The following is a 40,792-nucleotide window of genomic DNA, read 5'->3' as shown; positions in this document are numbered from 1 at the left end:
AAATACTTATATAGCCACTATTTTAGCCATTATCAACGCTGGTCATATTCCCATATTAGTAGAGCCTAATCTAGAAACCTATAATATTGACGAAAATAAAATAGAAGAGAAAATCACTTCAAAAACAAAGGCTATAATGGTTGTTCATTTGTATGGTCAATTAGCAAATATGGAAGCAATTGCTAAAATAGCAACCAAACACAATTTAGAAATCATTGAAGATTGCGCACAAGCACATGGAGCAAAGTTTAATAATAAAATAGCAGGAACATTTGGCAAAATAGGGGCTTATAGTTTTTATCCAACAAAAAATCTAGGAGCACTAGGCGATGCTGGAGCAATAATTACTTATGATAAAGATATTTACGAAAAATTAATTGCGCTAAGAAATTATGGTTCCCATAAAAAGTATTATAACAAATATATTGGACGAAATTCTAGATTAGATGAGTTACAAGCTGGTTTTTTGAATATAAAATTGCCTTTTTTGGATGAAATAAATAACCATAAGAGAAAACTAGCAACCTTATATGATTTATATTTGACTAACGATGTTATAAAACCAAATCCTTTGCAGGAAGTTTATCATGTATATCACATTTATAATATAAGAACCCAAAAAAGAGATGAGCTGAAACAGTTTTTATTAGACAACGGAATTCATACAGAAATACATTATCCATTGCCTCCAAATCAGCAGGAAGGGTACCAAGAATATTTCTCGAAATTAAGCTTTCCTATAAGTGAAGAAATACATAAAACAACGCTAAGTTTGCCTATTTCTTTTGCTAATACAATACAAGATATTGAAATTGTTATTGAAAAAATAAACTCATTTTTTAGTACTAATTAAAAGATTAAAACCTTAAATTAAGTTTATTAATTTTATATTAGTAATTAATTTAGATTCCTTCAAATTAAAAAGACACAGAATATAAGCATGAAAGTAGCATTAATAACAGGAGTGACGGGACAAGACGGGGCTTATTTAGCAGAATTATTGCTTTCTAAAGGATATAAAGTACATGGTATAAAGCGAAGAAGTTCTTTGTTTAATACCCAACGAATCGATCATATATATGAAGATCCGCACATAGATAATCAAAATTTTATTTTGCATTATGGTGATTTAAGCGATTCTACTAATCTAATAAGAATCATCCAAGAAACGCAACCAGACGAAATATATAATTTGGGAGCAATGAGCCATGTAAAAGTTAGTTTCGATATTCCTGAATATACCGCTAATACAGATGGAATAGGAACGCTACGTATTCTAGATGCGGTAAGATTACTAGGATTAACAAAAAAAACTAAAATATACCAAGCCTCAACATCAGAATTATTCGGGTTGGTACAAGAAGTTCCTCAAAAAGAGACTACACCATTTTATCCGCGTTCGCCTTATGCAGTGGCAAAAATGTATGCCTATTGGATAACAGTCAATTATCGAGAGGCATACGGAATGTTTGCTTGCAACGGAATATTGTTTAACCACGAGAGTCCTTTGCGTGGAGAAACATTTGTAACCCGAAAAATTACAAGAGGAATAGCTCAAATGGCTTTAGGGATGCAAGATACACTCTACATGGGAAATATAGATTCTCAAAGAGATTGGGGACATGCTAAAGATTATGTAGAAGCTATGTGGTTGGTTTTGCAACAAGACGAACCTGAAGATTTTGTTATATCAACAGGAATCACTACAAAAGTTAGAGAGTTTATTAGAATGGCTTTTGAAGAAGTTGGAGTTCAGTTAGAGTTTATAGGAGCTGGAGTAGAAGAAATTGGCGTTGTAAAAATATCTTCAAATCCAGATTATGAATTTAAAATAGGGCAAAAAGTAATACAAATAGATCCAGCTTATTTCAGACCTACTGAAGTAGATTTGCTTATTGGAGATAACACTAAAGCAAAAATAAAGTTAGGTTGGGAACCTAAATATACCTTGCCAATGTTAGTTAAAGAAATGATGCAGTCTGACTTAGAGTTATTTAAGAAAGAAAAATACCTCAAAAACTACAAATAGAAACGGTAAGAATATGGATTTGAACTCAAAAATTTATGTAGCAGGTCATCGAGGAATGGTAGGAAGCGCTATAGTAAAAAACCTTCAAGATAAAGGGTTTATAAATATTGTTACCCGAACTTCGACAGAATTAAATTTAATTAACCAACAACAAGTTAACGATTTTTTTGAATCAGAAAAACCAGAATATGTTTTTTTAGCTGCAGCAAAAGTTGGAGGAATAGTGGCTAATAACACCTATAGAGCTGATTTTATTTATGAAAATATGATGATTCAAAATAATGTAATTCATGAGTCATATAAGAGCAATGTTAAGAAATTACTTTTTTTAGGTTCTTCCTGTATTTATCCAAAATTTGCACCACAACCACTTAAAGAGGACTATTTATTAACTGGATTATTAGAAGAAACAAACGAACCATATGCTATTGCAAAAATTGCAGGTATAAAAATGTGCGATGCATACAGACAACAGTACGATTGTAATTTTATATCGGTTATGCCAACAAACTTGTACGGAAATAACGATAATTATGATTTGCAAAACTCACATGTTTTGCCAGCATTATTAAGAAAAATGCACGAAGCTAAAATTAATAATGATAAATTTGTGACAGTTTGGGGAACAGGAAGTCCTTTGCGAGAATTTTTGCATGCAAATGATATGGCTGATGCTTGTGTGTATTTGATGCAAAATTATAATGACAAAGGATTTGTAAATATTGGCTCGGGAGAAGAAATTTCGATAAAAGATTTGGCTTATTTAATAAAAAATATTGTAGGATTTGATGGTAAAATAGTATTTGACACTACAAAACCCGATGGTACCCCAAGAAAATTAACAGATACTACAAGATTAAATAATCTAGGCTGGAAATATAAAATACATTTAAAATCAGGAATACAAGAAGTTTATCATGATAGATTTCTTTAGTTCAAATAACAATTAAGACTCCAATGGATAATAACGATTCAGAAAATATTTTAGACAAAAAATCTTGGCCTTGGAATTTTACCCCAGATGAGGTAAATCAGGAAGAGAATATACAATTGCCTAAAATAACCATTGTAACCCCTTCTTATAATCAAGCCGATTTTCTTGAAGAAACTATTCTATCAATAATAAATCAAAAATACCCTAATTTAGAGTATATTATTATTGATGGAGGAAGTACAGATAATAGTGTCGAAATCATCAAAAAATATGAAAAATATATCGATTATTGGGTGTCCGAAAAAGATCATGGTCAAAGTCATGCTATAAATAAAGGTTTTGCAAGAGCTACTGGGGACATCTTAAACTGGATAAATTCCGACGATGTTTTGTGTGAAAATGCATTATTAAAAATTGGTAAAGCTTATTTAAACAGAAAAAATGACAATTTAATAATCATTGGAAGTGGTTATGAAATTGACGAAAAAAGTATAATTACCCAAGAAAGAAAAGCTTTTCACAATAATTCAGAACCAAATTTATATATAAACATAATAGGTAAACCGATACAGCAATCAATTTTTTTTTCAAAAAAAATAAATAATGAAGTTGGCGGTATAAATCCATTAATAAGATACCCAATGGATATTGATTTGTATTTTAAATTTGGCTTTTTAGAACCTGAAATTATAATAATAGATAATTTTGTAGCATCTTTTAGGAAACATTCTAATTCTAAAACAGTCTCTCAGGATTATAAAATGTTACTTGAAAAAATTAATTTGTTACAATATCTTGAATATTATGATCAAAATAAATTATTTTATAAGAATCAAATAAGCTCTTACATTATTTCATTTTCTTTTAAGGGAATTTCTTTCAAAGAAAAAATATTGTTATGTAGGGAGTTCTTAAAAAACACTTCGTTTAATCAAAAAAATAGATATAAATATAGAGTTTTATTTAGTAAAATCATAAATGCAAATTAAATTATGTCTAGACTAACCACAAAAGACTATTGGGAAAATTATTATTTTAAATCAACTACTAAGAAATGTCAGATTCAACAAATAGTTTCTGATTATGATAAATATTGGGATATTTTAGTTAATAATAATGCATTTCCACCTAAGAATATTTTAGAAATAGGAGGCTATCCAGGAAGATATTTAGCATATCTTGGTGATAAATATAATCTTGTACCTTCTAGTTTAGATTTTAATTCTGATACAAAAAAAATTGAAGAAGTAATGAAAACTTTTGACGTAAAAGACTTTCAGATTATTCAAGCAGATATTTTTGAACATGTGCCAACAGAAAAATATGACATAGTTATTTCTATCGGATTTATAGAGCATTTTGAAAACTTTGATACTGTTTTAGATAAACATGTCAATTATCTGAAAGATGGAGCAACTTTGTTGGTAATGGTTCCAAATAAAAGATGGTTTAGAAAATGGTATGGCTATTTAGTAGATTATAAAAACCTAAAAGCCCATAACTTAAAATCTATGAAAAAAAGCGTTTTTTTAGATTTTGGTAAACGAAATAATTTAGAATTATTGAACTTAGAATATTTTGGTGAATTTCAATATTCACTACACCATGACCCAAATTTAATTCAAAAAATAATTTATAAACTAGCAAAAAAAATTTTCAAAAAAATTAACCCTTATATCAAGTCACACCCGACGAAATATTTTAGTAGTGTTTTGATTGGAGTTTATAAAAAATAGTTTATAAAATGAATAAAATTTTTATTTCAGATATAAAATGGTCTTACCTATTTTCCTATTTTGGAAAATCAGATTCCTTGTTTAGATATTACCAAGATCTAGTAATAGAATCGACAAGTTCTGATTTTGAAGGAGATATTATAGAACTTGGAGGCGAAAAAAAATACAATACACAACGTTTCTTTAAAAAAAATAAACTGATTGTATCCAATATATCTAGAGATTTTGATACCTATATTAATATAACAGCAATTCCTTTTGGAAATAATGAAATTGATAATTATATAATGGTGTCTATGTTGCAACATGTGGATGAACCTTTTGTTGCAATTAATGAAGTAAAAAGAACGTTAAAACCAGGAGGAAAAATTTTAATTATAAATGCTTTTTCTCACCCAATTTGTGATGAAAAAGATTATTGGAGATTTGGAGAAGATGCATATCATTCTTTTTTTAAAGAAGAATTCGAAATAATAAAAATTTTCTATCTGGGAGGTAAATTCTCTATGATAAGTAACACTTTGAGAAGACCCATTGGTAGCTTAAAAGGAAAATATTTTGTTTTTAAAATTATTGGAGTTATCATTTCAGTTTTAGCAAAAGCAGTAGATAGACAAGATGCAATGCCTATTGGAATTGGAATGTTAGTAAAGAAAAAAATATAAAAATCCAATTTTTAATTTTGGTATAAATAGATTTTAAATGAATTCGTTGAAGAAATTTTATAAAACAATAAAAACGTTAATCTTTGCCCGAAAAGGCAACGAGATTTCTATTTTAACTTATCATGGGTTGGTAAATAAAATAACGAATGCAAGATTGCAACGAAATTTTCACACAATCTCTCAATTTGAATCACATATCTTATTTCTTAAAAAGAAACAGTTTAGATTTTTAAATGCAACCGAATTAGCTTATTATATAGATAATCCAAAAGAAATTAAATCTCAAAAAATGGTTTGTATCACTTTTGACGACGGGTATCAAAATAATTTAGAAGCGATAGAAATTTTAGAAAAAAATAAAGCTTCAGGGATATTTTTTATTACCACAGACGCTATCAATAGTCAAACTTCTATTTGGACTGTAAACTTGTCATTATTGTTATTAGAAGGAAGTATAAATAAAATAAATTTCAATAATAAAGAATACCAAATTTCGACTTATGATGAAAGGCTTAGTGTATTTAATATAATTAGAAACCAATTAAAAAAGGTTAATTCTAAGACTAGAAATATTCTTTTTAATGAAATTTTAAAACAATTTCCAGAAAATGAATTAGAACAATTATTAGAAAAAAATAATTATTTTAAAATGCTCACTTGGGATGAGATAAAAGAAGTTCAAAATGAGAACATTCAGTTTCATAGTCATGGTCATTTTCATGAGATTCATCATGAAATTCAAGATATTAAAACATTAAAGAATGAAATTTCAACATCAAAAAAAATAATAGAAAAAAATCTAAAGAACAATGTTTTTTTATTTGCTTATCCAAACGGAAATTATAACGCTAATTCTTTTAATTTTCTAGATGAAGCAGGTTATAAAGGCGCTTTTGTTTTGCAGGAAGAAAAATATACGGAGAAATTCTATAAATATAATATTCCAAGAATAACACCAAATGGTAAGATTAATAAATTTAAAAATCAAATGCTTAATTAAATATGGTATTTAACATTATAGTATTTATTTTGTTCCTACAGATATTATTTTTTGTTAGTTGGCTTAAACAAATCAAAGAATAATATGTGTGGATTATTAGGTGAAATATCGACACAATTAATTGAGGAATCAATTTTTCAAAATCTTCTTGATTTAAGTCTTAATCGTGGACCAGATCAGCAAGGGATTTGGCATGATAATTATTGTAAATTGGGTCTTAATAGACTTTCGATAATTGATTTAGAAGAAAATGCCAAGCAACCCATTTTAAGTCCATCAGGAAAATTTGTAATCGTTTTTAATGGTGAAGTATATAATTACAAAGAAATTCAAAATAAGTATAATATTAGCGATAATGCCTTACGTTCTTTATCTGATTCTGAAATTTTAGCTCATTTAATAGATAAGGTTTCAATTGATGTTTTTGCAAAAGAACTTAACGGAATGTTTGCTATTGTAATTTATGATATCGAAAATAAAATTGGACATTTGGTTCGTGATTTTGCAGGTATTAAACCTTTGTTTTATGGTGTTCACAGTCAAGGAATAATATTTGCGTCTCAGTTTGATCAAATTTTTCAACACCCAGTTTTTATAGAAAAAAAACTACGTCCAGAAATAATGAAAGAATATTTTGGGTTAGGGTATATGCAAGCACCAAACACAGTTTTTGAAAATATATTTCAGGTAGAACCTGGACAAATTATAAGCTGGAGTTTTAATGAGCTTTCTATTGTTTCTAAAGCCTATTATTATAAATGGGAAGAAAAGAATTTGATAAAAGAAACTAGTTTAGAAGTTACTCAAAAATTGAAAAGCTTATTGACTAAAGTGATAAAAACCCAACTAAATGCAGATGTTTCTGTTGCATCTTTTTTAAGTGGAGGAATCGATAGCTCATTAGTTTCAGCAATCATAAAACAATCTAAACCAGATATTGTAGCCTATACATTTGGAATTGATGATGCAGATTATGATGAGAGTCAAGTGGCAAGTAATATAGCAAATCAAATAAAGGTAAAACATTGTCTTGAAATAATAGATGAAAGCGAATTGTTAAATACAATCGAAATCCATTTCGAAAAATTTTCTGAACCATTTGGTGACGAAAGTAGTGTCCCAACTTATTTGATAACTAAGAAAGCTAAAGAGGATTTTACAGTTATGATTTCAGGAGATGGAGGTGATGAACTATTTTGGGGATATCCCCGCTTTTTAAGATCAGTAGAACACTTAAATTGGTTTAAAATGCCTTTGTTTTTAAGAAAAATCATAGCTCCCTTTCATAGAAAATTCAGTGAAGAAACATCAAGTTCAATAGATGTTTTTTTAAATTTTGATCAATGGATTTTAGACAAACAAATGCATTTTAAAGGTCTTAATGATTTTATTCCAAATACTAATTTTTCTCAAGAACTGTATGATGTTTATTCATTCAATACAACTCTAAACAAAAAAAATGCTTTGCGTTATTTGAAAAAAAATGAATTTTATGGGCATTTGCAAAAAGTATTGCGAAAAGTTGATTTGATGAGTATGGCAAATAATATTGAAGTTAGAGTTCCGCTTCTAGACAAAGAAATAATCGAGTTTAGTAATACAATAATTCCAGAGTACGGAATTAATCATAAAACTCCCAAATTAGTTTTAAGGAATTTATTAAATCAGTTTGTAGATAAAGAAATTACAAGTTTACCAAAAAAAGGATTTTCAATTCCAATAAAAAAATGGTTAAAAAATGAATTAAAGGATGATTTTATTAAAACAGTAATAGAGAAACCTTTTTTTGGTAAAGAATATATAAATGAATCGATTTTATTAAAAAACATTCATGATTTTTATGATCAAGAAGATGTAAATGCAAGCACTATTTGGCATTTATACGCTTGGCAAAAATGGGCAATAAATAATAACTTAATCTAATGTGTGGTTTCCTCTTCGAATACAAGCCCAATAATCTCTCAACAAAACAAGAGTTTATAAATCTTCTCTCTGAATCGAAATTAAGAGGGCCAGATCATCAAGGATATTGGTCTAACAATAATTCTGTTCAAATGGGATTTAACAGGTTAGCCATACTCGATTTGACTGATGCTGGAATACAACCGATGATAAGTCCTTCTCAAAAATTTGTAGTAGTTTTTAATGGTGAAATATATAATCATCTTGAATTGCGACAAAAATTACACTTCAAAAAATTTCGTGGACAAAGTGATACAGAAACCATTACAGCTTGTTTAGATGAATTTGGAGTACATAAAACTATCGAATCACTAGACGGAATGTTTGCTATTTCTATCTACAATCAAGAAACTAAAGAAATTTTTTTGGCAAGAGACTTTGCAGGTATAAAACCTTTGTTTTACGGTTGGAATGGAAAAACTCTTGTAGTAGCAAGCCAATATGACCAAATAAGAAATCATTCAGATTTTAAGAATAATTCTATTGATGAACAAGTGCTCAAATTATACCTTCAACAGCATTTTGTTCCAGCACCTTTTGGATTATATAAAGAAACTTTTCAGGTAAAACCAGGAGAAATTATAACTTTTGATTCAGCAGGAAATTGTAGTAAAAGGCAATATTGGGAATTTCCTTCAAAATATAATTACACCATAACCAATACAAAAGAAGCAGAACAGTTGGTTTATGACACATTAGATTCTTGTGTAAAAGACCAAATGATTGCCGATGTTCCTCTTGGTGCCTTTTTATCTGGGGGTGTCGATTCCCCTTTAATATGTTCTTTTGCTAAAAAATATAAGAAAGATTTATCAGTGTTTTCTATTGGTTCAGATAGTGCAATACATGATGAGTCTGATAGAGCAACGGCTTATGCAAATGCTTTAGAATTACCACAAGATTTGTGGAAACTCTCTGCTAAAGAAGTGGTTAAATATTGGAATGAAGCCACAAAATCACTTCATGAACCATTGGCAGATTTTAGTATTTTGCCAACCTATTTAGTTTCAAAATTAGCTAAAAAGAAAGTTACAGTAGCGTTAAGTGGAGATGGTGGGGATGAACTTTTTTTTGGTTACGAGCGGTTTTGGAGTATTGGGAAAAACACTAAATATCAGCATTTACCTGAAATAATTAGAAAAGGAATTTATGGATTGGATAAATATTATTCAGGAAATAAAAATGTAAATAGTGTGCTTTTATCACAAAAACAGGCGATAGCTCATGAAAGTTTACACTCGAGATTCCGTAAACCTAATTTGCATTCAATAGCACCAAATCTTAAAAATATAGATTTGCCAGAACTTTGGAATGTGTATGATTATGAAAATTGTAAAGATGAAAGAGACTTAATTATGAACATGCAAAAAGCAGAATTTTACGGAATGATGCAAAAAACACTACGGAAAGTCGACTTAGCTAGCATGGAAAATAGTTTGGAAGTACGGGTTCCTTTTTTACAAAAAAAGATGATTGAAACCAGTTGGCAAATAGATCCTTTTTTAAGTTATGGTAAAGGAAATAGAAAAGAATTATTAAAAAACATATTACAAAATCAAATTCCCCAAGTACCAAGGGAAGAAGTCAAAAAAGGATTCACAATTCCTTTGCGAAAATGGATTCAAGAAGATTTAAAACATGAATTTGAAGAAAAATTATTAGAAGGAAATACGCAATTATTTGGTTTTGAAAAAAAAGCAATTGAAAAAATGTTACAAGAACATTTTCAAAATAAAAATGATCATAAATGGGCTTTGTTCACAATGTATGCGCTGCTTAAATGAAAAAGATAAAAATTTTATACACAATACCAAACTTTGATACCGCTGGAAGTGGTAAAGCATTATTGAATATTGCTTTAGGATTAAATAAAGAATTATTTGAACCTCATATTTTATGTTTGCATAGCAAAGGTGAATTTTTTAAGACTATTCAAAATTCAGGAATTCCAGTACATGTCTTTGATTATATACCCAAAGAAAGACCTATTTTTAAAATGTTGATTAATTGTTTTAGTGTGTCTAAAAAACTTAAAAAAATAAATCCAGATATTATACATAGTTTTCATTATGGTTCTAATTATACAGAAGCGATAAGTGCTAAAATGGCCAATATTAAATGGGTTTTTACAAAAAAGAATATGAGTTGGGGAGGAAGTTCTTCTAATAGTTGGAAATTGCGTTCGTTTTTAGCCAATAAAATTGCAGTTCAAAATACGGATATGATACAACAGTTTTATCCAAAATCTAAAAAAATAAGTTTAATTCCACGTGGCGTGAATGTTCAAAATTTTTCATATTCAATTTCAAACAATCAGATTAGAAACGAAATGAAAACGTCTTTAGATAAACGAATAATTATTTGTGTGGCTAATTTTGTTCCCGTAAAAGGAATTGAATTGTTAATAAATGCTTTTGAAAAATTACAGGATAAAAATCCAGAATGGGTTGTTTGGTTGGTTGGAGATAATAACAATGAATACGGACAAATGGTAACTCAATTAGTAAAACAAAAAGAATTACAAAACAGCATTTTTTTCTCAGGAAAAAAAATGAATGTGGTTGATTATTTGAATCAAGCGGAAATTTTCGTTTTACCAACTTTAGAAAAAGGAGAAGGAACGCCAGTTGCAATTCTTGAAGCTATGTCTAACGGAAAAGTAGTTATTGGTTCTTCTGTACCAGGAATCAAAGATCAGTTAAAAACTTTTCCGGACCATCTTTTTGAAGCTGGAAACGTAATAGATTTAGAAAAAAAATTAGCTCTTTTTATGAACAATTCAAAGGATGAAAACAATAAAATTGGTTTGGCTTTCAAAAACTTAGCACTAGCTGAATTTACCATCGAAAAGGAAATAGAAAATCACGAAAAATTATACCATTCACTACTTAAAAATGGAAAATAAAAGCAACAGGATTCCTTCACTTGATGGCTTAAGAGCTATTTCTATATTACTAGTAGTTTTTGGTCATGCTTTTAAAATAAAATTTATAGACATTGCAAATCTCGGAGTAAGAATGTTTTTTATTATTTCTTCTTTTTTAATTGTAGGAATATTACTTAAAGATGTTGAGAAAAATAGATTTAGTATAAAACAATTTTATTTCAAGCGTGTAATGCGCACATTTCCTGCTTTCTATGTTTATTTACTCTCGGTATTTTGTTTGTTGCTTTTTCTAAATATTTTCGAATGGGAACAATTCTGGAGAGCACCTGTATATTTAGAAAATTATCATTCTCGTACTATTTGGAATGATAAACAATGGTTTGTAGGGCATACTTGGTCATTAGCTGTTGAAGAGCAGTTTTATATTGTAGTGGCTCTTTTGTTTTTATTAGTTAATAAAAAATATATCAACAAGAATAAATTAGTTAAGATACTAATTGTAATTATTGTTTTAATTCCTTTTATAAGAGTTGGTTATATGTTTTTAAACTTTATTCCAGATGTGTTTAGAGGTTCTATGCACCGTTCTTTTGAAACTGTCTCCGATTCTCTTGCAATAGGCGGTATTATGGCACTTACTAAAGAAAAAGTGATAAACAGCAAAATTTTTAATTTCTTGAAAAATAATATTTTTCTTTTAATTGTTATAGTTTTAGCTATTCAATTTCTAAACAGTTCTTATCTAGTTGAAGTTATTGGACTGCGGATTCGATATATTTATAATTTTTTCGGACTCACTATTATCAATTTTTCGATGGTAATGATTATGATGGTTTTAATTTATAATCCCAATCAAAATTTTATAACAAAACAACTAAATAAAACATTTCTAATCACCATCGGACTTTGGAGTTATTCCATATATCTTTGGCAACAATTATGGTTGTATAGTTGGAGTTTCTCCATTTATTATAAATTTGTAGGTATTTTAGTTTGTTCTATTTTATCCTATTATTGTATAGAATTACCTTTTTTAAAAATAAGAGATAACTATCTGAGAAAAAAGATTCAAAATGAATTTTAAGAACCCAATAATCCCAAAATCTTCCACTTTTGTTGGCGAAAAAAAAGCGCTCGACTACGAAGCTATTTGTATTTTTGCAGCTACGGGTTTTTTTTTAGATGAGGATACTTATTATAAAGACCAAAAAGCACTAAAACCCGCTTTTGAATACGAGCTACAAGAAGACGAAAAAAAAACTATTTCTGAAAAACCTTATTTCAAATGGCATTACACGCCAGTAGAAAGACCACTGTCAGAAATTGTTACCGAGTTTGCTCATTTATTTGAAACAATAATCAAAGAACAAGTAGGAGATAAAAAAGTAATATTGCCACTTTCGGGCGGATTAGACAGTCGTACCCAAGCAGCCGCATTATACCATTTAGGAAACAACGTAAATGCTTATAGTTATGCTTTTGATGGCGGTCATGACGAAACGTATTATGCCAAAAAAATTGCCAAATCCTGTAATTTTCCTTTTCAGGATTGGAAAATCCATCAAGGCTATTTATGGAATAAAATCGAAAAATTAGCCCAAATAAATCAATGTTATTCAGAGTTTACGCATCCTCGTCAAATGGCTTTTGTAGAGGAATACGCAACACTAGGCGATATTTTTAGTTTAGGACATTGGGGCGATGTTTTGTTTGATGATATGGGGGTTGCCGAAGACTTAAGTATAGACAAACAGGTTAAAATAATTGCAAAAAAAATCATCAAAAAAGGAGGTTTAGAACTAGCTAAGACACTTTGGAAAACTTGGAAACTCGAAGGTGATTTCGAAAAACATCTTTCTAATAGAATAGAAGTTTTACTTCGAAAAATTGATATTCCTCAAAGTGCCAATGCGCAAATTCGGGCTTTCAAGAGCTTGTATTGGGCACCACGTTGGACGAATACAAACCTTTCTATTTTCGAATCCGTAAGACCCATAACGGTTCCCTATTTTGATAATCGAATGTGCGAATTTATCTGCACGGTTCCTGAAAAGTACCTTGCTGGAAGACAAATTCAAATTGAATACCTAAAAATGAGAATGCCCGATTTAGCCAAAATAACATGGCAAGATCATCGTCCATTCAACTTGTATTATTATCATTGGAACAAGATGCCATTTAATTTACCATATAAAATATATAGCAAAATAAAACGTAAAATGCTTCCCAAGAAAATTATTCAACGAAACTGGGAACTGCAATTTGTTGGAAAAGAAAACGATGCAGCATTGCAAAAATGTTTGTTCGAGAATGAATCATTTCAAGAATTAATACCAAAAGATGTGGTTGTGTCTTTTTATGATAAATTCACAAATAAAGATGCTGTTTATTATTCACATCCTGTGAGTATGTTGCTAACTTTGTCTTTATTTGCTAAACAAAAAATATGATGCAACCCAAAAAAATAGCCATTTATTCGGGAGAAATTCCAAGTACTACTTTTATCGAGCGATTGATAGAAGGATTGTCTAATAATGGCTGTAAAATTCTTCTTTTTGGATTACAAGCAAAGAAAGTTACTTACCCAAAAAACGTTTCTATTTTTTCTTATTCTAATAAATGGAACAAACTATTTATCTTATTGAAATATAGTTTTTTACTATCTATTTTTAAACCAAGAGAAAAGAAAAAGCTTGACAAAATAATTTGTAATAAAAAAAGAAATACCACATTATATAAAGTAAAATATTATCCTGTTTTGTACCATAAACCAGATATTTTTCACTTGCAATGGGCAAAAAGTTTAGAAGATTGGATTTGGGTTCGTGATTTTGGTATTAAACTAATTTTAAGCTTACGAGGAACACACATTACTATTAGTCCAATTGCCGACGAGAAATTAGCTACACAATATCGCGGACTTTTTCCTAAAGTTGATGGTTTTCATGCGGTATCAAAATCAATAAAAAAACAAGCTGAAGAATATGGTGCTGAAGCAGACAAAATAAAAGTGATATATAGCGGGTTGCATCTAAAAGAAGTACTTTTTGTAGAAAATAAAATTAAAAATAGAACACTAAAAATACTCTCCATTGGTCGTTCTCATTGGGTAAAAGGATATACTGATGCGTTAGACGCTTGTGCTTTATTAAAAAAGGAAAATTTCGATTTTCAATATTCAATAATAGGTGTTGGAAGCGATGAAGAATTAATTTTTCAAAGAGTTCAGTTAGATCTAGAAGAAGAAGTTACTTTTAAAAAAAGCATGCCTTTTAAAGAAATTATAACTGAAATACAACAAGCAGACATATTACTTTTATCCAGTTTAGAAGAAGGAATTGCGAATGTAGTGCTGGAGGCCATGGCGCTGGGAACTATTGTACTTTCTACAAATTGTGGTGGTATAGAAGAAGTTATTACCGATGGAGAAAATGGATTTATCATCCCTGTAAGAAACCCAAAATTAATAGTAGAAAAAATAAAATTAATAGCTTTATTGTCTGAAAATAATAAAATTGAAATTCGTAAAAAAGCACGAGAAACTATCGAAAAACAACATGGTTTTCTTGAAAATTGTAAGGGAATGCAGGCTTTGTATCAATCTGTTTTAATAACTAATTAATATGAAGATAGGATTAGTCTTGCCGTCAGTTCCGGGTTATTCCGAAACTTTTTTTAGAAATAAAATTAAAGGGTTAATTGCTAGTGGTTTTGAAGTTATTTTGTTTGTTATTGATGATAGAAACAAGGAAAATATGCCTTGTAAAATAATTCCGTTCCCGAATTATTATATTCATAACAAAAGGGCTGTTTTTTTGAATTCGTTTTTTAATATAATATCCAATTTAAAAACTGCAATTAGATTGTATAATTTAGGTAAAAAAGAGGGTTTAAGTGCAATAAAATCGCTGAGAATGGTTTTCTTGAACAGTCATTTTTTAAGCCAAAAATTAGATTGGCTTCATTTTGGTTTTGGTACGCTTGCTTTAGGTAGAGAAAATGTGGCTGAAGCAATAGGAACAAAAATGGCAGTAAGTTTTAGAGGATTTGATATTGGTATTTATCCAATAAAACACAAAAATTGTTATTCATTACTTTGGAAAAAAATTGATAAGATACATGTGATTTCTGATGACATTAAAGAATTAGTAGTAAAAAATGGGTTTACTAATCTTCAAAAAATCATTAAAATTTGCCCAGCAATAAATGTGAATTTTTTTAAGAACACTGTAGTAACAGAAAAAAAAGAAGTGCTTCAAATTGCAACAATTGGAAGATTGCATTGGAAAAAAGGATTAAGCACCACACTAGAAGCCTTAACCATAGTAAAACAAAAAGGAATTTGTTTTCGATACACTATAATTGGCGGAGGTCCAGAAAAGGAAAAATTGCAATTTGCAGTACATCAATTAGGGCTTGAAAATGAGGTTTTTTTTGCAGGAAAACGAAACCCTGAAGAAGTGAAAAACGAACTCCAAAAAGCAAATTTATATATACAATACAGCCATCAAGAAGGTTTTTGCAATGCTGTGTTAGAAGCTCAGTCCATGGGGAAAATTTGTATTGTGAGTGATGCCGAAGGCTTGTCCGAAAATGTTATAAATAATGTTACGGGTTTTGTCGTTCCCAAAAGAAATCCGTTATCTTTGGCTAATAAGATTATTGCTGTAAATGAGTTGTCTGATAAAGAAAGAGATGTAATCTCTAGAGCGGCTATCAATCGAGTAAATAATGAGTTTAATATAGAAGACCACGTTGCAAAATTTATAAAATTTTATGAAGAAAATTAAAAAAATAATTATATTAATTACAGCTAGAACTTATTTTCAGAATTTTTTCGAGTTCCTTCATTTTATTGCTTTAAAAGGAATGAATTATGGTTCTGCTAATGAACCAAAAGATTCAGGTGAAAATAATTTGTTAAAAATGATGGCAAAAGAATTACCTATTAATGCTGTCATTTTTGACGTTGGATCTAATAATGGACAATATTTGGAATTGTTATTACAAAATTTTAATGCTTTACAACCAACTATTCATTGTTTTGAACCAGATGATACTGCTTTTGCAAAACTTCAAAAAAACTTCAAAAACAATAAAAATGTTATCTTAAACAATTTTGCTCTTGGTGATCAGAATATGAAATCAATTTTATTCTCGGATGGATTAGGAGATGTAAAAGCAAGCCTTGTTGATGTGGAGAGTGATAATCTCATTGAAAAAGAAATTGAAATAAAAAGATTAGATGATTACTGTATTGCTAATAAAATAGATAAAATAAATTTTCTAAAAATTGATACCGAAGGATATGAAGCAAATGTGTTAATTGGTTCAGAAAAAATGATTCAAAGCAATTGTATCGAAAGAATTCAGTTAGAGCACGGCTCCATGCAAACAATTATAATGGGAACTACATTATATAGTTTAAAAAAGTTATTACCGAGATTCAATATTTTTCATATCAAACAAAATGGTATTACAAAAATACTATACAAGCCTCAAATGGAGATTTTTTATAATTCAAATTACTATTTTAAACTAAAAAATTAGTTTTGAATATTTTCATTCCAAATATTAAATTTCCTATAAAAGACAAAAGAAATCTTTTTATTTTAACCCGACCTTTTTATTCTGAAAAAGCTTGGACAAAGCATAGTGATGTAAAAAGCGAATGTAAACTAAATAAAGATTTTAATTGTACAGACAATATTGCAAACGCACAAATCATTCTCATTCCTTTTTCCATAAACACCTATTTTGAAAAAGATAAAGCAAATGAATTAGAAAAAATAAACGTATTTTGTGTGCAATACAATATAAAAGCCTTCGGATTTATAGAAGGCGATTTTGGGATTGCTTTTCCGGAATTTTCAAATATCACTTATTTCCGAATGGGTGGATTTAAAAAACAATTGTCGGATAAAAACAAAGGGTTTCCAGTTTCATTATCAGATCATTTTCAACGATTGTTCCATCAAGAAACTATTGTAACATTCCCTAAAAAAAAACTGCCAGTAGTTGGTTTTTGTGGTCATGCCAACACATCATCGGTAAAACGACTTAAAGAAATTGTAAAATGTCTTTTAGAAAACAGCAAACGATTTCTAAAAAAACCATTCCGAAAAGATTTTGAACCTTTATTTGCTTCTGCTTACGAAAGAGCAAAATTATTAAACCGCTTAGAACAATCGAATAAAATTGAAACCAATTTTATTTATCGCAAAAATTATCGTGGAGGTGCCATTACCGAAACCCAAAGAGAAGCCACTACTTTAGAATATTATCAAAATATTTACCAATCCGACTATGTGTTGTGTGTTCGTGGAGCAGGAAATTTCTCAGTACGATTATACGAAACACTCATGTTGGGTAAAATCCCTATTTTTGTAGATACCGATTGTTTGTTACCGTTTGAAGAAATAATAAATTGGAAGAATCATGTGATTTGGATAGATTGGAAGGATAGAAAAGATATTGCAACAATAGTGAGTGATTTTCACAATCAATTATCGGAGGATGATTTTGTTAAAATGCAATTGGATAATAGACAATTATGGAAAGAAACACTTTCTGTAAAAGGAATGCTAGAAATGATTTCGAATGATATTTAGTTTTTATAAATACCTGCAACCCATTAGTTATTTTAATTTAAAATCGAATAAAGATTTTGGTTATTTTCCAACTATACAACAATTAGAAGTAGTATCATTTCCGTACACTATCGATACTAATTATCAAAGCACTATAGCGCAAGAAAGAGATGTGGTATGGACGGCTTTTCAGCAAGGATTTATAAATAAAAAATACCAATCTGGATTAGATATCTGGAAAAAAGAATCTATTCCATTACAAGATGAGTATGTTTTCTTGTTTAAAAACTTTCATAGAGCTTGGGCTTTTTATGTTTTACTGATTAGAATTCTAACATTACACAATCCGTTTTCTGAAACTATTGCTTTACTAAGAGCTAAAAAAACAGAACGCTTCGATTTCTCTAAAAATCATTTCAAATATGCTGATTACGATACATTTGAGAGTAAATTAATTCAAGAAAATCCTTTAGTGTCGGTTATAATTCCCACACTTAACCGATATGTATACTTAAAAGATGTTTTACGGGATTTAGAAAATCAAACTTATAAAAATTTTGAAGTCATTATTGTCGATCAAACTGATGATTTTCAAGAAGATTTTTACAAAGGCTGGAATTTAGATTTGCATTTCTGGTTTCAGGAAGAAAAAGCACTTTGGCGAGCCAGAAATGAAGCGATACAATTTAGCAAAGGGAAATACATCTTATTGTATGATGATGACTCTTTAGTAGAACCCAATTGGATTGCAGAACACATCAAAACATTAGATTTTTTTGATGCCGATTTGTCTTCTGGGGTTTCAATAAGTACTATTGGCGACGAAATCCCGAAACACTATAGTTATTTTCGTTGGAGCGATCAATTAGATACGGGAAATGTATTGCTAAAAAAAGAAATTTTTGAAGATATTGGCTTGTTTGACAGGCAATTTGAAAAACAACGAATGGGTGATGGCGAATTTGGTTTAAGATCCTATTTAGCTGGATATAAAAACATCTCAAATTACAAAGCCAGAAGAATTCACCTCAAAGTTAGTCAAGGAGGGTTGCGACAAATGGGAAGTTGGGACGGTTGGAGACCTAAAAAGCTATTAGGACCACGACCTGTCCCAAGTGTCTTGTATTTGTCTCGTAAGTATTTTGGCAATAATCTTAGTAAATATTATGTATTACATGCTATATTGCCGTCATTGGTACCTTACAAATTTAAAAAAAGCAAGTTGCTAAAAATACTTAGCTTTGTTTTGGTTCCTGTTTTATTACCATTGGTTTGTTATCAGGTAATAAAATCATGGCATTTAGCAAGTGCAAAAATTAAGCAAGGTGATAAAATTGAGAAATTAATAAGCTAAATGATAATGTATTTATGAAGACGGTATTGATTGCGCATAATTATAGTAAAAATTCATTTGCAATAATGAGTTACAATTTAGCACATTATTTAGCTGATTTAGGCTATAGGGTAATATTTATTTCGCATAAACCTTATTTCGAAAAAAAAGAGATTGTAAAAAAAGAAAAGGGAGAAATTATAATTTACTCGTGGCCGACTAAAAAAAGACCAACCTCAATAAAAGATTTTATTTGGTATGCAAAAATTTATTTAAAATATAAGCCAGAAGTTATAATTGGGCATTTTGTAGGTAGTAATATAACAGCGATTGTTTCAAAAACTCTATCTTTTGGAAAGGTAAAAACTTTAGTTTATTATCATACTTTGTATAATCAAATTGTTTCAGACAGTAGAGGAGAATCCATAAAACAAAAAATATTAAATATTAGAAAAAAATGGTATTACTATTTTGTATGTGATATAGTTGTTTGTCCTTCTGCAATGGCTAAAAAGGATTTACTTAATTATTTTTCCGCAAAGAATGGAGTTGTCGTTTTAAATCCAATGGCAGACAGATTTGTAAGTAAAATACCAATTTCTAATGAAAATATAATAATTTCTTATTTAGGGAGATTGGATATTTCTAAAGGTGTTTTTGATTTGATAGAAGCATTTAATAGTTACAAAGAAAAAAAAATGAATTCAAAAATAATACTGAATATAGCAGGTTCTGGTAGTCAAGAATCTGAAATTGTTGAAATAATAAAAGATAATTCTTCGGTAATTTTCCTTGGAGCGTTATCTTATGAGAAAATTGATGACTATTTAAATAAAAGTCATTTTACCATAATTTCATCTAAGTTTGATAATTTACCAACCGTAGGTCTAGAATCCTTGATGAACAAAACCCCTTTGTTAATTTCAAATTCTACTGGTTTAACCAATTATTTAACCGATGAGAACGATTGTTTTAAGTTTGATTCTAATCTCGATTCATTAATAAAAGTATTCGAAAAAGTTGAAGCCAATTTTAATTCTCATCAAGTTATGTCTGAAAATGCAAGAAAAACCTATGAAGAAAAATTTACACTTTCAGATTATTGTGCTAATATGCTGGAATTGATAAAATAAAATTATTTATATTTAGTCAACTGATATGACATTTAATATAATTATGTTTGTCTTATAAAACTCTTGATTGAAAAGTATGAAAAATTTTTTAAAATGCAAAGTTTGTTCATCAAACTTTAGACCAATAAATAAAAAATACCAATTGGTAAAGTGTGATAATTGTAGTCTTGTTTTTTCAGAAAATATTTTTTCAGAAACTGAAATTATCCAAACCTATGATAAGTTATACAACAAAACAGATCAATACAAACAACATATTAATGAATTTGAAAATCTTAAACTTAAAAAGCAAGTAAATTTAGGTAGAGCAAGGAGAAAGATATTCAAGTTTCTTTTGAGTAAAAACATCAAAGAAGTATGTGAGATTGGTTCGGGCGTGGGTATTGTTGCTAACTTTTTTCAAGACAAGAAAATAAACTATTTAGGAATTGAATTAGATAAAAGTACGGCTCAAAGAGCGCAGTCATTAGGGTTTAATGTAGTAAATGAATCATTTACACACCTTGCAAATTTTAATTCTAAATTTGATACCTTGGTGGGCTTTGAAGTCATTGAACATATTCAAGATTTAGAGGCCTTTTTTAAGCTAGCAGTACAAAGTATAATTCCTAAAGGATATTTAGGCTTTACAGTCCCTAATTACGATAAAATAAAAAATTACAAAAATGTGGGCGATCACTTGCATCAAGATATTCCGCCAATACATCTTAATTTTTTTACTGTCGAAAATCTTACCAAAATCTTAGATTTTTATGGTTTTGAAATTGAATTTTTGGAAGCGAAAAAAATACCGTATCTTAATTTTTCAAATCTAGAAACATATAGGCTTTTGTGGAATGCTTTATTAGGTAAATTTCAGGGGCAAACTATTTTGTGCGTTGCTCGGAGAAAAGTTTAGTTTTAAAAATGTAAGGCTATAAATTCTTTGTTTTAATCGAGTAAGTTATATTTCTTTTGTATATTATTATGAAAAGAATATTAAAAAAAGAAGTCTTTTAAACTTTTTTGATTGAAGCAAAAAAAAATAGAAGAGAAAGACAATTTTGTAACCAATTGAAAAAGTTTAAACGACTTCATAATTAAAGAAAAAAATGTATAAAAATTTTATTACAAGATTTATTTTAAGGAAAAATATTATTTCGAGAGTAAAAATGAGAATAAATGCTTATTTAAGAAAAAATAATAAAAACGAATTTGACGATTTAGCATTTATTTATAAACTAATAAATAAAACCCCAAAACATATTTTTGATTGTGGTGCAAATATTGGCTTTGTATCGTATCAATTTTTTAAGCGATTTAATAATTCTAAAATTCATAGTTTCGAACCAAATGTGGTGGTTTACGAAAAATTAGTCGGAATTCTAAAAAAAGAATCTGAAAATTTCACATTCAATAATTGTGGTATTAGTAATACAAATGGAATTTTAGAATTTTATAAGAATAATAATTCTGGGACATCTTCATTTATGCAACCAAATGATTTTCACATGGCACACATGGCAAGAAAATATCAAAAAATTGATGTTCCAATCGTGTCAATTACTGATTATTGTTCTAAAAACAATATTGATGAAATTGGAATATTAAAATTAGATATAGAAGGGTTTGAATTAAAGGCTTTACAAGGATGTTCAAATTTTTTGAAACAAGAAAAAATAGATTTTATTTTTACCGAAGTCAATTTTGTGCCAACCTATCAAGGCCAACCATTAATTGAAGAAATTATTACATATATGCGTAAATATAACTACTACCCGTATAATTTTTATGGCATAAATGAAAGTGATAAAAGACAATCAATTATTACAAATATTTTATTTATCTCGAACAAAATTGCTATAGAGATTAATACGCTTTGTGGAAAAAATCAAGTCTTTCAGAATTCACGTGAATCGAGCTAGTATATTTAAACGAATTGTTTATGAGTGTATTTGGTGTTTAAATTTAAAAATAAACGAACGAAATATATAATCCCTAATTGTTAAAATTTATGTTTAATTAGAGTTAAAACAAATCCTGCAAAACCTAAAAACAATAGATATTTGTAGTTTTTTTAGAAAAACTTTTTTTTTGTTATCTTTGCAAAAAAAAAAATAAATTATGAAGAAAAATCTTATTATTTTAGGCATGATTTGCCTAGCAGTAAAAATACAGGCGCAAGTTACGGAAGTCACAAACACTATTAGTTCAGGAAGTTATCTTGGAACATCAAATACAGAGCCTGTAGTGTTTAAACAAAATAATGTTTTTTCTGGTTTATTAAGTGCTGGCATTACATCTTTTGGATATGATTCCATGCAATTTGATCATGCTGGTAGTACAGCTTTTGGTGTAAATGCACTTCATTCTAATTTAGCAAATGGAGGGGGATTTAATTCTGCATTTGGAACTTATGCTCTTGCTTCAAATACAAGTGGAGCAGGAAATACTGCAATCGGTTATCAATCTAATACAAAGGCTATTATAGGAAACCAGAATACGGCTTTGGGTTATCAATCTTTATTTAACAGTTTATCTTCCTATAATACTGCAATTGGCTTTAGGACATTGTACTCAAATACAAATGGTACAGGCAATACAGCTGTTGGTATAAATGCGATGAGAGATGGAATTACAGGAAGTAATAATACCGCTATTGGTGATAGTGCCTTGTTAAAAGCAACAGGTAATGGGAATGTAGGTATTGGAGCAGGTAATTTACTTGATACTGGAAATTATAATATTCTTATAGGAAATGAAAGTGCAAAAATATTAAGTACTGGAACACGTAATACTTTTGTTGGATTTTATAGTGGAGGGGATTCTGTATCTAGCATTGCTAATTCTTTTTTTGGACCTTCTTCAGGTAAAGGAATAACGACAGGTTCTTATAATACTTTTTTGGGAAGCGTAGTTGTTCCTTCCGCAACAGCTGCTACAGCTACTTCTGCAGGAAATGATACGTCTAGAACAATTATATTAGCAGATGGAGATAGCTCGCAAAGACTTTATATACATTCTAACGGTTTTACTGGAATTGGTTTAGGTAATAATGTAATTCCTAAAAATACGTTGGAGATTAAAGCTCTAGCAGGTAGCCCATCAGTGTCAGGGCTTCGTTTAGTGGGTCTTCCTAACACAAGTGCTTCAATTACCAATGCAACTAATAAAGTCTTGTCTGTAAATGCTACTGGAGATGTTATTTTAGTAGATGACAAACAAGGAGGAACAGGTTCAGGGGGAGTTACTTCAAATGTTTTAACTTCAGCTGTAAATACAATGACAAGCAATGTTAATGGACTTGTCGCTACTGCACCAATTGTAAACTCAGTTGCAAACACAATTACAACTGGACAACTAACCACTACTATAAATGGAGTTGCAAGTACACCAGTGGCTTTGCCAACTTTTACTGAAGTAGATGGAAGTGTTACAAATGAGTTGCAAACTTTAACAGAAACTCCAGCTCAAACAACTGGTACAGCAATTACCCTTTCTAATGGAGGAGGTACAGTTTATGTTGATGGTTCTGAAACCAAAATTCAAGCAGGAACAAACGTAACTGTTTCAGGAAATGGAACAATAGCTACTCCTTATATTATTAACTCTACTGCAACGGGTAATGGTATAAGCGATAATATTTATACTGCTAATGGAACATTGTTGGCAAATAGAGTAGTCACTATGGGTAATAATAATTTAATTTTCAATACTACTGGAAATACTTCAACAACAGGTGGTAGAGTTTATATTGGAAATACAACAGCGTTTACTACTGCTAACTTTCCAACCACAACTGGAGATTACAGATTGAATGTGGAAGGCGGTGTTTTAACCGAAAAAGTAAAAGTTGCTTTAAGATCTACTGCAAACTGGGCAGATTATGTTTTTACAAACGATTATAAATTAATGCCATTAACTGAAGTAGAAAGTTTTGTAAAATCTAATAAGCATTTACCAGGTGTTTCTTCAGCTGAAAACTTAGTAAAAGAAGGATTAGATTTAGGCGAAATGCAAGCAACACAAATGCAAAAAATTGAAGAATTGACTTTATATGCTATCGAGCAAAATAAAAAAATTGAAAATCAAGATAAAGAAATTGAAGAACTGAAAGTCTTAGTTAAAGCTTTAGTAAATAAAAATAAGTAATCATTTAATTTTTAAAATAAGATAAAATGAAAAATTTATATATATATACTATATTAATATCGTTATTATTTACCATTAGCTATGGTCAGAAAATAAATTCTGTTGGAGAAACATCTAATTTTAGTATTGTTTCAGGAACTCAAAAATTAGATTGCTTAAATAATAATGGAGTATCAATAACAACAACTGGTTCAATTGGAGGTGAAATGTATCAATTTCCAACTACTAGAACTTTTTGTTTGCCGAATGCTAGATATATAGGGAATGTTGGTTTATGGACGGATATATTTCCTGATGGATTTGTTACTTATACTTTCAATCTACCACTTACGAGTGCTAGAATTACCTATTCTGCTGTAAACGGACCTGATGCTAATGGTTTTGGTACTGACATCGGGCAAATAAACATAAATGGAGGAGGTGTTTTAACTTTAGCTAACTCATGTGGAGCTGCAATTGCTGGTGATGTTTTAACATGTAATTTAGGAGGGCCAACCCTAAATAATTATGGAGATGTTAGTGTCACAGTAAGTTCAACCTGCCCATTTACATCAATTACTTTGTTTAATATTGGAGGTGAATCAGGGTGGGTACAAGGGAATCCTTGTAATTTTATATTAACACCATATAATTGCAGTATTGTTCCACCTATATTAAGTGATATTTTACTTAATAATATTTGTCCAAATACTACTGTAAATCTGAATTCTATAACTGCTAGTAATTTACCTAGTTGCAATACTGTTTTATCATGGCATTCAGGACCTATAGCAAATTCTGGTAATATAATTGTTAATCCAAATTCAGTCGGAGCAGGAACTTATTATGCGTCTTTTTATAATTCGTCTATTAATTGTTATAGTGCAACAACGCTCGTAACGGTTGTGATTGTTCCTTGTTGTCTGCCTACATTAACATTGTCTAATCCAGTAAACAATGTAAGTAATATATCATTTCCTATAACTATAAAACATAGAGAAGCGTCTAATTGGATTAGAGCCACTAATATTGTTAATTTTGGAGATAATGTTTTCCAAAATGGAGTAGTTTATCATGCAGATAATTTTGTTGAATTAAATCCTGGATTTGAAGCAGATTTAGGTTCTCAATTTTCAGCTTATATTGAAGGATGTAGTAGCGGGTTTGTTTATAAAAATGGAAGCGATGGTTCAAGTGAGGAAGAGTCAATTGTGCTTGAAGATGAAAAACAAATTGACTTAATCAAAAACAAAATCAACATCTATCCTAATCCAACCAATAGTTATTTTAAGGTTAGTTATTCAAATGAAAAATTTAACAATGTTAAGATAACTTCATTAGAGGGAAGAGTAATGTTTAATCAAAAAACACAAGCAACAAATAGTTTCCAGTTAGATGTGTCTAATTTTAAAAGTGGTATTTATACAGTATCAATAGAAACTCTTGACGGTACAGTCATCACTGATAAATTAATTAAAAAATAAATATAATATTAAAATAACTAAAAGCTTCTCTTAATCGGGAAGCTTTTTTTACATTTGTTCAGGTGTCATTAATGCAACTGTAATACAATTGAAAAACATTCTAATCCTTTCTTCCGAGTTTCCACCCTTACCAGGTGGAATAGGTAATCATGCTTTGCACCTAGCTTTGTCTTTACAAAATGAAGGAAAGGAGGTTACGGTAATTACCGATCAGCGTTCGAAAGAAATTAGTGATGATGAGGTTTTCGATAATCAATTACCATTTGAAGTACAAAGAATAAAAAGATACTCGGTTGTATTATTTACCTATTGGAGCAGAATTGTTCAAACTATAGAAACAGTAAATACTAACAAGAAAATCACGGTAATTAGTTCCGGAAAATTTTCCTTGTGGTTAGGAGCTTTTGTTAAACTTTTATTTTCTAGAAGTAAATGTGTAGCGGTACTACATGGTTCCGAGATTTATGCTGGTGGCACACTAAGCAAGCGTATTACAAAATGGAGTCTATCTCAGTTCGACTCTTTAGTAGCTGTTTCTGAGTTCACCAAAAATTTAGCATTAGAAACCAATCGAAATTTAAAAATTACAGTAATAAATAACGGTTTTGCTTTTCCTGAAATGGAAACTAATAATCCCCATTTTGTACTAAAAGGAAATCCCAGTATCGTAACTGTAGGAAACGTTTCGTATCGAAAAGGACAACAAAATGTAATTAATGCGCTACCGATATTAAAAGAAAAATATCCTGAAATACACTATCATATTATTGGTATTCCTACTGAGAAAGATACGTTTGAGGCTTTGGCGAAATCACTTCATATTCTTGAAAATGTTACCTTTCATGGTGCCATGTCAAATCATGATTTGAAGCAAGTAGTTTCTTCATCGAAAGTTTTTTTTATGTTAAGTGATCATTTAAAAAATGGAGATGTAGAAGGTTTTGGTATTGCTGTTTTAGAAGCCAATTTCTTAGGTTTGCCAGCCATTGGTTCAAAAAATAGTGGCATTTCTGATGCCATAAAAGAGGGACATTCAGGAAAATTAGTCAATCCACATGATGCGATAGAAATTGCATTGGCTTTTGATGAAATTATGACTCATTATAATCATTATTCTACTGAGTCCAAGCAATGGTCGAAGCATTTTGATTGGGATATTATTATTAAAAAGTATTTGGAAATTATTGGTTAAATGAAAAAGAAAAAATTAGTAATTATTTCGCATACTGAACATTATACGAATGAAAATGGAATTATAATGGGTTGGGGATCGACTATAAATGAAGTCAATTTCCTTGCCGATTATTGGGAGGAAGTGTATCATGTTGCCTGTTTGTATGATACTAAAATGCCTTTAAGTTCATTACCTTATTCCAAAAATAACATCACATTTGTTCCTATTCCGCCTTTTGGAGGAAAAAAAATGATAGATAAATTTTTAATTTTCACAAAAATACCAAGAATTATTAGTCAAGTTATCCGAACGATAGATGGAGCTTCGGAAGTTCAATTGCGATTGCCAACAAGTATGGGATTATTTCTGTTACCTTTATTTTCCTTTTTTATAAATAGAAAATTTACGCTTTGGATAAAATATGCAGGGAATTGGGAGCAAGAAAAAGCACCGCTGTCTTATAGGATTCAAAGAACTTGGCTTAAAAAAAATTGGGCAAATTGTAAAGTTACCATCAATGGCTTTTGGGAAAACCAACCCAAACATTGTTTGTCATTTGAAAATCCTTGTTTGACAATTAATGATTTAGAACAAGGCAAAATAATAAGTAAAGACAAAAAATTTGATTCACCATTCATTTTTACTTTTGTTGGAAGATTAGAATCGGCCAAAGGTGTCGATAGAATTATTGAAGCCTTGCAAAGTATTCCATTAGACAAAATAGTGAAAGTAAATTTTATTGGGGATGGCGAAAAAACAGCTTTTTACAAAGAAAAAACGAATTTTTTAAAAGAGAAAATACAATACCATGGGTTTTTAGATAAAGAAAAAGTACATAGAGTCTTGTCAAAATCACATTTTTTATTGCTTCCTTCAGATTCTGAAGGATTTCCAAAAGTGATTGCCGAAGCTGCTTGTTTTGGAGTTGTACCAATTGTATCTAATGTAGGAGCTATTCCACATTACATTAATGAGACTAATGGTTTTGTATGGGATTTGAATTCGAAAGAAAATTATACTAATATTCTAAATAAAGCTATTTATACTAATAGTTCAGAACTAAAAGAACAATCAAATAAGACACAAGAAGTCGCTCAGAAATTTACATTTATAAACTATCTAGAAAAGTTAAATCGTTTGGTTTTTATTTCTTAGTATTTTGTATGTATTTTTGAACTGTTAAAAGAAAAAATCTAAGAATTACCACAAACCCAAATAATGTTTAAAAAGAACAATTTATATATAAGTCTTGTTTTCCTTCATGTTATTCTTGGAGTGTTGATGTTTATACAATCTAAGTTAGCAATACCTTACGGATTAGCGATTTTGTCAATCAGTTTTTTGTTGATATTAAAAACTGAAAACAATCATAATCAAGTGTTGTATGTTGCTGCCTATACCATTGGTAGTGAAGTAATATTAAGAATGACAGGTGGTTATATTTTATATGAAATAGGAAAATATTCAGTTATTGCTTATATGATTATGGGGATTTATTTTTCTGGATTCTCGAGAAATTCATTCCCTTATTGGGTTTTTCTACTTATACTAATTCCGGGAATAATACTCGGTTCGTCAACACTTAATTTAGATACAAGCGTAAGAAAAGCCATTGCATTTAATATTTCAGGGCCAATATGTTTGGGAATCTCAGCCCTGTATTGTTATCAGCGAAATGTAACTTTAAAGGAGCTAGATAATATTTTATTATGTATATTATTACCTATAATCAGCACGATTACTTTTCTGTTTTTATATGCACCAAGTGTAAAAGAAGTAGTTACTGGAACCGATTCTAATTTTTCTACTTCTGGAGGTTATGGTCCGAATCAAGTTTCTACAATTATAGGATTAGGAGTTTTTATCCTTTTCACAAGAGTTATATTTTATTCACAAGAAAAGTGGGTAAAGATAATTAATGTATTCATGTTGTTAATTTTTACTTTTAGAGGATTAATGACTTTCTCAAGAGGGGGTATGATTTGTGCTTTAGTCATGGTGATTTTTTTGATTATAATACTTTTTAATGTTGTAAAAACAAAATCTAAATATAAAATAATTAAAATGATAGGTTTTTCTATAATTACGATGTCTATAATTTGGGGATATAGTACTTTAGAAACAGGAGGGCTTATAAACAAGCGTTATGCAAATGAAGATGCAGCTGGTAGGGTAAAGGCTAGTAGACTTTCAGGTCGAGAAGTAATTATAGAAAATGAGTTTAATATGTTTCTAGAAAACCCAATCATGGGTATTGGTGTAGGTAAAGGAAAGGAAAATCGGCAAGAAGAATCAAAAGAAATTGTTGGGGCAACACACAATGAAATATCAAGAATGCTTGCAGAACATGGTTCGTTTGGTGTTTTAGCATTACTCATCTTAGGTTTGACACCTATAGCGTTATATATAAATAATAGACAACATATATATTTATTAGCACTTTTCACGTTTTGGTTATTAACGATAAATCATGCGGCAATGCGACTTGCTGCTCCAGCATTTGTATATGCACTTTCATTACTGCATATTTATAGTATAGAAAATCAAAAAATTATAATTGAAGAAGATAAATCAAATGAAGAATAGAAATATTTTTAGATATTTGTAAATAATATACCTACTTATTATGATCTCCCAATTTAAAATACACTTCGAAATGTCTGAGAGAAAAATTCTACTTAGAGTTTTTGATGTAGTTTTTGTTTTAGGAATCTTATATTTATTAGGGATAATTTTTAATTTTTATTATTTTCAAATTTCAGAAACTAATTTTTATTGGACACTAATCTTAGCTGTTTATATTCTGTTTTTCGGATCTGTTTTTGAAATGTATAATTTGCAGGTGGCAAGTGATCAATTTCAAATTACAAAAAGTATAGTTCTGGTAAGTTCAATTACTGTTTTGTTTTATTTGTTTACACCATACATTACACCAGCACTTCCAGAAAATAGATTCCAAATATTACTTTTTTATGTTTCAATATTATTATCATTATTCTTTTGGAGAATGATTTATGTTAAATTTTTTGCATCTACAAGATTTGGTAAAAAAGTAATTATAATTTGTGATAAAGAAGAATTAGAAGAGTTAATAAGAGGATTGCAAAGTGTAGATCCTCATTATAAAATAGAAGGATATATAAATTCGGATACTCAAAATTTAGATAAGTTTGAATATAATTTTGTAAGGCATATTGAATTAAAAAATATTGAAAAATTCATTATAGAAAAAAGTATATCAGAAATTGTTATTGCTTCACAAAAAGCAGAAGGTATTACGGTTCAGTTGTTTAATAAACTAATTAAACTTCTAGAGAATGGTCTTGTAATCCGAGAATACACACAGGTTTATGAGAGTATTACGCAACGAATACCAGTTCAGTATGTTGCCCGAGATTTTTATAAATATTTTCCATTTTCTAGGAGTAACCATAATCAATTATATCTTATATTAATTCGATTTTTTGAAATTATTTTTTCAATATTGGGGCTTTTTTTCGGCTTACTTGTTTTTCCTATTGTTATATTGGGAAATGCAATAGGTAATAAAGGTGCTGTATTTTATACTCAAGAAAGAGTAGGTAAAAACGGAAAAATATTCAAAATTTATAAACTTCGATCTATGATTATAAATGCTGAAACAACTGGAGCTGTTTTTGCAACAGCAAATGATATTAGAATAACTCCTTTTGGTAAATTTTTAAGAAAATCTAGACTAGATGAGGTACCACAGTTTATAAATGTTCTAAAAGGAGAGATGTCTGTTATAGGGCCAAGACCTGAAAGACCCATTTTTGTAAAAGAAATTGCCCAAATTATGCCGTTTTACGAAACCCGCCATGTTATAAAACCAGGTCTTACTGGTTGGGCACAAGTAAATTATTCTTACGGAGAAACTATTGAAGATAGTTTAATAAAATTGCAGTATGATTTGTATTATATTAAGCACAGAAGTGTTTTTCTTGATTTAAATATTATTGTAAAAACAATAAGTACAGTGCTTTTTTATAAAGGGCAATAATTAATTTTGCTTTTTTAAAACGAATCGAAAAAGTATAATAGACGTTGCAACCACAATAGGTAAAACAATTATAAAATGAATTTTCCCTATCATACACAAACAATAAATCCCTATAAATAATAAACTTATTAAACTCAATTTTTTAATCCATTTTGTATTGTTTTTTATAATAAAAAACACAAGAAGTAAGAATAAAGGATTAAATAACAAGATGTTATAATTCCAGAATAATTCTTTATGAAAAGAGTATATACTCATAAAAGAAAACAATAAGCCTATTAATCCTAGAAAACTAAAATAAATAATATAAGTTGCTTTTTTGTTTAAAATTACAAATAATAATAAAATAGCTATTAGAGAATAAATGCTATCCAAGTAAGAAACGGGAGTAGCTCTATTGGCTTCAAAAACAATATTTGTTTCAGAAACTAAAGGTTTGTTTTTGTACGAAATAGTTTGTAAATTATCATATAAATCTAAAGGAAGGAAAATAGTAGTGGCTTGATTGTCTACTTTTTGTCCAAAAATTATATTAATGCCCAATTGCTCATAAAAATGATTACTGGCATAAGGAAACAAAACTTCTCTGTAAGTTGAAGTATTAGTATTTTTCTTAATAATTGGTTTATTTTCCAGTACTTCATTTACAATATCAATGACTTTTGTAGTGCAATTCCGGTCAATAAATTTATAAGTGTAAAAGGTGTTTTCTGGTAAAAGTGAAGTATTTAATTTGTCAAATAAATTTTGTTTTTCTAGTATAGATAAGTTTAAAACTTGCTCATAAATAGAACGATTATCTTCCCTGTAACTATACTCAAAATCTACATAAGGATAAGCTGCAGCATAGTATTGTAAATCACCTTTTGCGAATTTTGCTACAAAATTCTCAGTACTAAAATCGAACATTCCGTAGTTATAAACTAAGTCCATGTTTGTTTTGTAATCTTGAATTCTCAATGCAGTATGTCCGTATAAAGAATGTACTTCATCACCAAGGCCTATAGTAATAATACTAATTTTTGTACTTTCTGAAATAGGTGATTGTTGAGCGTAACTTATCAAAAATTGTATAAAAAATAATAGAGAAAGTATTTTTTTTGTCATTGGAACGTTTTATCTAAATATACTTAAATCAACTCTTAACGAAAATACATTCGAATATAAAGCGGCACTTTGATTCCCTAAATCGGTTAATGCATAATCGATAGCAATTCCTTTATACTGAAATCCTACACCAAGATTAGGCTGAAATCCTACTTTATTGCTTCCGTCTATTTGTTGTATCTTCTGAAAATTTCCAAAACCAGCTCTAAGAAAAGCCAAATTGTTATAACCATATTCAAATCCCAAAGCAGGATCGATACTCGCAAAACTAGTCGAAATTATATCATTTGTTTGTTGAAATTGCATATTCAAATTTGCCGAAGCTAATAAACTTGTTTCATTGTGAAACTCATATTTTCTAGCAACTCCAAACTGTACTTTAGGTAAAGTAATCTCACTACTTTCTGGTAAATCTTGATTTTGTAACGGATTTAGAGTTTGCGCGTCTTTTATTTTTTGAAACTCTTTTTCATTAATATTCCAAATATTATAAGTAGTCGTAACATCACGAATCATTAATCCTAATTGCCAATCGTTTTTCTCGAATTGTAAACCTACATCAAACCCAAATCCCCATGAACTAGCAAAATTTCCAATAATTCTGCGAATTACCTTTGCATTTACACCATATTGAAATCCTTGTACTGGTAATTTTCGGGCGTAAGAAAATGTAAAACCATAATCTGCAGTCGAAAACAAGCTGATTCTATTATAATCTATATTTCCGCTAGCATCTATAAGTTCAGTTGTATTTAAAATATCATCAACTCCAAAACGTATGATTGATGCGCCCCAAGCACTGCGGTCATCTATTTTTTTAGCGTAAGCGGCATAATCATATTGTGCAATATTGGCAAAATAATTGGCATGCATGAGTGATGCTTCACTGTCTTCTATTTTTAGCAAACCTGTAGGATTCCAGTAACCAGAATTTACATCTTTAGTATGCGCTACCATAGCATTTGCCATACCAAAAGCACGCGCATCGACACCAATATTCATAAATTCGTTCGAATATTTGCGAATCGTTTGCGCTTCTGTAAAGCCAAATGTGATTAAAAATATAAAAAGTATAAGTTTTTTCAAGGAAAATTAATTTGTACAAAGATTAAATAAAAATCTGATATAATAAACGCATCGATGTATAAACTTATTGTGCTAAATTTGCGGAATCGATAATTAAATTAATTTAAAATGAATATCAAAAAACATATTCCCAATATTATTACTTTATTAAACCTTTTTTGCGGTTGTATCGCTTTGGTTTTTGCTTTTCAACAAGAATTTTTATTGGCATTTTATTTTGTTTGTTTGGGCATTTTCTTCGATTTTTTTGATGGTTTTTTTGCACGATTGTTTAAGGTTTCCAGTCCATTGGGATTGCAATTGGATTCGTTAGCAGATATGATAACAAGTGGTATTGTGCCTGGTGTTATTATGTTTCAAATGTTGTTAAAATCGTTTGGAGAAGAAAGAATAATTAGTGTTTCATCTTGGGATAGTTGGGCAATGATTTTGCCTTTTTTAGGATTTATAATCACTCTTGGCGCTTGTTATCGCTTGGCAAATTTTAATATAGATACGCGTCAAACAGATTCGTTTATAGGATTGCCAACTCCCGCAAATGCTTTGTTTATATTGAGTTTGCCTTTAATTTTATTGAATTCAAACATAGAGTTTATTACCAATGCGCTTCAAAATCATGCGGTTCTTATCACAATTTCTATCGTTAGTGCTTATATAATGAATGCCGAAATCCCTTTGTTTTCATTGAAAGTAAAAGATTTTACGTTCAAGAAAAATGCATTACAAATTTTGTTTTTGGCATCTTCGGTATTGTTTTTACTTATATTTAGATATTTAGGGATTCCTATGATTATTATTTTTTATGTTTTGCTTTCGGTTGTAAATAACATGATTAATAAAAAATAATAGATTAATGGCTGTACGAAAATCAGTTAAGTCTAAAAAACAAAAATCATTCATTAGAAGCAATGCCTTTTACGGATACATTTTTACTGCATTCGTGTTACTAATTTTATATAGCCAGCGGAATGTTTTGGCCTATTATTTAGGTTTTAAAACCGATAAAATTATTGTAGAAACCAGAATTGCTCCACTCGATAAAGTTTTAGATGCCCATATCGAAAAATCCTTTGGAATTGATATTTCCGAATACCAAGACAAAATAGATTGGGATAGTCCTAAAGAAATAGAAGGCGGTTATCCTATCGAATTTGTTTTTGTTCGAGCTACTGTTGGCAACGATAGATTAGATTATAAGTTTAAAAAATATTGGAAAAAAGCCAAAGAAAGTAAGCTTATTTGTGGCGCTTATCATTATTATCGTCCTAATGAAAATTCGATTGCACAAGCTAATAATTTTATTAAAAATGTAAGATTACATAAAGGCGATTTTCCGCCTGTGTTGGATATTGAAAAATTGCCCAAAGAACAATCTATCGAAAGGCTAAAAGTTGGTTTGCAGCGTTGGCTCGACGTGGTTGAAAAACATTATGGCGTAAAACCAATTATTTATAGCAGTGAGAGTTATTACAACGATTTTCTAAAAGAAGATTTTTCAGATTATCCTTTCTGGATTGCAAATTATACTGCTTTTTATACTGAAATTGATTCCGATTGGTCTATTTGGCAAGTAACCGAAAACGGAAAAGTAAACGGAATAAAAGGTCGTGTAGATGTAAATATTTATAACGGAACTTCGATAGATTTGAAAGAGTTATTGATAAAATAAATCAATAGGTTTCGATTTCTTTGTTTTTTAGAATAGTTCTAATCACAGTATATAGAATTGCGGTATTCCAATCATCTTTATAATTATAACATTGATTTATATTTGAAGGGTTTTCTTGAGAATATATTGCAAAATAGGTTCTGTAGTCTTTTGTTCGTACATCTTTCCAAAAAATAATATTTTGTTTCTTTTTTAAGATAGAATTTGTTTCAATTATTATATTTTCATCTGAGAAATGAACATTGCCAATTGAAAATTGTACTTTATTTTGAAACTTTTCAATAAAGTCTGTTGCTATTTTATCGAAATGAAAATTCCATAAAGAGTTTAAAATATCTGAATAATTTTTGAAATGTAAGTTTTTATTAATTCCATAAAAACTTTTAAAATTAATTTTAATAATTTTATTTTCTTGATTCCTAATAAAAATTTGATAATCACGACCAATGATAAACTTAGCACCACGAATCCATTTTACACCATATCTATAATCTGTAATTTCAGAGTTGTGAAATTTTGTAAAATAATCAGTTACTAAATCCTTATCTTCAAATTGAATATAACCTGAATTAATAATAAGTTCTCTTTTACAATTGTCTAAAAAACTTCTTTTAATTGTTGTTTTAAATTCTAAATTATTCATTAAAACTCCAATTTCTTTCTTCTTAATTCAAAGTTCTGACCTAAATAAACTCTTCGAACCATTTCGTCCTCTACTAATTCTTCTGGAACTCCGGCTTTTAGGATTCCTCCTTCGAACATAAGGTACGTTTTATCAGTAATGGCTAGTGTTTCTTGTACGTTATGGTCGGTAATTAAAATTCCGATATTCTTGTTTTTAAGTTGGGCTACAATTCTCTGAATATCTTCTACAGCAACGGGATCTACTCCTGCGAAAGGTTCATCTAACAAAATAAATTTAGGATCAGTCGCTAAACAACGTGCAATTTCGGTACGACGACGCTCTCCACCAGATAATAAATCACCACGATTGGTGCGAATGTGTTGCAAGCTAAATTCATCTATTAAAGATTCCATTTTAGCTTCTTGCGCTGCTTTAGATAATTTTGTGAGTTGCAAAACACTCAAAATATTATCTTCTATACTCAGTTTTCTAAAAACAGAAGCTTCTTGTGCCAAATATCCAATACCATTTTGTGCTCGTTTGTACATCGGAAAATCGGTAATATTCATATCATCTAGATAAATATTCCCAGAATTTGGTTTTACTAAACCTACAATCATATAAAAAGAAGTAGTTTTTCCAGCTCCATTCGGACCTAATAAACCTACAATTTCTCCTTGATTTACTTCGACTGAAATACCTTTTACAACACTTCTTCCTTTATAGGTTTTTACTAAGTTTTCTGCTCTTAATATCATTTTGTTTCGTTTAATCGTTTAATCGGTAAAATGTCTAATCGTACAAATAAACGATTAAACGAATCAACAAATAAACCTATTAACAATTATTTAGACGTTTTCTTCTAATGCTTCCCAAAATTCGTAAGCACGGCGTAAATGAGGAATTACTATGGTTCCGCCAACTAAAGTGGCAACACTCATGGTTTCCATCATTTCTTCTTTAGTAACACCTAGTTTGTAGGCTGTTTCTAAATGGTATTTTATGCAATCATCGCAACGCAATACTGCTGAAGCTACCAATCCTAAAAGCTCTTTAGTACGAACGTCGAGTGCGCCTTCAGCGTAAGTATTGGTGTCAAGGTTAAAAATCCTTTTGATGACTTTATTATTGTCGGCTAATAATTTTTCGTTCATTTTAGAACGGTAATCATTAAATTCAGTTACTAAGTTGCTCATTTTTTTGCTTTCTTTTATAAACTATTGATGATATGATGACACTTATTTCAAAAATTATTAACATCGGTATGGCTACAATTGTTTGGCTCACTACATCTGGTGGCGTAACAATAGCGGCTACGATAAGCACAATTATGATGGCATATTTTCGGTATGTTCTTAAAAAAGTAGGAGAAACTAACCCTAATTTTGTTAAGAAATAAATAATTATTGGTAGTTCAAAAAATAATCCACTAGCTAAAACAGAAGTTTTTACCATTCCTATATAAGAATCTAGAGTAAATTGATTTTTTACAATAGTACTCACGCTAAATGTGGCTACGAAATTGACTGACATTGGAATAACTACAAAATATCCAAAAAGAACCCCTAAGAAAAATAATAAGGAAGATACAAATATAAATAATTTCGCATTTTTTCTTTCTTTTTCATACAATGCAGGACTAATAAACTTCCATATTTGCCATAATATATAAGGAAAGCTTAAAATAAAACCAGCCAAAAGACACATCCAAACAAACATATTTACCTGACCTTCCATTTCTGTGTTTTGAATAATAAATGGTAATTCGGTAATACAAATGCTATCCGCAAAACCTACATAATGAGATAGATCACAAAAAAATCGATAGGTAAAAAAAGTGGCTCTCGTTGGTCCGAAGATGATGGTATCAAACAAGTAATCACTTATAAAATAAGTAAGAAAAGCCATAATTATTACAGCAATTGTACTTCGCACTAATAACCATCTTAATTCTTCAAGATGGTCAAGAAATGACATTTCGCTTAAATTTTTCTTTGCCATTATACTATTCCTTCTTTTAAAATATCGTGTAAATGCAAAATGCCTGCATATTTACCTTCGTTTTCTACAACCAATTGTGTGATGGCAAAATCTTCTAAAATATTAAAAGCATCAACAACCATAGCTGAGTATTGTATTGTTTTCGGATTTTTAGTCATAATATCTTTAGCTGTAAGATGCGAAAACGTATCGTTATTGTTTAGCATTCGTCGAATATCTCCGTCGGTAATAATTCCGATTACTTTTTCATCTTCTACAATCGCAGTTACTCCCAAACGTTTTTCTGAAATTTCAAAAATCACATTTTTAATAGACGAATCGGGAGAAACCATTGGTTTGTGACTCATATCGAGCATATCACTTACACGTAGTAATAATTTTTTACCCAAAGCACCACCTGGATGGTATTTTGCAAAATCCTCACTTTTGAAATTGCGCATTTCCATTAAACAAACACCAATGGCGTCTCCCATAACCAATTGTGCAGTAGTACTATTAGTAGGTGCAAGGTTTATAGGACAAGATTCGGCATCGACAGTAGTATTTAAAACACAATCGGATTCTTTAGCCAAAAAGGAAGTCATGTTTCCAGTAATTGCAATTAAGGTATTGCCAAAACGTTTTAAAATTGGAACTAAAACTTTTATTTCAGGACTATTTCCACTTTTTGAAATGCAAATAATCACATCGTTTGGCTGAACCATACCCAAATCTCCATGAATGGCTTCGGCAGCATGTAAAAACATACTTGGTGTTCCAGTCGAATTGTAAGTGGCCACCATTTTTTGAGCAATAATGGCACTTTTCCCTATTCCTGTAACAATCAATCTGCCTTTAGATTGATAAATTATTTCGACAGTTTTTATGAAATCATCAGTAAGATAATCAACTAGTTTAGCAATTGATTGGCTTTCGGACAACATCGTTTTTTTGGCAGAAGCCAATATGTTTTCTTTAGATATCAAAACAGAAAATTTTTAAATTTGTGTATGTAAAAGAAATTTGTATCTTTATGTTCCCGCAAATTTATATAAAAATACTATTACTAAAGGATGAATTCACACGAAATTGATATTCACAAGGAATTAAAAAAATATTTTGGTTTTAACCAATTTAAGGGTTTACAAGAACAAGTCATAAAAAGCATCGTAGGCAAGCGCAATTCGTTTGTAATTATGCCTACTGGTGGCGGTAAATCTTTATGTTATCAATTACCTGCATTGATGCAAGAAGGAACTGCAATAGTAGTTTCGCCACTTATTGCATTGATGAAAAATCAAGTCGATGCGATACGAAGTTTATCTTCGGAAGCAGGAATCGCACACGTGTTAAATTCTTCTTTAACAAAAACTGAAATTACTCAAGTTAAAAAAGATATTTCATCTGGTTTAACCAAATTATTATATGTTGCTCCAGAATCTTTAACAAAAGATGAATATGTCGCTTTTCTTCAAAAAGAAAAAATTTCATTTGTAGCTATTGATGAAGCACATTGTATTTCAGAATGGGGACATGATTTTAGACCAGAATACAGAAATTTAAAAAATATTATAAAACTACTTGGCGATGTCCCAATTATTGGGCTAACAGCGACTGCTACGCCAAAAGTGCAAGAAGATATTCTAAAAAATCTCGATATGTCTGATGCAAATACTTTTAAAGCATCATTCAATCGACCAAATTTATACTACGAAGTACGTACTAAAACTAAAAATGTAGAATCAGATATTATTCGTTTTATCAAACAACATAAAGGAAAATCTGGAATTATATATTGTTTGAGTCGGAAGAAAGTAGAGGCAATTGCTCAGGTTTTACAAGTAAACGGAATTTCAGCAGTGCCCTATCATGCAGGATTAGATGCAAAAACACGAGCCAAACATCAAGATATGTTCTTAATGGAAGATGTTGATGTAGTTGTGGCGACTATTGCTTTTGGTATGGGAATAGACAAGCCCGATGTTCGTTTTGTAATACACCATGATATTCCAAAATCATTAGAGAGTTATTATCAAGAAACAGGTCGCGCTGGTCGTGACGGTGGAGAAGGTCATTGTTTGGCTTATTATTCTTATAAAGATGTAGAAAAGTTAGAGAAATTTATGTCTGGAAAACCAGTTGCTGAACAAGAAGTTGGTTTTGCATTGCTTCAAGAAGTGGTGGCTTATGCCGAAACATCTATGTCAAGGCGTAAATTCTTATTGCATTATTTTGGAGAAGAATTTGATAATGAAACTGGTGATGGCGGTGATATGGATGACAATATGCGCAATCCAAAAGTACAGGTTGAAGCCAAAGACCAAGTTGTAAAACTGATAGAAGTAATTCGAGATACCAAGCACATATACAAATCGAAAGAAATTGTATATACGCTTATGGGAAAAATAAATGCGATGATTAAGGCGCATAAAACTGATGCTCAAAAACTTTTTGGCTGCGGAAAAGCATTCGATGAACGTTATTGGATGGCGGTACTAAGACTAGCTTTAGTAGATGGGCTTTTATCAAAAGATATAGAAACCTACGGTATTATTAAAGTTACAGATAAAGGATTGGATTTTATAAAAAATCCACAATCATTTATGATGTCCGAAGACCACGAATATAGCGAAACCGAAGACGAAGCAATTGTTTCAGCATCAAAAGTGTCAGGAACTGCCGATGAAGCTTTGATGTCTATGTTGCGTGATTTGCGTAAAAAAGTAGCTAAAAAATTAGGAGTTCCTCCGTTTGTAGTGTTCCAAGATCCATCGCTCGAGGATATGGCGCTTAAATATCCTATTACTTTAGACGAATTAAGCAATGTTCACGGAGTAGGAGAAGGGAAAGCTAAGAAATACGGAAAAGACTTTATAGAACTCATTTCTCGTTATGTAGAAGATAACGAAGTGATGCGTCCAGACGATTTGGTTGTCAAATCTACTGGAGCAAATTCAGTAAATAAACTGTACATTATCCAGAATATTGACAGAAAATTATCGCTTAAAGATATTGCCAAAGCAAAAGGTTTGGATATGAATACTTTGCTCAAAGAAATGGAGCAAATTGTAAATTCTGGAACCAAACTAAACATAAAATATTGGATTGATGAAATGCTAGACGACGACCAGCAAGAAGAAATTCATGATTATTTTATGGAATCCGAATCTGATGATATAGAAGATGCACTCAAAGAATTTGACGGAGATTATGATATTAATGAATTGCGATTAATGCGAATAAAGTTTATTAGCGAAGTTGCAAATT

General features: G+C 29.8%; 36 protein-coding genes. 29 read left to right on the top strand and 7 right to left on the bottom strand.

From position 1 onward, the window contains the following. The 26 genes from ABI549_RS05280 to ABI549_RS05155 form a co-directional block, all read left to right on the top strand. A partial coding sequence (locus ABI549_RS05280) for a DegT/DnrJ/EryC1/StrS family aminotransferase (RefSeq protein ID WP_348075411.1) occupies window positions 1-853 on the top strand: 853 nt, incomplete at its 5' end. A gap of 87 nt (window positions 854-940) precedes the next feature. After that, window positions 941-2,029 carry a GDP-mannose 4,6-dehydratase gene (gmd, locus tag ABI549_RS05275; RefSeq protein WP_348075410.1) on the top strand — a complete coding sequence of 363 codons (1,089 nt, stop codon included), beginning with the start codon at window positions 941-943 and terminating at the stop codon, window positions 2,027-2,029. Between the two features lie 13 nt (window positions 2,030-2,042). Next, window positions 2,043-2,963, top strand: coding sequence for a GDP-L-fucose synthase (locus ABI549_RS05270; protein ID WP_348075409.1), 921 nt, complete (start codon window positions 2,043-2,045; stop codon window positions 2,961-2,963). 23 nt (window positions 2,964-2,986) lie between these two features. After that, the gene (locus ABI549_RS05265) at window positions 2,987-3,952 is read left to right on the top strand and encodes a glycosyltransferase family 2 protein (RefSeq protein WP_348075408.1); all 966 of its coding nucleotides are present in this window, start codon (window positions 2,987-2,989) and stop codon (window positions 3,950-3,952) included. A gap of 3 nt (window positions 3,953-3,955) precedes the next feature. Next, complete coding sequence (locus tag ABI549_RS05260; protein ID WP_348075407.1) at window positions 3,956-4,699, top strand: methyltransferase domain-containing protein; 744 nt, start codon at window positions 3,956-3,958, stop codon at window positions 4,697-4,699. Between the two features lie 8 nt (window positions 4,700-4,707). Then, window positions 4,708-5,364, top strand: a complete 657-nt coding sequence (locus ABI549_RS05255; RefSeq protein WP_348075406.1) for a methyltransferase domain-containing protein — start codon at window positions 4,708-4,710, stop codon at window positions 5,362-5,364. 46 nt (window positions 5,365-5,410) lie between these two features. After that, entirely contained in the window at window positions 5,411-6,364 is a 954-nt protein-coding gene (locus tag ABI549_RS05250) for a polysaccharide deacetylase family protein (RefSeq protein WP_348075405.1), read from the top strand. Between the two features lie 84 nt (window positions 6,365-6,448). Further along, window positions 6,449-8,287: an asparagine synthase (glutamine-hydrolyzing) gene (gene asnB / locus ABI549_RS05245; RefSeq protein WP_348075404.1), complete on the top strand. Its 1,839-nt coding sequence runs from the start codon at window positions 6,449-6,451 to the stop codon at window positions 8,285-8,287. Further along, the gene (asnB, locus tag ABI549_RS05240) at window positions 8,287-10,110 is read left to right on the top strand and encodes an asparagine synthase (glutamine-hydrolyzing) (protein ID WP_348075403.1); all 1,824 of its coding nucleotides are present in this window, start codon (window positions 8,287-8,289) and stop codon (window positions 10,108-10,110) included. The genes asnB (ABI549_RS05245) and asnB (ABI549_RS05240) overlap by 1 nt, the downstream gene beginning before the upstream one ends. Then, window positions 10,107-11,231, top strand: coding sequence for a glycosyltransferase (locus ABI549_RS05235; RefSeq protein ID WP_348075402.1), 1,125 nt, complete (start codon window positions 10,107-10,109; stop codon window positions 11,229-11,231). The genes asnB (ABI549_RS05240) and ABI549_RS05235 overlap by 4 nt, the downstream gene beginning before the upstream one ends. After that, entirely contained in the window at window positions 11,221-12,297 is a 1,077-nt protein-coding gene (locus tag ABI549_RS05230) for an acyltransferase (RefSeq protein WP_348075401.1), read from the top strand. The genes ABI549_RS05235 and ABI549_RS05230 overlap by 11 nt, the downstream gene beginning before the upstream one ends. Beyond that, a complete protein-coding gene (locus ABI549_RS05225) occupies window positions 12,287-13,663 on the top strand; it encodes an asparagine synthase-related protein (protein WP_348075400.1) in 1,377 nt (458 codons plus the stop codon). Before ABI549_RS05230 ends, ABI549_RS05225 begins: the two co-directional genes overlap by 11 nt. Further along, window positions 13,660-14,835 carry a glycosyltransferase family 4 protein gene (locus ABI549_RS05220; protein WP_348075399.1) on the top strand — a complete coding sequence of 392 codons (1,176 nt, stop codon included), beginning with the start codon at window positions 13,660-13,662 and terminating at the stop codon, window positions 14,833-14,835. Before ABI549_RS05225 ends, ABI549_RS05220 begins: the two co-directional genes overlap by 4 nt. 1 nt (window position 14,836) lies before the next feature. Then, complete coding sequence (locus tag ABI549_RS05215) at window positions 14,837-16,003, top strand: glycosyltransferase (RefSeq protein ID WP_348075398.1); 1,167 nt, start codon at window positions 14,837-14,839, stop codon at window positions 16,001-16,003. Then, window positions 15,990-16,763: an FkbM family methyltransferase gene (locus ABI549_RS05210; protein ID WP_348075397.1), complete on the top strand. Its 774-nt coding sequence runs from the start codon at window positions 15,990-15,992 to the stop codon at window positions 16,761-16,763. Before ABI549_RS05215 ends, ABI549_RS05210 begins: the two co-directional genes overlap by 14 nt. 2 nt (window positions 16,764-16,765) lie before the next feature. Beyond that, on the top strand, window positions 16,766-17,824 hold the full coding sequence (locus ABI549_RS05205; RefSeq protein WP_348075396.1) for an exostosin family protein: 1,059 nt from the start codon (window positions 16,766-16,768) through the stop codon (window positions 17,822-17,824). Continuing rightward, window positions 17,814-19,157, top strand: coding sequence for a glycosyltransferase family A protein (locus ABI549_RS05200; RefSeq protein ID WP_348075395.1), 1,344 nt, complete (start codon window positions 17,814-17,816; stop codon window positions 19,155-19,157). Before ABI549_RS05205 ends, ABI549_RS05200 begins: the two co-directional genes overlap by 11 nt. A gap of 14 nt (window positions 19,158-19,171) precedes the next feature. Next, window positions 19,172-20,269, top strand: coding sequence for a glycosyltransferase family 4 protein (locus ABI549_RS05195; RefSeq protein WP_348075394.1), 1,098 nt, complete (start codon window positions 19,172-19,174; stop codon window positions 20,267-20,269). A 76-nt stretch (window positions 20,270-20,345) separates the two neighbouring features. Next, window positions 20,346-21,167: a class I SAM-dependent methyltransferase gene (locus ABI549_RS05190; RefSeq protein WP_348075393.1), complete on the top strand. Its 822-nt coding sequence runs from the start codon at window positions 20,346-20,348 to the stop codon at window positions 21,165-21,167. 193 nt (window positions 21,168-21,360) lie between these two features. Further along, the gene (locus ABI549_RS05185) at window positions 21,361-22,173 is read left to right on the top strand and encodes an FkbM family methyltransferase (protein ID WP_348075392.1); all 813 of its coding nucleotides are present in this window, start codon (window positions 21,361-21,363) and stop codon (window positions 22,171-22,173) included. Window positions 22,174-22,372: 199 nt separating this feature from the next. Beyond that, entirely contained in the window at window positions 22,373-24,400 is a 2,028-nt protein-coding gene (locus tag ABI549_RS05180; protein WP_348075391.1) for a hypothetical protein, read from the top strand. A gap of 26 nt (window positions 24,401-24,426) precedes the next feature. Continuing rightward, window positions 24,427-25,863, top strand: coding sequence for a T9SS type A sorting domain-containing protein (locus ABI549_RS05175; RefSeq protein ID WP_348075390.1), 1,437 nt, complete (start codon window positions 24,427-24,429; stop codon window positions 25,861-25,863). 88 nt (window positions 25,864-25,951) lie between these two features. Then, window positions 25,952-27,055, top strand: coding sequence for a glycosyltransferase family 4 protein (locus tag ABI549_RS05170; protein ID WP_348075389.1), 1,104 nt, complete (start codon window positions 25,952-25,954; stop codon window positions 27,053-27,055). Next, a complete protein-coding gene (locus ABI549_RS05165; protein WP_348075388.1) occupies window positions 27,056-28,192 on the top strand; it encodes a glycosyltransferase in 1,137 nt (378 codons plus the stop codon). A gap of 63 nt (window positions 28,193-28,255) precedes the next feature. Continuing rightward, window positions 28,256-29,623 carry an O-antigen ligase family protein gene (locus ABI549_RS05160; RefSeq protein ID WP_348075387.1) on the top strand — a complete coding sequence of 456 codons (1,368 nt, stop codon included), beginning with the start codon at window positions 28,256-28,258 and terminating at the stop codon, window positions 29,621-29,623. 40 nt (window positions 29,624-29,663) lie between these two features. Further along, window positions 29,664-31,058: a sugar transferase gene (locus ABI549_RS05155; RefSeq protein ID WP_348075386.1), complete on the top strand. Its 1,395-nt coding sequence runs from the start codon at window positions 29,664-29,666 to the stop codon at window positions 31,056-31,058. Here ABI549_RS05155 and ABI549_RS05150 read toward each other — a convergent pair whose 3' ends face one another. Further along, window positions 31,059-32,165: a DUF4105 domain-containing protein gene (locus ABI549_RS05150; RefSeq protein WP_348075385.1), complete on the bottom strand. Its 1,107-nt coding sequence runs from the start codon at window positions 32,163-32,165 to the stop codon at window positions 31,059-31,061. A gap of 9 nt (window positions 32,166-32,174) precedes the next feature. Continuing rightward, window positions 32,175-33,167 carry a PorV/PorQ family protein gene (locus tag ABI549_RS05145; RefSeq protein ID WP_348075412.1) on the bottom strand — a complete coding sequence of 331 codons (993 nt, stop codon included), beginning with the start codon at window positions 33,165-33,167 and terminating at the stop codon, window positions 32,175-32,177. A gap of 192 nt (window positions 33,168-33,359) precedes the next feature. On the opposite strand from ABI549_RS05145, the gene ABI549_RS05140 reads away from it, so the two are divergent. Together ABI549_RS05140 and ABI549_RS05135 are read left to right on the top strand one after the other, a co-directional pair. Then, on the top strand, window positions 33,360-34,097 hold the full coding sequence (locus ABI549_RS05140) for a CDP-alcohol phosphatidyltransferase family protein (protein WP_348075384.1): 738 nt from the start codon (window positions 33,360-33,362) through the stop codon (window positions 34,095-34,097). Window positions 34,098-34,104: 7 nt separating this feature from the next. Further along, window positions 34,105-34,920, top strand: a complete 816-nt coding sequence (locus tag ABI549_RS05135; protein ID WP_348075383.1) for a glycoside hydrolase family 25 protein — start codon at window positions 34,105-34,107, stop codon at window positions 34,918-34,920. A 1-nt stretch (window position 34,921) separates the two neighbouring features. Here ABI549_RS05135 and ABI549_RS05130 read toward each other — a convergent pair whose 3' ends face one another. From ABI549_RS05130 to ABI549_RS05110, 5 genes are all read right to left on the bottom strand, one after another. Beyond that, on the bottom strand, window positions 34,922-35,563 hold the full coding sequence (locus ABI549_RS05130) for a hypothetical protein (RefSeq protein WP_348075382.1): 642 nt from the start codon (window positions 35,561-35,563) through the stop codon (window positions 34,922-34,924). After that, complete coding sequence (gene lptB, locus ABI549_RS05125; protein ID WP_348075381.1) at window positions 35,563-36,303, bottom strand: LPS export ABC transporter ATP-binding protein; 741 nt, start codon at window positions 36,301-36,303, stop codon at window positions 35,563-35,565. The genes ABI549_RS05130 and lptB overlap by 1 nt, the downstream gene beginning before the upstream one ends. A 90-nt stretch (window positions 36,304-36,393) precedes the next feature. Next, complete coding sequence (locus tag ABI549_RS05120) at window positions 36,394-36,741, bottom strand: carboxymuconolactone decarboxylase family protein (RefSeq protein ID WP_348075380.1); 348 nt, start codon at window positions 36,739-36,741, stop codon at window positions 36,394-36,396. Continuing rightward, entirely contained in the window at window positions 36,722-37,546 is an 825-nt protein-coding gene (gene tatC, locus ABI549_RS05115; RefSeq protein ID WP_348075379.1) for a twin-arginine translocase subunit TatC, read from the bottom strand. Before tatC ends, ABI549_RS05120 begins: the two co-directional genes overlap by 20 nt. Next, window positions 37,546-38,511 (bottom strand): KpsF/GutQ family sugar-phosphate isomerase, encoded by a 966-nt coding sequence (locus ABI549_RS05110; RefSeq protein WP_348075378.1) that lies wholly within the window; start codon window positions 38,509-38,511, stop codon window positions 37,546-37,548. Before ABI549_RS05110 ends, tatC begins: the two co-directional genes overlap by 1 nt. Window positions 38,512-38,598: 87 nt before the next feature. Here ABI549_RS05110 and recQ point away from each other — a divergent pair. Beyond that, window positions 38,599-40,792: DNA helicase RecQ (gene recQ / locus ABI549_RS05105; RefSeq protein ID WP_348075377.1), on the top strand; the 2,194-nt coding region annotated here is incomplete at its 3' end.

Source organism: Flavobacterium sp., assembly GCF_039932285.1.
In the GTDB taxonomy this organism is placed as follows: Bacteria; Bacteroidota; Bacteroidia; order Flavobacteriales; family Flavobacteriaceae; genus Flavobacterium.
Note: the sequence above shows the minus strand (reverse complement) of the source record. Positions and strands in the feature narration are given on the sequence as shown.

What these genes read in the sequence shown, in the direction of transcription:
- gmd (WP_348075410.1), top strand. Translation starts at nt 941, where the DNA reads ATGAAAGTAGCATTAATAACAGGAGTGACGGGACAAGACGGGGCTTAT.
- ABI549_RS05270 (WP_348075409.1), top strand. Translation starts at nt 2,043, where the DNA reads ATGGATTTGAACTCAAAAATTTATGTAGCAGGTCATCGAGGAATGGTA.
- ABI549_RS05265 (WP_348075408.1), top strand. Translation starts at nt 2,987, where the DNA reads ATGGATAATAACGATTCAGAAAATATTTTAGACAAAAAATCTTGGCCT.
- ABI549_RS05260 (WP_348075407.1), top strand. Translation starts at nt 3,956, where the DNA reads ATGTCTAGACTAACCACAAAAGACTATTGGGAAAATTATTATTTTAAA.
- ABI549_RS05255 (WP_348075406.1), top strand. Translation starts at nt 4,708, where the DNA reads ATGAATAAAATTTTTATTTCAGATATAAAATGGTCTTACCTATTTTCC.
- asnB (WP_348075404.1), top strand. Translation starts at nt 6,449, where the DNA reads ATGTGTGGATTATTAGGTGAAATATCGACACAATTAATTGAGGAATCA.
- asnB (WP_348075403.1), top strand. Translation starts at nt 8,287, where the DNA reads ATGTGTGGTTTCCTCTTCGAATACAAGCCCAATAATCTCTCAACAAAA.
- ABI549_RS05235 (WP_348075402.1), top strand. Translation starts at nt 10,107, where the DNA reads ATGAAAAAGATAAAAATTTTATACACAATACCAAACTTTGATACCGCT.
- ABI549_RS05230 (WP_348075401.1), top strand. Translation starts at nt 11,221, where the DNA reads ATGGAAAATAAAAGCAACAGGATTCCTTCACTTGATGGCTTAAGAGCT.
- ABI549_RS05225 (WP_348075400.1), top strand. Translation starts at nt 12,287, where the DNA reads ATGAATTTTAAGAACCCAATAATCCCAAAATCTTCCACTTTTGTTGGC.
- ABI549_RS05220 (WP_348075399.1), top strand. Translation starts at nt 13,660, where the DNA reads ATGATGCAACCCAAAAAAATAGCCATTTATTCGGGAGAAATTCCAAGT.
- ABI549_RS05215 (WP_348075398.1), top strand. Translation starts at nt 14,837, where the DNA reads ATGAAGATAGGATTAGTCTTGCCGTCAGTTCCGGGTTATTCCGAAACT.
- ABI549_RS05210 (WP_348075397.1), top strand. Translation starts at nt 15,990, where the DNA reads ATGAAGAAAATTAAAAAAATAATTATATTAATTACAGCTAGAACTTAT.
- ABI549_RS05200 (WP_348075395.1), top strand. Translation starts at nt 17,814, where the DNA reads ATGATATTTAGTTTTTATAAATACCTGCAACCCATTAGTTATTTTAAT.
- ABI549_RS05195 (WP_348075394.1), top strand. Translation starts at nt 19,172, where the DNA reads ATGAAGACGGTATTGATTGCGCATAATTATAGTAAAAATTCATTTGCA.
- ABI549_RS05190 (WP_348075393.1), top strand. Translation starts at nt 20,346, where the DNA reads ATGAAAAATTTTTTAAAATGCAAAGTTTGTTCATCAAACTTTAGACCA.
- ABI549_RS05185 (WP_348075392.1), top strand. Translation starts at nt 21,361, where the DNA reads ATGTATAAAAATTTTATTACAAGATTTATTTTAAGGAAAAATATTATT.
- ABI549_RS05180 (WP_348075391.1), top strand. Translation starts at nt 22,373, where the DNA reads ATGAAGAAAAATCTTATTATTTTAGGCATGATTTGCCTAGCAGTAAAA.
- ABI549_RS05175 (WP_348075390.1), top strand. Translation starts at nt 24,427, where the DNA reads ATGAAAAATTTATATATATATACTATATTAATATCGTTATTATTTACC.
- ABI549_RS05165 (WP_348075388.1), top strand. Translation starts at nt 27,056, where the DNA reads ATGAAAAAGAAAAAATTAGTAATTATTTCGCATACTGAACATTATACG.
- ABI549_RS05160 (WP_348075387.1), top strand. Translation starts at nt 28,256, where the DNA reads ATGTTTAAAAAGAACAATTTATATATAAGTCTTGTTTTCCTTCATGTT.
- ABI549_RS05155 (WP_348075386.1), top strand. Translation starts at nt 29,664, where the DNA reads ATGATCTCCCAATTTAAAATACACTTCGAAATGTCTGAGAGAAAAATT.
- ABI549_RS05150 (WP_348075385.1), bottom strand. Translation starts at nt 32,165, where the DNA reads ATGACAAAAAAAATACTTTCTCTATTATTTTTTATACAATTTTTGATA.
- ABI549_RS05145 (WP_348075412.1), bottom strand. Translation starts at nt 33,167, where the DNA reads ATGAATATTGGTGTCGATGCGCGTGCTTTTGGTATGGCAAATGCTATG.
- ABI549_RS05140 (WP_348075384.1), top strand. Translation starts at nt 33,360, where the DNA reads ATGAATATCAAAAAACATATTCCCAATATTATTACTTTATTAAACCTT.
- ABI549_RS05135 (WP_348075383.1), top strand. Translation starts at nt 34,105, where the DNA reads ATGGCTGTACGAAAATCAGTTAAGTCTAAAAAACAAAAATCATTCATT.
- ABI549_RS05130 (WP_348075382.1), bottom strand. Translation starts at nt 35,563, where the DNA reads ATGAATAATTTAGAATTTAAAACAACAATTAAAAGAAGTTTTTTAGAC.
- lptB (WP_348075381.1), bottom strand. Translation starts at nt 36,303, where the DNA reads ATGATATTAAGAGCAGAAAACTTAGTAAAAACCTATAAAGGAAGAAGT.
- ABI549_RS05120 (WP_348075380.1), bottom strand. Translation starts at nt 36,741, where the DNA reads ATGAGCAACTTAGTAACTGAATTTAATGATTACCGTTCTAAAATGAAC.
- tatC (WP_348075379.1), bottom strand. Translation starts at nt 37,546, where the DNA reads ATGGCAAAGAAAAATTTAAGCGAAATGTCATTTCTTGACCATCTTGAA.